Annotated in this window: 58 protein-coding genes and 2 tRNA genes (2 of these 60 only partly in view); 40 read left to right on the top strand and 20 right to left on the bottom strand. The window is 70.3% G+C overall.

Annotation, left to right across the window (positions count from 1 at the left end; all coding sequences use genetic code 11):
• The 4 genes from AB6V31_RS07630 to AB6V31_RS07615 form a co-directional block, all read left to right on the top strand.
• Window positions 1-74 carry the 3' portion of a 3-isopropylmalate dehydrogenase gene (locus AB6V31_RS07630; RefSeq protein WP_369364892.1) on the top strand. The gene continues 976 nt to the left of window position 1, outside the view, so only the last 74 of its 1,050 coding nucleotides appear in the window; the start codon falls outside the window, past its left edge; its stop codon occupies window positions 72-74.
• A gap of 54 nt (window positions 75-128) precedes the next feature.
• Window positions 129-1,235 carry a branched-chain amino acid aminotransferase gene (locus tag AB6V31_RS07625; RefSeq protein ID WP_074695141.1) on the top strand — a complete coding sequence of 369 codons (1,107 nt, stop codon included), beginning with the start codon at window positions 129-131 and terminating at the stop codon, window positions 1,233-1,235.
• Window positions 1,236-1,458: 223 nt separating this feature from the next.
• Window positions 1,459-2,226, top strand: a complete 768-nt coding sequence (locus tag AB6V31_RS07620; RefSeq protein WP_369364890.1) for a fumarylacetoacetate hydrolase family protein — start codon at window positions 1,459-1,461, stop codon at window positions 2,224-2,226.
• Window positions 2,219-3,475, top strand: a complete 1,257-nt coding sequence (locus tag AB6V31_RS07615) for an MFS transporter (RefSeq protein WP_369364889.1) — start codon at window positions 2,219-2,221, stop codon at window positions 3,473-3,475. Before AB6V31_RS07620 ends, AB6V31_RS07615 begins: the two co-directional genes overlap by 8 nt.
• Window positions 3,476-3,572: 97 nt before the next feature.
• On the opposite strand, the gene AB6V31_RS07610 is transcribed toward AB6V31_RS07615, so the two are convergent.
• Window positions 3,573-4,661: an aminotransferase class V-fold PLP-dependent enzyme gene (locus AB6V31_RS07610; protein ID WP_369364887.1), complete on the bottom strand. Its 1,089-nt coding sequence runs from the start codon at window positions 4,659-4,661 to the stop codon at window positions 3,573-3,575.
• Between the two features lie 80 nt (window positions 4,662-4,741).
• Here AB6V31_RS07610 and AB6V31_RS07605 point away from each other — a divergent pair, with 80 nt between their 5' ends.
• The 6 genes from AB6V31_RS07605 to AB6V31_RS07580 all read left to right on the top strand — a co-directional run bounded on the left by AB6V31_RS07605 (window position 4,742) and on the right by AB6V31_RS07580 (window position 9,284).
• On the top strand, window positions 4,742-5,704 hold the full coding sequence (locus AB6V31_RS07605) for a LysR family transcriptional regulator (RefSeq protein ID WP_369364885.1): 963 nt from the start codon (window positions 4,742-4,744) through the stop codon (window positions 5,702-5,704).
• Window positions 5,705-5,714: 10 nt separating this feature from the next.
• Window positions 5,715-7,223, top strand: coding sequence for a glutamate--tRNA ligase (gene gltX, locus AB6V31_RS07600; protein ID WP_369364883.1), 1,509 nt, complete (start codon window positions 5,715-5,717; stop codon window positions 7,221-7,223).
• Window positions 7,224-7,458: 235 nt separating this feature from the next.
• Window positions 7,459-7,530, top strand: a tRNA-Gln gene (locus tag AB6V31_RS07595).
• A gap of 107 nt (window positions 7,531-7,637) precedes the next feature.
• Window positions 7,638-8,561, top strand: a complete 924-nt coding sequence (locus AB6V31_RS07590) for a PHB depolymerase family esterase (RefSeq protein WP_369364881.1) — start codon at window positions 7,638-7,640, stop codon at window positions 8,559-8,561.
• 27 nt (window positions 8,562-8,588) lie between these two features.
• Window positions 8,589-8,771 (top strand): hypothetical protein, encoded by a 183-nt coding sequence (locus AB6V31_RS07585; RefSeq protein WP_056230670.1) that lies wholly within the window; start codon window positions 8,589-8,591, stop codon window positions 8,769-8,771.
• Window positions 8,772-8,861: 90 nt separating this feature from the next.
• Entirely contained in the window at window positions 8,862-9,284 is a 423-nt protein-coding gene (locus AB6V31_RS07580; protein WP_156371727.1) for a hypothetical protein, read from the top strand.
• An 18-nt stretch (window positions 9,285-9,302) separates the two neighbouring features.
• Here the strand turns inward: AB6V31_RS07580 and AB6V31_RS07575 are convergent, their stop codons facing one another.
• From AB6V31_RS07575 to AB6V31_RS07565, 3 genes are read right to left on the bottom strand one after another with little or no spacing between them, the layout of a single operon-like run.
• On the bottom strand, window positions 9,303-10,076 hold the full coding sequence (locus AB6V31_RS07575; RefSeq protein ID WP_074695133.1) for an ABC transporter ATP-binding protein: 774 nt from the start codon (window positions 10,074-10,076) through the stop codon (window positions 9,303-9,305).
• Window positions 10,073-11,071, bottom strand: a complete 999-nt coding sequence (locus AB6V31_RS07570; protein WP_369365081.1) for a FecCD family ABC transporter permease — start codon at window positions 11,069-11,071, stop codon at window positions 10,073-10,075. The genes AB6V31_RS07575 and AB6V31_RS07570 overlap by 4 nt, the downstream gene beginning before the upstream one ends.
• A 53-nt stretch (window positions 11,072-11,124) precedes the next feature.
• A complete protein-coding gene (locus AB6V31_RS07565; RefSeq protein ID WP_369364878.1) occupies window positions 11,125-12,171 on the bottom strand; it encodes an ABC transporter substrate-binding protein in 1,047 nt (348 codons plus the stop codon).
• A 203-nt stretch (window positions 12,172-12,374) separates the two neighbouring features.
• On the opposite strand from AB6V31_RS07565, the gene AB6V31_RS07560 reads away from it, so the two are divergent.
• From AB6V31_RS07560 to AB6V31_RS07545, 4 genes are read left to right on the top strand one after another with little or no spacing between them, the layout of a single operon-like run.
• Entirely contained in the window at window positions 12,375-13,160 is a 786-nt protein-coding gene (locus AB6V31_RS07560; protein WP_369364877.1) for a DeoR/GlpR family DNA-binding transcription regulator, read from the top strand.
• Entirely contained in the window at window positions 13,157-14,122 is a 966-nt protein-coding gene (locus AB6V31_RS07555; RefSeq protein WP_074695129.1) for a 1-phosphofructokinase family hexose kinase, read from the top strand. Before AB6V31_RS07560 ends, AB6V31_RS07555 begins: the two co-directional genes overlap by 4 nt.
• 18 nt (window positions 14,123-14,140) lie before the next feature.
• On the top strand, window positions 14,141-16,201 hold the full coding sequence (locus AB6V31_RS07550; RefSeq protein WP_369364875.1) for a fructose-specific PTS transporter subunit EIIC: 2,061 nt from the start codon (window positions 14,141-14,143) through the stop codon (window positions 16,199-16,201).
• 27 nt (window positions 16,202-16,228) lie between these two features.
• Window positions 16,229-16,498, top strand: coding sequence for an HPr family phosphocarrier protein (locus AB6V31_RS07545; protein WP_056230686.1), 270 nt, complete (start codon window positions 16,229-16,231; stop codon window positions 16,496-16,498).
• 86 nt (window positions 16,499-16,584) lie between these two features.
• On the opposite strand, the gene AB6V31_RS07540 is transcribed toward AB6V31_RS07545, so the two are convergent.
• Window positions 16,585-17,466 (bottom strand): hypothetical protein, encoded by an 882-nt coding sequence (locus AB6V31_RS07540; RefSeq protein WP_369364873.1) that lies wholly within the window; start codon window positions 17,464-17,466, stop codon window positions 16,585-16,587.
• Window positions 17,467-17,470: 4 nt separating this feature from the next.
• Window positions 17,471-18,109, bottom strand: coding sequence for an MBL fold metallo-hydrolase (locus tag AB6V31_RS07535; protein ID WP_369364872.1), 639 nt, complete (start codon window positions 18,107-18,109; stop codon window positions 17,471-17,473).
• Window positions 18,110-18,295: 186 nt separating this feature from the next.
• Here AB6V31_RS07535 and AB6V31_RS07530 point away from each other — a divergent pair.
• Window positions 18,296-18,371, top strand: a tRNA-Glu gene (locus AB6V31_RS07530).
• Window positions 18,372-18,536: 165 nt separating this feature from the next.
• On the opposite strand, the gene AB6V31_RS07525 is transcribed toward AB6V31_RS07530, so the two are convergent.
• A complete protein-coding gene (locus AB6V31_RS07525; protein ID WP_369364870.1) occupies window positions 18,537-19,613 on the bottom strand; it encodes a DUF4349 domain-containing protein in 1,077 nt (358 codons plus the stop codon).
• Entirely contained in the window at window positions 19,610-20,164 is a 555-nt protein-coding gene (locus tag AB6V31_RS07520) for an RNA polymerase sigma factor (RefSeq protein WP_369364869.1), read from the bottom strand. The genes AB6V31_RS07525 and AB6V31_RS07520 overlap by 4 nt, the downstream gene beginning before the upstream one ends.
• A 175-nt stretch (window positions 20,165-20,339) precedes the next feature.
• On the opposite strand from AB6V31_RS07520, the gene AB6V31_RS07515 reads away from it, so the two are divergent.
• Window positions 20,340-21,407, top strand: a complete 1,068-nt coding sequence (locus AB6V31_RS07515) for a TerC family protein (protein WP_268104918.1) — start codon at window positions 20,340-20,342, stop codon at window positions 21,405-21,407.
• A 102-nt stretch (window positions 21,408-21,509) separates the two neighbouring features.
• Here AB6V31_RS07515 and AB6V31_RS07510 read toward each other — a convergent pair whose 3' ends face one another.
• Both AB6V31_RS07510 and AB6V31_RS07505 read right to left on the bottom strand, forming a co-directional pair.
• Window positions 21,510-22,823 (bottom strand): LLM class flavin-dependent oxidoreductase, encoded by a 1,314-nt coding sequence (locus AB6V31_RS07510; protein WP_369364868.1) that lies wholly within the window; start codon window positions 22,821-22,823, stop codon window positions 21,510-21,512.
• Window positions 22,820-24,130 carry an O-acetylhomoserine aminocarboxypropyltransferase/cysteine synthase family protein gene (locus AB6V31_RS07505; protein ID WP_369364866.1) on the bottom strand — a complete coding sequence of 437 codons (1,311 nt, stop codon included), beginning with the start codon at window positions 24,128-24,130 and terminating at the stop codon, window positions 22,820-22,822. Before AB6V31_RS07505 ends, AB6V31_RS07510 begins: the two co-directional genes overlap by 4 nt.
• A gap of 259 nt (window positions 24,131-24,389) precedes the next feature.
• Between AB6V31_RS07505 and leuC the strand changes: the two genes are divergently transcribed.
• The 6 genes from leuC (at window position 24,390) to AB6V31_RS07475 (ending at window position 30,744) form a co-directional block, all read left to right on the top strand.
• Window positions 24,390-25,850 carry a 3-isopropylmalate dehydratase large subunit gene (leuC, locus tag AB6V31_RS07500; RefSeq protein WP_056230831.1) on the top strand — a complete coding sequence of 487 codons (1,461 nt, stop codon included), beginning with the start codon at window positions 24,390-24,392 and terminating at the stop codon, window positions 25,848-25,850.
• A gap of 1 nt (window position 25,851) precedes the next feature.
• Window positions 25,852-26,448, top strand: coding sequence for a 3-isopropylmalate dehydratase small subunit (gene leuD, locus AB6V31_RS07495; RefSeq protein WP_074695124.1), 597 nt, complete (start codon window positions 25,852-25,854; stop codon window positions 26,446-26,448).
• Window positions 26,449-26,509: 61 nt separating this feature from the next.
• Window positions 26,510-27,883 (top strand): UDP-N-acetylglucosamine 1-carboxyvinyltransferase, encoded by a 1,374-nt coding sequence (gene murA / locus AB6V31_RS07490; RefSeq protein WP_074695123.1) that lies wholly within the window; start codon window positions 26,510-26,512, stop codon window positions 27,881-27,883.
• Between the two features lie 3 nt (window positions 27,884-27,886).
• Window positions 27,887-28,627, top strand: a complete 741-nt coding sequence (locus AB6V31_RS07485; protein ID WP_074695122.1) for a 1-acyl-sn-glycerol-3-phosphate acyltransferase — start codon at window positions 27,887-27,889, stop codon at window positions 28,625-28,627.
• Window positions 28,617-29,759 (top strand): NAD(P)H-dependent glycerol-3-phosphate dehydrogenase, encoded by a 1,143-nt coding sequence (locus AB6V31_RS07480; RefSeq protein ID WP_074695121.1) that lies wholly within the window; start codon window positions 28,617-28,619, stop codon window positions 29,757-29,759. Before AB6V31_RS07485 ends, AB6V31_RS07480 begins: the two co-directional genes overlap by 11 nt.
• The gene (locus tag AB6V31_RS07475) at window positions 29,659-30,744 is read left to right on the top strand and encodes a D-alanine--D-alanine ligase (protein WP_279366793.1); all 1,086 of its coding nucleotides are present in this window, start codon (window positions 29,659-29,661) and stop codon (window positions 30,742-30,744) included. Before AB6V31_RS07480 ends, AB6V31_RS07475 begins: the two co-directional genes overlap by 101 nt.
• A gap of 126 nt (window positions 30,745-30,870) precedes the next feature.
• Here AB6V31_RS07475 and AB6V31_RS07470 read toward each other — a convergent pair whose 3' ends face one another.
• Window positions 30,871-31,374 carry a DUF3515 family protein gene (locus tag AB6V31_RS07470; RefSeq protein WP_369364862.1) on the bottom strand — a complete coding sequence of 168 codons (504 nt, stop codon included), beginning with the start codon at window positions 31,372-31,374 and terminating at the stop codon, window positions 30,871-30,873.
• Window positions 31,375-31,399: 25 nt separating this feature from the next.
• On the opposite strand from AB6V31_RS07470, the gene thiL reads away from it, so the two are divergent.
• Window positions 31,400-32,404, top strand: a complete 1,005-nt coding sequence (gene thiL, locus AB6V31_RS07465) for a thiamine-phosphate kinase (protein ID WP_369364860.1) — start codon at window positions 31,400-31,402, stop codon at window positions 32,402-32,404.
• Between the two features lie 4 nt (window positions 32,405-32,408).
• On the opposite strand, the gene rsmD is transcribed toward thiL, so the two are convergent.
• The gene (gene rsmD / locus AB6V31_RS07460) at window positions 32,409-32,975 is read right to left on the bottom strand and encodes a 16S rRNA (guanine(966)-N(2))-methyltransferase RsmD (protein WP_369364858.1); all 567 of its coding nucleotides are present in this window, start codon (window positions 32,973-32,975) and stop codon (window positions 32,409-32,411) included.
• Between the two features lie 83 nt (window positions 32,976-33,058).
• Between rsmD and AB6V31_RS07455 the strand changes: the two genes are divergently transcribed.
• The 7 genes from AB6V31_RS07455 (at window position 33,059) to AB6V31_RS07425 (ending at window position 38,962) form a co-directional block, all read left to right on the top strand.
• Entirely contained in the window at window positions 33,059-35,233 is a 2,175-nt protein-coding gene (locus AB6V31_RS07455; protein WP_369364857.1) for an ATP-dependent DNA helicase RecG, read from the top strand.
• A gap of 41 nt (window positions 35,234-35,274) precedes the next feature.
• The gene (coaD, locus tag AB6V31_RS07450) at window positions 35,275-35,772 is read left to right on the top strand and encodes a pantetheine-phosphate adenylyltransferase (RefSeq protein ID WP_074695116.1); all 498 of its coding nucleotides are present in this window, start codon (window positions 35,275-35,277) and stop codon (window positions 35,770-35,772) included.
• Window positions 35,773-35,930: 158 nt separating this feature from the next.
• Entirely contained in the window at window positions 35,931-36,425 is a 495-nt protein-coding gene (locus AB6V31_RS07445; RefSeq protein WP_369365080.1) for a DUF177 domain-containing protein, read from the top strand.
• A 2-nt stretch (window positions 36,426-36,427) separates the two neighbouring features.
• A complete protein-coding gene (rpmF, locus tag AB6V31_RS07440) occupies window positions 36,428-36,637 on the top strand; it encodes a 50S ribosomal protein L32 (protein WP_013586329.1) in 210 nt (69 codons plus the stop codon).
• A 10-nt stretch (window positions 36,638-36,647) separates the two neighbouring features.
• Window positions 36,648-37,340, top strand: coding sequence for a ribonuclease III (gene rnc, locus AB6V31_RS07435; protein ID WP_056230854.1), 693 nt, complete (start codon window positions 36,648-36,650; stop codon window positions 37,338-37,340).
• Complete coding sequence (mutM, locus tag AB6V31_RS07430; protein ID WP_369364854.1) at window positions 37,333-38,223, top strand: bifunctional DNA-formamidopyrimidine glycosylase/DNA-(apurinic or apyrimidinic site) lyase; 891 nt, start codon at window positions 37,333-37,335, stop codon at window positions 38,221-38,223. Before rnc ends, mutM begins: the two co-directional genes overlap by 8 nt.
• A 187-nt stretch (window positions 38,224-38,410) precedes the next feature.
• Window positions 38,411-38,962, top strand: a complete 552-nt coding sequence (locus AB6V31_RS07425; protein WP_369364852.1) for a hypothetical protein — start codon at window positions 38,411-38,413, stop codon at window positions 38,960-38,962.
• Between the two features lie 18 nt (window positions 38,963-38,980).
• Here the strand turns inward: AB6V31_RS07425 and AB6V31_RS07420 are convergent, their stop codons facing one another.
• Window positions 38,981-40,060 (bottom strand): N-acetyltransferase family protein, encoded by a 1,080-nt coding sequence (locus AB6V31_RS07420; RefSeq protein ID WP_369364851.1) that lies wholly within the window; start codon window positions 40,058-40,060, stop codon window positions 38,981-38,983.
• Window positions 40,061-40,128: 68 nt separating this feature from the next.
• Window positions 40,129-40,416 (bottom strand): hypothetical protein, encoded by a 288-nt coding sequence (locus AB6V31_RS07415; RefSeq protein WP_369364849.1) that lies wholly within the window; start codon window positions 40,414-40,416, stop codon window positions 40,129-40,131.
• A gap of 454 nt (window positions 40,417-40,870) precedes the next feature.
• On the opposite strand from AB6V31_RS07415, the gene smc reads away from it, so the two are divergent.
• The 4 genes from smc to AB6V31_RS07395 all read left to right on the top strand — a co-directional run bounded on the left by smc (window position 40,871) and on the right by AB6V31_RS07395 (window position 46,321).
• Window positions 40,871-44,431 (top strand): chromosome segregation protein SMC, encoded by a 3,561-nt coding sequence (gene smc, locus AB6V31_RS07410; RefSeq protein ID WP_369364847.1) that lies wholly within the window; start codon window positions 40,871-40,873, stop codon window positions 44,429-44,431.
• A gap of 4 nt (window positions 44,432-44,435) precedes the next feature.
• Entirely contained in the window at window positions 44,436-45,308 is an 873-nt protein-coding gene (gene ftsY / locus AB6V31_RS07405) for a signal recognition particle-docking protein FtsY (protein ID WP_056230868.1), read from the top strand.
• A gap of 79 nt (window positions 45,309-45,387) precedes the next feature.
• Window positions 45,388-45,888, top strand: coding sequence for a DUF2004 domain-containing protein (locus tag AB6V31_RS07400; RefSeq protein WP_056230870.1), 501 nt, complete (start codon window positions 45,388-45,390; stop codon window positions 45,886-45,888).
• Between the two features lie 4 nt (window positions 45,889-45,892).
• Window positions 45,893-46,321, top strand: a complete 429-nt coding sequence (locus tag AB6V31_RS07395; RefSeq protein ID WP_056230872.1) for an MSMEG_6728 family protein — start codon at window positions 45,893-45,895, stop codon at window positions 46,319-46,321.
• A gap of 1 nt (window position 46,322) precedes the next feature.
• Here the strand turns inward: AB6V31_RS07395 and AB6V31_RS07390 are convergent, their stop codons facing one another.
• The 4 genes from AB6V31_RS07390 to lipB form a co-directional block, all read right to left on the bottom strand.
• A complete protein-coding gene (locus AB6V31_RS07390; protein ID WP_369364845.1) occupies window positions 46,323-46,649 on the bottom strand; it encodes a hypothetical protein in 327 nt (108 codons plus the stop codon).
• The gene (locus AB6V31_RS07385) at window positions 46,646-47,815 is read right to left on the bottom strand and encodes an anion permease (RefSeq protein WP_369364843.1); all 1,170 of its coding nucleotides are present in this window, start codon (window positions 47,813-47,815) and stop codon (window positions 46,646-46,648) included. Before AB6V31_RS07385 ends, AB6V31_RS07390 begins: the two co-directional genes overlap by 4 nt.
• Before the next feature lie 127 nt (window positions 47,816-47,942).
• A complete protein-coding gene (gene lipA, locus AB6V31_RS07380; RefSeq protein WP_056232290.1) occupies window positions 47,943-48,947 on the bottom strand; it encodes a lipoyl synthase in 1,005 nt (334 codons plus the stop codon).
• Between the two features lie 26 nt (window positions 48,948-48,973).
• Window positions 48,974-49,612 (bottom strand): lipoyl(octanoyl) transferase LipB, encoded by a 639-nt coding sequence (gene lipB / locus AB6V31_RS07375; RefSeq protein ID WP_268104121.1) that lies wholly within the window; start codon window positions 49,610-49,612, stop codon window positions 48,974-48,976.
• Window positions 49,613-49,676: 64 nt separating this feature from the next.
• On the opposite strand from lipB, the gene AB6V31_RS07370 reads away from it, so the two are divergent.
• Window positions 49,677-50,225, top strand: coding sequence for a TetR/AcrR family transcriptional regulator (locus AB6V31_RS07370; protein WP_268104120.1), 549 nt, complete (start codon window positions 49,677-49,679; stop codon window positions 50,223-50,225).
• 155 nt (window positions 50,226-50,380) lie between these two features.
• Window positions 50,381-51,925 (top strand): signal recognition particle protein, encoded by a 1,545-nt coding sequence (gene ffh, locus AB6V31_RS07365; RefSeq protein ID WP_268104119.1) that lies wholly within the window; start codon window positions 50,381-50,383, stop codon window positions 51,923-51,925.
• A 33-nt stretch (window positions 51,926-51,958) separates the two neighbouring features.
• Here ffh and AB6V31_RS07360 read toward each other — a convergent pair whose 3' ends face one another.
• Window positions 51,959-52,684, bottom strand: coding sequence for an SGNH/GDSL hydrolase family protein (locus AB6V31_RS07360; RefSeq protein WP_056230884.1), 726 nt, complete (start codon window positions 52,682-52,684; stop codon window positions 51,959-51,961).
• A gap of 49 nt (window positions 52,685-52,733) precedes the next feature.
• On the bottom strand, window positions 52,734-53,897 hold the full coding sequence (locus AB6V31_RS07355; protein ID WP_056230887.1) for a glutamate--cysteine ligase: 1,164 nt from the start codon (window positions 53,895-53,897) through the stop codon (window positions 52,734-52,736).
• 233 nt (window positions 53,898-54,130) lie between these two features.
• Here AB6V31_RS07355 and rpsP point away from each other — a divergent pair, with 233 nt between their 5' ends.
• The 4 genes in view from rpsP to trmD are tightly spaced (at most 5 nt apart) and all read left to right on the top strand, a layout consistent with a single transcriptional unit that may run on beyond the window.
• Window positions 54,131-54,544: a 30S ribosomal protein S16 gene (gene rpsP / locus AB6V31_RS07350; RefSeq protein WP_056230889.1), complete on the top strand. Its 414-nt coding sequence runs from the start codon at window positions 54,131-54,133 to the stop codon at window positions 54,542-54,544.
• Window positions 54,545-54,549: 5 nt separating this feature from the next.
• Window positions 54,550-54,780 (top strand): RNA-binding protein, encoded by a 231-nt coding sequence (locus AB6V31_RS07345; protein WP_056230892.1) that lies wholly within the window; start codon window positions 54,550-54,552, stop codon window positions 54,778-54,780.
• A complete protein-coding gene (gene rimM, locus AB6V31_RS07340; RefSeq protein ID WP_369364840.1) occupies window positions 54,780-55,427 on the top strand; it encodes a ribosome maturation factor RimM in 648 nt (215 codons plus the stop codon). The genes AB6V31_RS07345 and rimM overlap by 1 nt, the downstream gene beginning before the upstream one ends.
• Before the next feature lies 1 nt (window position 55,428).
• Window positions 55,429-55,653, top strand: partial view of a tRNA (guanosine(37)-N1)-methyltransferase TrmD gene (trmD, locus tag AB6V31_RS07335; RefSeq protein WP_056230897.1) — the 5' portion only. It continues 465 nt past the right edge of the window; the window shows 225 of its 690 coding nt (coding positions 1-225); it begins with the start codon at window positions 55,429-55,431; its stop codon lies beyond the right edge, outside the window.

Here is a 55,653-nt window from a genome sequence, read left to right as displayed (position 1 = left end):
ACATCGCGAACCGCGACGGGGTCCGCACCACCGCCCAGATCGGCGACGCCATCGCCGAGCGCGTCCGGGCGTAACCTGGACCGATCGGCGAGCATCGCCCCCGGCACTCGACAAGCTTTGGACAACGAATGACCACCATCGACACCGATCCCGACACCGGACTCGACCCGCTCGAGTTCGCCGTCACCCGCAACCTCGCGGCCAAGAGCGCCACCGACCGCGATGCGATCCTCGCCAACCCCGGCTTCGGGCAGAGCTTCACCGACCACATGGTCGACATCTGCTGGTCTGTCCGCGGCGGCTGGCACCGCCCGCGCGTCTCGCCCTACGGACCCATCTCGCTCGACCCGGCGGCCGCGGTGCTGCACTACGGCCAGGAGATCTTCGAGGGCATCAAGGCCTACCGTCACGCCGACGGCTCGGTCCACACCTTCCGCCCCGACCAGAACGGCCGCCGCCTGCAGCGCTCGGCCCGTCGCCTGGCCCTTCCCGAGCTGCCCGTGCCGTACTTCCTGCAGTCGCTGCGCGAGCTCATCGCCGTCGATGGCGCATGGGTGCCCTCCGGCGACGATCAGAGCCTGTACCTGCGTCCGTTCATGTTCGCGAAAGAGGCGTTCCTCGGCGTCCGCCCCGCGCACAAGGTCGCGTACTACCTGATCGCCAGCCCCGCCGGCGCCTACTTCAAGGGCGGCGTGCAGCCGGTGTCGATCTGGCTCAGCGAGGACTACTCCCGAGCCGGCAAGGGCGGCACCGGAGCAGCCAAGACCGGTGGCAACTACGCCGCGAGCCTGCTGCCGCAGTCCGAGGCGTACGAGAACGAGTGCGACCAGGTCGTCTTCCTCGACCAGGACCGCAACGTCGAAGAGCTCGGCGGCATGAACGTCGTGTTCGTCTACAAGGACGGCTCGATCGTCACCCCGCAGTCCGACTCGATCCTCGAGGGCATCACGCGCGACTCGATCCTGCAGCTCGCTCGTGACCGCGGCCACCACGTCGAGGGACGCAACGTCTCGCTCGACGAGTGGCGCCAGGGCGTGGCATCCGGAGACATCGTCGAGGTGTTCGCGTGCGGCACCGCCGCGGTGGTCACCCCGATCGGCATCCTGAAGGGCCGCGACTTCATCGACGAGCAGCCGACCGGCACCCTCGCGCTCGAGCTGCGCGAAGAGCTCACGAACATCCAGTACGGCCGCGCCGAAGACAAGCACGGCTGGCTGTACCGCCTCGACGCCTGACCCGCGTCGTCTCACGGAGGGGTTCCCGGATGCCGGGGGCCCCTCCGTCGCTTGTGCGGGGTCGCGGCCCATCCGCGGCCCGAGCGCCCGGTGATCCACGCATGAACGCGACGCGCGCGCTGAAACGCGTGCCGCCCGTGTTTCTCGGCGAGGGGCGTCTTCACCCGGGGAGAGGGACGGGGGTGGCCCCGCGCGTGTCGGAGGCCGCGGATAGGCTGGCACGGTGAAGATCGCTCGTTTCAGCCACCAGGATGCCCTTCGCTACGGGATCGTCGACGACGGCGAGCTCGTGGTGCTCGCCGGAGACCCGATGTTCGCCGGATTCGACACGACGGGGGAGCGCATCCCCCTGTCCGAGGTCGCGCTGCTCGCCCCGGTGATCCCGCGCTCGAAGGTCGTCTGCATCGGCAAGAACTACCACGACCACGCCGCCGAGATGGGCGGGGAGGCACCCGCCGAGCCGCTGATGTTCCTCAAGCCCAACACCTCGGTCATCGGCCCGAACGATCAGATCGTGCGCCCGACGAAGCTCAGCTCGCGCACCGACTACGAGGGCGAGCTGGCCGTCGTCATCGGTCGCATCGCCAAGAACGTCCCCGCCGAGCGCGCGGGCGAGTACATCTTCGGCTACACCGTCGCCAACGACGTCACTGCTCGTGACCTGCAGGCCACCGACGGCCAGTGGTCCCGCGCCAAAGGCTTCGACACGTTCTGCCCCGTCGGCCCCGTCATCGAGACCGACCTCGACCTGAAGGCCGCGTCCATCACGACGCGCGTGAACGGCGAGGTGCGTCAGCAGGGCCCCGTGTCCGACATGATCCACGACATCCCCGCCCTTATCGCCTACGCCAGCGCCGTGTTCACCCTGCTCCCGGGCGACCTGATCCTCACCGGCACGCCGGCGGGCATCGGCTCGTTCGACGCCGGCGACGTCGTCGAGGTCGAGGTCGACGGCATCGGGGTGCTGCGCAACACCGCGCGAGATGCCTGAGATCCCGACGCCCGCGGGCGTCGATCTCGCCGCCACTCAGCGCCGGACGGTGCGGGTGCTCGCGGCGGGGCAGGTGCTCACGGGTGTCGCGTTCGGGGCGACGCTGTCGCTCGGGGCGTTGCTGGCCGCCGATCTGTCGGGTCAGGAGGCGTTGTCGGGCTTCGCGACGGCATCGGTCACCCTGGGCGCGGCGCTCACCGCGATCCCGCTCGCTCGACTGGCCGGCCGCCGAGGTCGGCGTGTCGCCCTGACGACGGGCAACATCGCCGCGCTCCTCGGCATCGCGGTCGTGATCACCGCGGCGGCGCTGCGCGCGTTCCCCCTGCTGTTGGTCGGCATCGCCCTGATCGGCGCCGGCAACGCGGCGACCCTGCAGTCGCGGTTCGCCGCCACTGACCTCTCCACGACCTCGCGCCGCGGGCGCGACCTGGCGACCGTGGTGTGGGCGACGACGGTGGGCGGTGTGGTCGGGCCCCTGCTCCTGGCACCGGGTGAGCTCATCGGCGCGAGCGTGGGCATGCCTCCGCTCACGGGGGCGTACCTGTTCTCGTTCGCCGCGCAGGTCTGCGCCTTCGGGCTGTACGTGCTCGTGTTGCGCCCGGATCCGCTGCTGCTCGCCCAGCGCCTCGACCGCGAGCGCACGGCATCCGCCACCGCTCCCGCCCCCGAGGCCGATCGTCCGTTGACCGCCCGCTTCGCGATGCTCGCGGTCGCGGCCTCGCACGTCACGATGGCGTCGGTCATGGCGATGACTCCGGTGCACCTCTCGCACATCGTCGCTTCGGATGCCGTGACCCTGGCCGTCGGCGTCACGATCGCCCTGCACGTGTTCGGTATGTACGGGCTGTCGCCGCTGTTCGGCGGGCTGGCGGACCGGTGGGGGAGGATCCCCGTGATCCTGCTGGGGCAGGTGCTGCTGGCCGCATCGCTCGCTGTGGCCGCCGCCTTCTCGGACACGCAGGGCGGAGTCCTCGTCGCCCTCGTTCTGCTCGGGCTGGGGTGGAGCGCGGCGACCGTGGCGGGCTCCGCGCTGTTGACCGAAGCCACACCCCTCGCCCTGCGTCCTCGACGTCAGGGCCGCAGCGACACCCTCATGACCGCGTGCGCGGCGGTGGGTTCCGTGCTCGCCGGAGTCATCCTCGGCCTCGTCGGCTACGGCGGACTCGCGCTGTGGGCGTTCGTGCCGGTCGCGCTGGTGTGCGCGGGGGCGGTCGTCGTCGGGTCCCGCCGGCCGATACCCGCCGCGTGAGGTACGGGGCGTGTCGCTTCGAGCCCCGTCCTCGTGACGGTCCTCGGTGGCTCACGCGTCAACGCGCCGCCGGGTGAGCCGACGGGCGTGGGGCGCCTCAGATCGCGTAGACCAAGCCGTCGAAGGCCGAGAGGTCCTCGCCGCCGCGGACGCCGAGCGCGTGCAGAGCCCGGTCGACGTCGAGTTCGTCGTTGAACACGTGGAATGCCACGCGGGCTCGACCCGCGCGCCCCGACGCCGTGATCCCGTGGGCGGTCAGTTGGGCGAGGGCTTCACCCGTGGCATCCGGCCAGGTGACGATCGCCGAGGGGCGCTCGGGGTGCTCCAGGCCGAGGCCCTCGCGGAAGCGTGCCGCCAGGCCCGTCACGTGCGCGTAGGTCGCCGTGATGTCGGTGTCGGCGAACAGGGCGAGCGCGGGGGCGGCCCCCACGAACGCCTGCCACGCGGGCGAGACGTCGAAGCGGCGGGCATCGGCGGCGAGGGTGCCGCCCGTGCCGTAGCAGGACGACCACGGGTCGTCGCCCGCGTACCACCCGGCCTGCACGGGCCGGATCTCGCTCGCGAACGCGGGCGTGATCGTGAGGAAGGACACGCCGCGGGGGCAGCAGAGCCACTTGTAGGCGTGACAGACCGTCGCGTCGAACATGGTCGCGTCGACGGGGAGCCACCCCGCGGCCTGGGTGAGGTCGCACAGGGTGCGCGCTCCGGCGCGGGCGGCCGCGGCGGCGATGCCCGCGGCATCCGCGACCTCTCCGGTGGCCGACTGCACGAGCGAGAAGGCGACGAGCCAGGTGTCGGGGGAGACGGCGGCGGCGAGTTCCCGAAGGGGAGCCGTGCGCAGTCGCACGCCCCGGCCCGCGTGGGCGAACGGGGCGACGAGCGACGAGAAGTCGCCCTCGGCGCACAGCACTTCGGCGCCGTCGGGCACCGAGGAGGCCAGCAGCGCCACCTGGACCGACGTCTGCGAGCCGATCGCGACGTCGCTCACCGGGGAGCTCACGAGACGCGCGTACGAGGCTCGAGCCTCTTCGACGGCCAGGGACGCAGCGACGACGTCGGGTCGACCGGATGCCGCCGACTCGAGGTCGGCGCGGACCGCGGCCACCGTGGCGCGCGAGGGCAGGCCGAGGGTGCAGGCTGCGAGGTAGTCGCGGCCGCCGGCGAAGTGCGATGCGAGGCTGCTCATGAACCCAGGATCTCGCCGCGCGTGTCATTGCACCAGAACAGGTGTTGCATGAAAACCATCACGTCTGCTTATGTATGCCCATGGTCGACATCGACGACTCCCTCGACGCGAACGCCCTGCGGGTGGTCAAAGCCATCGCCGACACCGGGTCGATCACGGCCGCCGCCCGAGCCCTCGGCTACAGCCAGCCCGCGGTGAGCCAGCAACTGCGGCGGCTCGAACGACGGGCCGGGATGCCGATCGTCGAACGCGTCGGCCGAGGCGTGCGTCTCACCGAGGCCGGGTCGATCCTCGCCCGTCACGCCGCCGCCGTGACCACGGCCCTCGACGCCGCAGCCGGGGATCTCGCCGAGCTCCGGGGACTTCGCGCCGGCCGGGTTCGCATCGCCGCCTTCCCCTCCGCATCGTCGACCGTGGTGCCGCGCGTGATCGCCGCCGTCACCGCGCGCCGCCCGGGCGTCTCGATCAGCTTCGTCGAGGCCGAGCCGCCCGAGGCCATCGCCGCCGTGCGCGAGAACCGTGCCGACATCGCCCTCACCTACAGCTACCCCGGTGATCGGCGCGAACATCTCGAGTCCGCGGCATCCGGTCTCTCGTCCCGCCCCATCGGCGACGACGACACCGTCGTGGTCGTGCCCACCGGTCACCCGGCCGCCGCGCACGACCCCATCGACCTGTCGCAGCTCGCGGGGGAGCGATGGATCGCGGGCTGCCCGCAGTGCCGCGGGCACCTTCTCGAAGCGTGCGGCCGGGCCGGGTTCACGCCCGACATCGCGTTCGAGACCGACAACTTCATCGCCGTCGAGAATCTGGTCGCCCAGGGGGTCGGCATGGCGATCCTGCCGCGGATGGCGGTGGCGTCGCTCCCGATGCTCGCGGGCATCGCGGCTCCTCGACTGCCCGCGGCCGAGGCGCGCACCCTGCACGTCGTGACCGCGCGGGGGGCCGAGCACGTGCCCGCGGTCGGAGCGGCGTTGGAGGTCATGGGCGAGGTGCTGGCCGATCACCTCCGGCACTCGGGAAGCGACACCGCCCGCCGGTAGGATCGAGGGGATGTCTGCCACGCCCGATCCCCGCACCACGACCGCCACCGGCGCCGATGTTCGCGTCCGCTTCTGCCCCTCACCCACGGGGCTGCCGCACGTCGGTCTCATCCGCACCGTCCTGTTCAACTGGGCCTACGCCCGGCACAACGGCGGCAAGCTCGTCTTCCGCATCGAAGACACCGATGCCGCGCGCGACAGCGAGGAGAGCTACCGGCAGCTCCTCGAGGCGCTGCGGTGGATGAACATCGACTGGGACGAGGGTGTCGAGGTCGGCGGACCCCACGCTCCGTACCGTCAGTCGCAGCGCCACGAGATCTACCGCGAGGTGCTCGACAAGCTCATCGCCGCGGGTGCGGTGTACGAGAGCTACTCGACCGCCGAAGAGATCGACGCGCGCAACGAGGCCAACGGCCGCGCGAAACAGCTCGGCTACGACAACTTCGACCGCGACCTCACGGACGAGCAGAAGGCCGCCTTCCGCGCCGAGGGTCGCGAGCCCGCGTGGCGCGTGCGCGTGCCCGACGAGGACCTCACCTTCGTCGACCTCATCCGCGGCGAGGTCACCTTCCCGGCCGGGTCGTTCCCCGACTTCGTGATCGTGCGCGCCGGCGGCATCCCGCTCTACACGTTCGTGAACCCCGTCGACGATGCGCTCATGGGAATCACCCACGTCATCCGCGGCGAAGACCTCATGCCCTCGACCGCTCGTCAGCTCGCGCTGTACCGCGCGCTGCTCGACGCCGGCGTCACCGACTTCCTGCCGCGCTTCGGCCACATGCCGCTCGTGCTGGGCGAGACCGGCAACAAGAAGCTCTCCAAGCGCGACCCGCAGGCCGACCTGTTCCTGCAGCGCGAGAAGGGCTTCATCCACGAGGGCCTGCTCAACTACCTCTCGCTGCTCGGCTGGTCGCTCGCGAGCGACCGCGACGTGTTCTCGCTCGACGAGATGATCGCCGCCTTCGACATCGCCGACGTGAACCCGAACCCGGCGCGCTTCGACCAGAAGAAGGCCGAGGCCATCAACGGCGATCACATCCGCATGCTGGATGCCGATGACTTCGCGACCCGGATCGTCCCCTACCTCGCGGGGGCGGGCTTCATCGCGGAGCAGCCCAGCGAGGAGCACCGCGCGATCATCGCCCAGGCGGCTCCGCTCGTGCAGGAGCGCGTGCAGCTGCTGGGCGAGGTCCCCGGCATGCTCGGCTTCCTCTTCGTGTCCGAGGTCGACTACGCCGAGGATGCGCTCAAGGGTCTGCCCGCGAATGCGGCGGAGGTGCTCGCGGCATCCGTTCGTGCCCTCGAGGGTGTCGACGACTTCACTGCCGCCGCCGTGCAGGAGGCCCTGTCGACGGCCCTCGTCGAAGAGCTCGGGCTTAAGCCCCGCGTCGCCTACGGCCCGCCGCGCGTCGCGCTGACCGGCCGCCGCATCTCGCCGCCGCTGTTCGAATCGATGGAGCTGCTCGGCAAGGCCGAGTCGATCCGCCGCCTCGAGGCGCTGGTCTCGCACCTGGGCTGAGACGCCCCCCGATCCCCGTGGCCTTCCGGTCGCGGGGATCGCGCGTTCTCGAGCGCGCGGTGGCGCCCGACGCAGAGGATGCGACGCGGATCGGTGAGCGAACCTCCGTCGTCGGCGCGGCTGGCGACGAGTCACCCGGGACGCGCCCGGGACGCGCCGAGCGGGGCGCCGGTTTGGCGCAGGGCTCCGCGTCACGTAAGATTGATCCTCGGCACGAGTTACGGCTCGAAGCCATTGGGGTATGGTGTAATTGGCAACACGGCGGTTTCTGGTTCCGTTGTTCTTGGTTCGAGTCCAGGTACCCCAGCTCTGTGAAAAGGCCCGGTGATCGGAAGATCCCGGGCCTTTCGCGTACCTCGCGCCGCGGCGGTGAGCGGCTCCGGGCCATCGAGGTGCGAACCGTAGGATGACCGGATGCGCCCCCGCGTCCCTTTTCTCGTGGTCGTCTCGCTCGTGACCGTGCTGATGGCGGGCTGCAGCGCCTCGCCCGCGGCTCCGCGAGAGGCCAGCCCCACATCGACGTCGGCGTGCGCCGCGGCTTCGAGTCTCCCCTCGGGCGAGACGACACGGCTGTCGTTGACCGTCGCGGGCGAGGACCGCCTCTTCGACGTCCACGTGCCCGCCGGCCACGACGGCACCACACCGTCGCCGCTCATCCTGGGGTTCGCCGGGTATCGCGCGCCGGTCGGCGAACTCGAGCGCGAGGTCGGATTGAACGACAGCGGTGCGGTGGTCGTCTACCCTCAGCCCGCCAGTTCCGCCGTCGGCACAGGCTGGCAAGGAGCGCCGTACTCGTCCGGCGCCGATGACGTGGCCTTCACCACGGCGGTGCTCGACGACGTGGAGTCGCGTCTGTGCATCGACACCGCGCGCGTGTTCGCGGCGGGAATGTCCAATGGCGGAGGGTTCGTCTCGCTGCTCTCGTGCGCTCTGCCCGAGCGCATCGCCGCGTTCGCGGTGGTCTCGGGAGCCGTGTACCCCGCGACCAACCCACCGTGCCCGGATGCCCGGCCGGTCCCCGTCATCGAGTTCCACGGCACCGCCGACGACGTCATCCCCTACGACGGCGGCACCCGCCACGACGCCGGGGTCGTTCCGGTGACGCTGTGGCTGTCGCAACTCGTGGCCCGCAACGGGTGCACCCCCGAGCCACGGTCGGAGACGGTCTCCACGGGGGTCGAGAAGCAGAGCTGGACGGGATGCCGGGACCATGGCGCCCTCGTGCACTACCGGATCGACGGGGGAGGGCACGTGTGGCCCGGCGCCCCGGGGTCGGGCGAACACGTTGACGCGACGACCCTGATCGAAACCTTCTTCACCGCTCACCCTCTGCCGTGAACGGCGGATCGGCGAGAGGATGGCTCCATGGGACTCTTCGTACAGCGACCCGAGGAACCGAGCGAGTGGGCCGGGCTCCCCGGCGAACCGGCGCGGCCGAAGACCCGGGCCGAACTCCTGCCCGACGATGAGCACCCCGCGGCCGTTCCCGGGCTGCTCGACCTCGGCGGTTCTTCGGTGACCTCGGTCGAGATCCCTCTCGGCGACTAAATCCGGCGCGCTCGGCGCGATCAAAGACTTCGCGGGTTAGCATCCGAGCGGGGACGCACGATGTCTCCCTCCTCGCGGAAGAAGGTCCTCGTGAAGCGCTCCCTCGCTCTTCGGCTCGCCCTGGTCGTCACGGCCGGCGTCCTGCTCGCGGGCTGCGCGCCCGCGGCATCCGACACTCCCGTCGCGCCCGCGGCGGACGCTCCGAGTCCCGCCGCGTCGGTGGACGACCAGGCCTTCGCCCCCACGGTCGTCTCTCCCGAGGACCTCGACGGCAAGGACGCGACCGTGAAGATCGGCACCTCGCTCGTGCTCGCGGTCCCCGACGGCACCGAGGCCGAATGGACCGGGTCGACGGCCGACGTGGCGATCGCCGACTTCTCCCCGGGAGGGCCTTCCGAGGGTTCGGTGTTCCGCCCCGGCTTCCTGCCGCACGAGATCGGTCAGACGGCGGCCACCCTCACGGGCCCGGACGGCAAGACCCTCCGCTTCACCCTCTCCGTCATCGCCCCCTGAGAGGGTGGACGGAAGGGATCAGGATGCCAGCGGCCCGTCGAACAGGATCGTGGAGCGCCCGGTCTCGGCATCCGGGATCACTCTCGCCCTCACCTCGTACACCTCGGCGATGAGCGCCGGCGTGAGCACTTCGGCGGGGGCTCCCGCGGCGACGACGGCGCCCTCGCGCAAGACGAGCACGCTGTCGCAATAGGTCGCCGCGAGGTTGAGGTCGTGCAGGGCGATGATGCTCGTCACCGGCAGAGCAGCGACCAATGCCAGCACGTCGAGCTGGTGACGGATGTCGAGGTGGTTCGTCGGCTCGTCGAGCAGCAGCTCGCGGGGCTCCTGCGCCAGGGCGCGGGCGATCTGCGCACGCTGACGCTCTCCACCGGACAGGGTGTGCCAGAGGCGGTCGGCCTTGTCCGTCAGGGCGACCCGCTCGAGCGCCGCGGCGATCGCCTCCTCGTCGCCGCTGGTCGACCCGCCCCAGATCGGGCGGTGCGGAGTGCGACCGAGGCGCACGACATCGCGGACCATGATGTCGGCGTCGGTCTCGGCGTGCTGCGTGACCACCGCGACCGTGCGGGCGAGATCGCGGCGGCGCCACTGCGTCAGCGGCCGCTCGTCGAGCAGGACCTCGCCGGAGTCCGGCCGCGCCGCGCCCTGCAGCAGGCGCAGCAGCGAAGACTTGCCCGAGCCGTTGGGCCCGAGCAGACCCACGGTGGTCCCGGGGTCGGGATGCAGCGAGACGCCGTCGACGACGAGGGTTCCCCCGCGCGTCCAGCGCACCTCGCGGGTTTCGAGCGTCATGCGCGTCCCCTCCGTCGAACGAGCAGAGCGACGAAGACGGGGACGCCGACGATCGCCGTCCCGACCCCGACCGGCAGGGGCGTCGGAGCGAAGAGCGTGCGCGTCGCGGCATCCACCCACACCATGAACACGGCGCCGACGACCGCCGCGAGCGGGACCACGCGCATGTGACGCTGGCCGACCAGCAGGCGGACGGCGTGCGGCACGACGAGGCCGACGAAGCCGACCGCGCCGACGACGCTGACCAGGGCTGCGGTCATGAGGGCCGTCACGATGAGCAGCCCGATGCGGGTGCGGGCGACGGGAATGCCGAGCGAGGCGGCCACGTCGTCGCCGAACGTGAAGGCATCGAGGGCGCGTGCCGCGAACAGGCACACCGCACCCCCGACGACGACCACGACGGCGCACAGGACGACCTTGTCCCAGCGCATGCCCTCGAGCGAGCCGAGGAGCCAGAACATCACGCCCCGCGTCTCGTCGCTGTCGGCGACCGCGAACACGACGAGAGAGGTCAGCGCCGAGAAGAACTGCGTGCTGGCGACACCGGCCAGGATGACGCCCGAGGTACCGCCCGAGGTGAAGCGCGACAGCAGCAGCACGAGACCGAACGCGACCAGTGCGCCGACGAAGGCTCCGCCCGACAGGCCGAGGACCCCGCCGCCGATCCCGAGCACGCCGATCACGACCGCGCCGGTCGACGCCCCCGACGACACGCCCAGCACGAACGGCTCGGCGAGCGGGTTGCGCAGCAGCGACTGCATGACGACCCCGCAGAGCGCGAGACCTGCCCCGGCGCAGGCGGCGACCAGGGCGCGGGGGAGACGCTCCTCCCACACGATGGCGTTCTTCGCGGCCTTGACCGGGATGTCGGCGAGACCGAGGTGGTTCAGCAGCACGTCGCGCACGTTCACCAGCGACACGTCGGCGGGGCCGAGCGTGACCGCGACACCCACCGAGATCACCAGGACGACGAGGCCGGCGAGAGCGAGCAGGATGCCGAGTCCCGCGGAACCCCGACCGAGTCGGGCCCGCGAGACGACGGGCGCGCTCAGAGCGTGCTCCCGTTCTCGTCCCACCAGGCGCGGATCTTGTCGAGCGCGTCGACGAAGCGGATCGAGGGGTTCAGTTCCGCGCCGTGCAGCGCGATGTACCGCTTCTCCTTCACGGCGGTCATGGTGCTGGTGAGCGGGTCGCTCTCGAGGAACGCGATCTTGTCGGCGAGCCGGTCGCCCGGGAAGCGGTCCCGCTGCAGGTCGCCCAGCACCAGCACGTCAGGGTCGGCCGAGACCATGCTCTCCCACCCGACCGCGGGCCAGTCGTCGGTCTGCCCGGCGAACACGTTGGTCATCTTGGTGGTGGATGCCAGGAGTGCGGCGTTCGAGAATCCCCCCGCGACGTAGGGGGTCTTGGTGTCGGCGAACCAGAAGGCGACGCTGTGGCCCTCGAAGTCGATGCCCTCGGTCGCGGCGGCGGCCCGCTGCTGCAGCGAGGAGATCAGCGCCTCGCCGCGATCCGAGACGTCGAAGACGCGGGCGAGGTCGCGGATCTCGCCGTACAGCGCGTCGATCGTCAGCGGGGTGGTCCGCTTTCCGCCCGCGTTGAAGCTCACGTCTCCGTCACAGTCGGTGGGGGAGAGGTAGGAGGCGATACCGGTCTCGGCGAAGCGATCCCGCGTGGCGACGCCACCCTGGGCGAAGTGGCGGCCGAACGAGGCGGTGACGAAATCGGGATCGGTTCCGAGCACGACCTCGTACGAGGGGGCGTTGTCGGACAGACGGGGAACGGCGGCGTTCGCCTCGGCGAGCGAGTCCAGAACAGGATCGGTCCAGGATGCCGTGCCGACCATGCGGTCCTGGAGCCCCAGCGACAGCAGGATCTCGGTGGAGTCCTGGTCGAGCGAGACCACGCGGCTGGGGGCCTGATCGACCGTGATCTCGCGCCCGCAGTTCTCCAGCGTCAGGGGGTAGACCGTGGCGCCCTCTCCGGCCGAGGTGGCGGAGGCTTCGGGAACGACCTCCGACGCTCCGCAGCCGGTCAGAGCGGCTGCGGCGGTCAGCAGGACGAGGGGGAAGGCGAGGGCGCGGGCGCGTGGCATCCGGGAACTCCGTAGGGATCGTGGAACGAGCGGCCCGACGGCGGACCAAAGGTAAGGATAGCCTCACTTTCTGCGCGGCCGAGTCGCGGTTCTTCGTTCGTGTGGCAAATCGCGCTGTCGCTGGATTGCTTTCCCCGTTCGCATTTCTGTTGCCGTGTGTGGTTTCGTGTTGTATCATGTGGGAATCTTCGAAGGGGATTCCCGTGTACGCAATGGAGCGCCAGCAGCTCATCGAGCGCGAACTGCGCGACGTCGGACGCGTCAGCGTCGTCGACCTCGCCCGCCGCTTCGACGTCACGACCGAGACCGTCCGCCGCGACCTGGACCGCCTCGAGTCGCTCGGATCCCTGCGCCGCGTCCACGGCGGGGCGGTCGACATCGGTCGCGCCAGCACTGCTGAGTCCCCCCTCACCGAGCGCCGCGAGCGCCACCGCGATGCCAAGCGCGCGATCGCCTCCGAAGCCGTGTCTCTGCTCGGACCGGACTTCCGCGGCTCGATCTTCGTCGACGCCGGCACGACCCCCGCCGAGGTCGCCTCGCTCCTTCCCGCCGCTCTCGGAGCGGGCATCGGCGGTGTCGAGGTGGTCACGCACTCCCTCGAAGCCGCACACCTGCTCGCCGGAGAGGAGCGTCTCTCGCTCACCACCATCGGCGGGCGCGTGCGCGGCGTCACCGCGGCCGCGGTCGGAGCGCACACCGTCCGCGCGATCGGACAACTGCGTCCGGATATCGCGTTCGTCGGAACGAACGGTCTCAGCGCCGGTTTCGGACTCAGCACCCCCGACCCCGAAGAGGCCGCGGTCAAGGCGGCCATCATCCAGTCCGCCCGTCGCGTGGTCCTCCTCGCAGACGCGGCGAAGTTCGGCGAAGAGCTGCTCGTCCGCTTCGCCCGACTCGACGAGCTCGACGTGCTCGTGACCGACGCCGCCCCTCCGGCGGCCCTTTCCGAGGCCCTCGCGGCCGCCGACATCGAGGTGCGCGTCGCATGATCGTCACTCTGACCGCCAACCCGTCCGCCGACCGCGCCGTCGTCCTGTCCGAGGCCCTGCAGCCCGGCGAGGTGCAGCGCGCCCTGTCGTCGCGCGAAGACGCCGGAGGCAAGGGCGTGAACGTCGCCCGCGTCGTCTCGGCCGCGGGAGCCCCCGCGCGCGCCGTGGTGCCGGTCAACGCCCACGACCCCTACCGGATGCTCCTCGAAGACACCGGCATCGCCCTCGACGCGATCGAGGTGGCCGGTCGGGCCCGGGCGAACCTCACGATCACCGACCCGGCGGGCGAGACGACCAAGCTCAACCTGCCGGGTGCCGAACTCTCGGCGGCCGAAGCCGACGCCCTCGTCGCGGGCGTCGTCGCCGCGTCGCAGGGCGCGACCTGGCTCGTCCTCGCCGGCTCGCTTCCGCCCGGAGTGCCGGTGTCGTTCTACGCCGACCTCATCGCCGCGGTGCGCGAGCGCTGGGGCGCCGCCGCCCCGCTCATCGCTGTCGATGCCTCCGGGCCGGCGCTCAGCGCCGTCGTCGCCACCGCCCGCCCCGACCTCATCAAGCCCAACCACGAGGAGCTCGCCGAACTCGTCGGCGAAGACCCCGCAGCCGACGACGACGTGCACGACGCCGCCTCGCGCCGCGCACGCACGCTGGTTCCGGGCCGCGTGGCATCCGCCCTCGTGACCCTCGGCGCCGACGGCGCCCTGCTCTTCACGGCTGACGGAACCTGGCGCGGTCGCGCCCCCCGCATCCAGGTCGCCAGCACCGTCGGCGCGGGCGACAGCTCGCTCGCCGGCTACCTGCTCGCCGACCTCGAGGGCGCGACCGCGCCCGACCGTCTCGCGCGCAGCATCGCCTACGGAGCGGCCGCCGCCACTCTGCCCGGCACGCAGGCGCCGACCCCCGACGATCTGCCCGCGGGGCCGATCGCCGTCACCGAATTCCCCACCCCCATCGCAACATCCTGACCACGGAGGTCACTGACAATGTCCGACATCATCACTCCGGAGCTCGTCACTCTCGACGCGCCCCTGGGCACCGACAAGCAGTCGGTGATCCGTGCTCTCGCCGAGCGCGTCGTCGCGCAGGGCCGCGCGCGCAGTGCCCAAGAGCTGTTCGACGACGCGTGGGCGCGTGAGCAGAAGGACGAGACCGGCCTGCCCGGCGGCATCGGCATCCCGCACGCGCGCAGCGCCTCGGTCACCGAGCCCACCCTCGCCTTCGCGCGGCTCACGCCCGGCGTCGACTTCGGTGCCCCCGACGGACCCGCCGACATCGTGTTCCTCATCGCGGCGCCCGAGGGTGCCGACGAGGCTCACCTCTCGGTGCTGTCACAGCTGGCCCGCAGCCTCATGAACAACGACTTCATGTCGGGCCTGCGTTCCGCGCAGACGCCCGCCGAGGCCGTGACGCTCATCACGGCTGCCATCACCCCGGCCGCCGCACCCGCGGCAGCCCCGGCGGCGGCAGCGCCCGCGGCCACGCGCGCCGAGGCCCGCACCGCCACCAAGACCAAGAAGATCGTCGCCGTCACCGCGTGCGCCACGGGCATCGCCCACACCTTCATGGCCGCCGACGCGCTCACCGCCGCCGGCGCCGAGACCGAGGGCGTCGAGCTCATCGTCGAACCGCAGGGCTCGAGCGGCTACAAGGCCCTTCCGCAGAGCGTGATCGACGACGCCGACGCCGTGATCTTCGCGGTCGACGTCGACGTGCGCGAGCCGCAGCGCTTCGCGGGCAAGCCCGTCGTCCGCGCGGGCGTCAAGCGCGGCATCGAGCAGCCGAAGCAGCTCATCGCCGAGGCCCTCGCCGCCAGCGAGAACCCGAACGCCGCTCGCGTGCAGGGCGGTGGCGCCGCGGCATCCGCTTCGGACGCCCCCGTCGCGCAGCAGTCGGTGGGGCGCCGCATCCAGCGCTGGCTGCTGACGGGTGTCAGCTACATGATCCCGTTCGTCGCCGGTGGTGGTCTGCTCATCGCGCTCGGCTTCCTGCTCGGTGGCTATGAAGTCACCAAGAACGCCGCGAACGTCATCATCCAGAACTCGCTCTGGGACCTGCCGACCGAGAACATCACCTCGTCGTTCGGCCCGGTGGGTCAGTACCTCGGGTCGGTCGCCTTCATGATCGGCGCCACGTCGATGGGCTTCATCGTCGCCGTGCTCGCGGGCTTCATCGCCTACGCGATCGCCGACCGCCCCGGCATCGCGCCCGGCTTCGTCGCCGGTGCCGTCGCCGTGCTCATGAACGCCGGCTTCATCGGCGGCATCATCGGTGGTCTGCTCGCGGGCTTCATCGCCTGGTGGCTCGGTCGCTTCGACGCGCCCCGCTGGCTCCGCGGCCTCATGCCCGTGGTCATCGTGCCGTTCCTCGGTTCGATCTTCGCCTCGGGGCTCATGATCCTGTTCCTCGGTCGTCCGATCGCGGCCCTCATGGCGGCGCTCACCGACGGTCTGACCTCGCTCGCCGCCAGCGGTGCCGGAGCCATCGTGCTCGGCGTCATCCTCGGTCTGATGATGTGCTTCGACCTCGGTGGACCCGTCAACAAGGTGGCGTACGTCTTCGCCACCACGGGGCTCGCCGCCGCGACCCAGACGAACACCACCCCGTACCTGATCATGGCGGCCGTCATGGCCGCTGGCATGGTGCCCCCGCTCGCGATGGCCCTCGCCTCGACGCTGCTCGCCCGCAAGAAGTTCACCCCGGTCGAGCGCGAGAACGGCGCGGCCGCGTGGCTGCTCGGTGCTTCGTTCATCTCCGAGGGCGCGATCCCGTTCGCCGCGGCCGACCCGCTGCGCGTCATCCCCGCGTCGATGGTCGGTGGCGCCATCACGGGTGGTCTGAGCATGCTGCTCTCGGTGCAGTCGTTCGCACCTCACGGAGGCATCTTCGTCTTCTTCGCGATCAACCCCTTCTGGGGTTTCGCCCTCGCAATCGTGGCGGGTACCGTCGTGACTGCGCTGATCGTCGTCGCCCTCAAGGGCATCGGCCGCAGCACGCAGGACGCCGCCGTCACCGAGGCTGCTCCCGCAGCCACGGTCGCCGCGTAACACCCCGTCGAATCGGAAGGATTCACCATGGCAGAACGTCAGGCCACCATCGCGAGCGCCTCGGGCCTCCACGCCCGCCCCGCGAAGCTCTTCGTGCAGGCCGTGCAGGAGAAGAAGATTCCCGTCACGATCGCCGCCGAGGGCGGTGCCGACCTCAACGCCGGCAGCATCCTGTCGCTCATGGGCCTCGGCGCCGGTCACGGCACCGTCGTGACGCTGAAGGCCGAGGGTGAGGGTGCCGAGCAGGCGCTCGACGAGCTCGTCGCCCTTCTCGAGACCGATCTCGACGCGCAGTAAGCGCCTCTTCCCAGAACACCGGATGCCACGGCCCCAGGGCTCGTGGCATCCGGTGTTCTTTTGTCGAGTCGGGGGCTGCGGCGGTGTCAGCTCTCGTCGATCGCGACGGCGAGCATTCCCTGGCCGTCGCGCGACAGCGTGCCGCGGAATGAGGGGGCGAGGTCTTGCGGCGTCTCGAACCGCCAGCTGCGGCCATCGTCCGTCCACACGCGCTCGATCGTGAGCGACGCCGTGGAGGGAGGGGCGTCGGCCGAGGCCCCTCGGAGGCCCGCCGGGCAGGTCGCGGCGGCGAGGCAGCGCTCCCGTTCGGCGCTGAGCAGCGGTGCGGCTTGGGCTCGCAGCGCGTCGAGAGCATCGTCGGGCACGGCGGCCAGCGCAGAGGGGTCGCCGTCGTAGCCGGTCACCCCGCTGCCGGGGACCTCGATGAGGAAGCTCTCGGTGCGCTGCAGCACGCCGGTCGGATCCGTGACGGCGATCCGGTATCTGCCGGGCCACGCGACGCCCGTGGACGCATCGCCCGCGGGGAGGACGCACGTGTCGTCGACCGTCACGTCGGCGATGGTGGGGCCGTCGAAGGCGAGCTCGAGTCTCCAGTCGTCGGGAAGAACGACCGCCCAGTCTCCGTCGCGCTTCTCGAGGTTGAGGGTCGTCGAGACCGGTTCGGGGGCGCGGTACGACACGTCGGCGGTGGCCGTGTCGCCCTGGACGGCGACGGAGTCGACCGAGGGCGCGGCGATCGACCGAGCCCGATCGGAGTCCTGCGCCATCTCGGGGCACGCCAGGTCGTCCGAGGTCGCCGTGGACATGGCGAGGGCCTCGGCGGCGCGCCCGTCCGCCAGCGCGCGCAGGAATGCGTCGGTGGCTGAACGCGCCCCCTGCGTATCGTCGGGCGTCTGCGCGGAGCACGCGGAGGCGAGCAGCCCGACCGTGAGGAGCGCCGTCAAACCCGCCGCCCGCTTCGACACCATCCCCTCAGACCTCGACCGAGTCGCCCGGCTTGAGGTCGACGAACGAGCCGCCGTTCTGCTCGACGGCCCAGGTGAGGCGCGCGTCGCCCATCTGCTTGCCGGCGACCGACAGGGTCATGTCGTGCGTGGCGAAGACACGCTCGGGCTTGACGTCGAGGACGTAGTCGATGACCTCGCCGATCTTCAGCCAGGGGGCGCCGACCGGGGCCGCGAGCAGGGCGATCTTCTTGTGCTTGGGCACCGCGTAGGAGTCGCCCGGGTAGTACACCGCGTCGTTGACGAGGACGCCGACGTTGTCGACCACCGGAATGGAGGAGTGGATGACGGCGTGCTTGCCGCCGAAGAACTCGAGGTGGAAGGGGCCGAGGTCGAGGGTGTCGCCCGGGTGGACCACGGTGACCTCGAAGCCCGCGGCCGCCTCGCTCACGCCCTCGGGTCCGTAGATCGGCACGCCCGGGTGCGCCTTCTGCAGGCGTGTGAGGTGCTCGGGCGTCCAGTGATCCGCGTGCTCATGCGTGATCACGACCCCCGCGAGGTTCGTGAGGTTGTCCAGCGGCGAGGTGAAGCTGCCCGGATCGATCACGAGCGAGTGACCGGATTCGACGAGGATCAGGGCGGCGTGTTCGTGCTTCGTGAGGCGCATACTCCGAGTCAACTCCCGACGGCGGGAGAGAGGCAAGCGCTGGCGCGAAGGGTGAACAGCGTCTAACGGCTCTTCCCTGTGCGCCCAACTCGCGGTACCGTGGCCGGACACGCCCGGGATTTCGACGGTTCGGCCTCGATTTTGCGTGCGCGTCAATCGTGATGCATACTTGAACGGTTGCGACGCGGCCCCATCGTATAGCGGCCTAGTACGCCGCCCTCTCACGGCGGTAACGCGGGTTCGAATCCCGCTGGGGTCACCAACACGACGAAGAGCTTCGACCGAATGGTCGGAGCTCTTCGTCGTTGTGGTGGGTGCGGCCGGGGAGAAGGAGCTCGCGGACGCTCGAGCAGACTCGGATGCCGAGACGATCCGGCATCCGATCCCCGGCTCCTTCCGTCGGTCCGAGGCTGCTGAGCGTTGCAGCTCAGCCTTCGCGCGCCTCGCGACCGCGCCGCAGCGCCCGGCGCACGCCCCACGTCACCGCGAGGACCACTGCCGCGACCGCGATCCAGGGCAGCAAGAAGCCGAGGCCGATCACGATGCCGTTGAGCGTGGCCACCAGACCGTTCCAGCCGGCGCCGAGCCCGTCGCCGAAACCGGCGGGGTCGGCGGCGACGGCGGGGGAGCGTTCGACGAGCTGCACGCTGAGCGACGACATCGCGACCTGGGACTCGACCGACTGCAGCACCTGACGGTCGGAGTCGAGCTGCGCCTGTCGCTCGGCCAAGGCGGATTCCGCCGTGATCAGGTCGGACACCGAGCCCGCCTTCGCCATCAGCTCCGTGAGTCGCGCCACCGAAGCCTCGCCGGCCGCGACTCGCGCGCGCAGGTCGACCGTCTGCTCGGTGACGTCGGAGCGGTTGACGGTCGTGGCCGTGATCACTCCGACCTGGCGCAGTCCGTCCATCGTGCTCGTGAGGGCGGCGGCGGGGACGCGCACGGTGATCCAGCCCGAGGATGCCGCGGGCCCGGTCGCCGAGCCCTCGTACGGCACCGCGCCGATCGCACCGCCCAGCTGCGACGACTCGACGTATCCGCCCGCCCCGGTCGCGGCGGAGCCGATCGCGTCGATCGCCGCGGCGATGTCGTCCACTTCGACCGTGCTGGAGCCGGTGGCGACGATGTCGCGGGTCGCCGCGTCGCGCGCCGCAGCGTCTCCCGCGGCGGCCCCGGACGACGAGGACGACCCCGCGGCCTGCTCGCCCGGGGCGATCGGCGCGACGGGTGGGTTTAGGGCGGATCCGCTCGAGTACTGGTCCGTGAGCCCCTGGCTCTCGGCCCCGACGACGGTGCTCGATCCGCTGGACCCCGAGGTGGCGGTCAGCGACGGGCCGACGAACGCGGCGACCACGACCACGGCGGCCGCGGCTCCGGCGCCCGTCCAGATCCCGCGACGACGGCGGCGCGTGCGCTCGCGCTCGTCGGCGATCCGGCCGAAGACGGCGGCTTCGATGGCATCCATCCGGTCGGCGGGGAGAGGGGGAAGAGTGGGCGTGGTCAAGGGGTCTCCGTCTCCATCGCGGTGGCGCGCACCCGGGAGCGGATGCGGGAGAGGCGGTTGCGAACGGTCCCGTGCGACACGCCCAGCGAGGCGGCGGCGGCTTCGTACCCGTAGCCCTCGGCGGCGCACAGGCGGAAGATCTCGCGGTCGAGGTCGCTGAGCCGATCGACGGCGGCCAGGATCGCGGCCACGGTCTGCGCCTGCACGACCTGAGCCTCGACGTCGACGGACGAGGGGATCTCGTCGTCGAGCGCCGCGTGCGATCCATGGCGACGACGCGCCCTCAGTCGGTTCTGCGCCTGCAACCGGCAGACGGTCGCGAGCCAGGGCAACAGGGACTCGCCCTCCAGCCGCAGCGACGGAATCTTCCGCCAAGCGACCACGAACGTCTCCTGCACCACGTCCTCGGCGTCCGCGGGCTCGCCGACCAGACCGAAAGCGATCCAGTACACGGGTCGCGCGTACGCCCGATACAGCTCGCGATACGCGACCTCCGACCCGCCGGCGGCGCGCGCCACGAGGGCCCTGTCGTCGATGACTCCGTGGGTCATGGCATCCGTTCCGCTCTCCGGGTGAGCCCCGGGAAGCACTCTCTCACTCAGAGGTGTCCGGCTCGAGCGGATCGTCTCACGGATGTACGCACGTTATGAGCACTAGGTGCACAACCCCGTGCCCGGCGGGAGCGAGCGGATAAACTCGAGCGTTTCCCCGATGAAAGGCCCCGCGATGGAGCTGCAGCTCGACCCCCTCTTCCAGACGATCACGCTCGTCGTGCTCGTGCTGATCCTGGTCGCCGACCTGCTGATCATCCTCAAACGCCCGCACATCCCGGCGGCGAAAGAGTCGACGCTCTGGGTCGTGTTCTACGTGACCCTCGCGCTCATCTTCGCCGGCGTCCTCTGGATCGTCGCCGGGGGAGAAGTCGCGGGACAGTTCGTGGCGGGCTGGCTGACCGAGTACAGCCTCTCGATCGACAACCTCTTCGTGTTCGTGCTGATCATGGGGCAGTTCGCGGTGCCGCGTCGGTACCAGCAGGAGGTGCTGATGGTGGGAATCATCATCGCGCTCATCCTGCGCGGCGCCTTCATCCTGGTCGGCGCGACGATCATCGAGAACTTCAGCCCGATCTTCTACCTGTTCGGTGCGTTCCTGGTCTACACGGCGATCCGCCAGGCGTTCCCGGGCGACGACCACGACGACGACTCGCAGAAAGAGAACCTCATCGTGCGGACGCTGCGTCGCGTGCTGCCGATGAGCGACTCGTACGACGGCAAGAAGGTCATCACACGCGTCAAGGGCAAGAAGCTCTTCACCCCGATGATCATCGTGTTCGTCGCGATCGGCGTGACCGACCTGCTGTTCGCGATCGACTCGATCCCGGCGATCTTCGGCATCACGCAGAGCCCGTTCATCGTGTTCACGGCCAACCTCTTCGCGCTGATGGGTCTGCGCCAGCTGTACTTCCTGCTCGGCGACCTGCTCGACCGCCTGAAGTTCCTGCACTACGGCATCGCGTTCATCCTCGCGTTCATCGGTGTGAAGCTGATCCTGCACGCGATGCACGTCAACGAGCTCTCGTTCATCAACGACGGTGAGCCCATCGAGTGGGCGCCCGAGATCTCGACGTGGGTCTCTCTCGCGGTGATCGTGGTGTCGATGGCGGTCGCGACGATCGCCAGCCTCATCGCCGCCCGCCGCGAGCCCGCGTCCGTCGACGGGCCTCAGGATGCCGCGGCCGACGTCGCCGACGAGAAGGGGACGCCCCGCACGGTCGAGCAGCCGAAGGGCGACTGAGCCGACGAGGACCCTGCGGGTCGACGACCCGGAGCGTGTCGAAGGGTCCGGGCCCCGCGACCCCCGGCGGGCTCAGCCACCTGAGGCCACGGCATCCGGAATCTAGAACGCGCGCAGATTCGCCTGAAGTCCGCCGTCGACGTACTCCTCGCGGAGGATGCCGCGCCGACGCAGGATCGGCACGAGGTCATCGAGTACGCGATGCACGGTGACAGGGTGCAGGTCGCCCCACAGCAGCACGCCGTCATTGCCCCACGTGCCGAGTTCTTCGATGCGGTCGGCGAACTCGTCGGCCGTCCCCACGAAGCCGGAGCCGTCGTCCAGGCGGCCCACGCGTGCGTGCGCGGCGAGGATCGTGCGCAGGGGAGCGTCGTCGTCGTGCTTTCCGACGAGCCGCTTGATGCTGCCCTCCGACACGTGCTCGCCGAAGATCGACCGGTCGAGCGGCTTGTCGAGGTCGAGACCGGTCAGATCGGTCTCGAGATCGCTCGACTGCTTGCGGGCGATGGCGACGAGCGCCTCGTCATCGGGGTGAGCGGATGCCGCGACCAGGCGGTCGGCTTCCTCCGGCGACGAGACGAGCACGGGCTGGATCGCGAAGAGGATCTTGATGTCTGCCGATGTGCGCCCGGCGGCCTCGGCTGCCGCGTGGATGCGGCCGCGGTAGGCCCGGATGCTCTGTTCGTCGAGAGGTGCGAGCGCGAGCTGCACGTCGGAGTTGTGCCCGGCGAACGACAGGCCGCGGCCGGATCCGCCGGGGGACACGATCGCGGGCGCGCCGTCGGTGAAGGGCACCGCGTTCAGCGGTCCGTCGAAGCCGAAGTGCTCTCCCCGGTGCCGCACCGCCTCGAGCTTCGTGCCGTCGGCATAGACACCCGTCTCTTCGTCGGCGACGAGAGCGCCCTCGCCCCAGCTGTTCCAGAGCTTCCGGATGCCGTCGAGCCACTCCTCCGCCCGGTCGTAGGCCGCATCGTGCCCGAGCTGCGGCGCGGTCGAGAAGTGGCGCGCGCTGCCGGTGTCGGTGACGACGTTCAGGCCGAGACGGTGGCCGCTCAGGTGCTGGAGCGTCGCGAACTGCCGAGCGGCGGTGTACGGCAGGTACGCGGCCGGGTTGACCGTCGGCACCACGCCCAAATGCTGCGTCGCCGCGAACAGGTACGGTGCGAGCAGCAGCGGGTCGTGCTTGGGCCCGCCGAAGGCGTGACGCACGCGCAGGTCGATCGTGTCGGCGCTGCCCAGCGAGGGCGCGTCTTCGATGATCAGCAGGTCGAAGCCGGCCTGCTCGAGCGTGCGGGCGGAGTCCTGGTAGAGGCCGGGCTCGGTCCAGCGGTGGTTCCAGCGCAGGTAGGGGTGGCCCCACCCGTGGGGGCCGAAGCCGCGCGCGAGGAACCAGCCGAAGTGCTGCAGCCGGCTCACAGCACGACCGTCTCGCGCTCGAGCACGGGGACGCGCACGAGCGCCTGTTCGAGGTCGGCGAGCAGGTCGTCGATGTCTTCGATGCCGATCGACAGGCGGATCGTGCCGGGGAAGACGCCCGCCCGCTCGCGCTCGGCGACGGTGCGGGCGGCGTGCGAGGTGCTCTGCGGGTGCAGCACGAGCGAGCGCACGTCGCCGAGGTGGGTCATGTGCGTGATGACCTCGACCGACTGCACGACGTGGCGCGCCGCCTCGAGACCGCCGCGCAGGGTGACGGTGAAGACCGACCCGAAGCCGCGCGTCAGGTAGCGCTCACCGAGACCGTGGTGGGGGTGCGAGTCGAGACCGATGTAGTCGACGCGCTCGACCTCGGGGCGCTGTTCGAGCCAGCGGGCGACGGCGAGGGCGTTCTGCGACTGCCGCTCGACGCGCAGGCTCAGGGTCTCGATGCCCTGGCCGATCAGGAAGGCGTTCAGCGGCGAGGGCGAGGGGCCGAACCGCGGCGCCACGCTCTCGCGGATGTACTGCCCGCGCGCGCGGGCGCCGTACTTCTCGGCGTAGCTCGCCCCGCCCAGACGGTCGGTCTGCACGAGGTGGGCAAAGCGGTGACCGGATGCCGCGGCGTCGAAGCGACCGTCATCGACGATGACACCGCCGAGCACGGCACCCTGACCCGCCAGGAACTTGCTCGCCGAGTGCACGACGACTGCGGCCCCGTGCTCGATCGGGCGAAGCAGGTACGGAGTGGTGAACGTGCTGTCGACGACGAGCGGGATGCCCTGCGCGGCGCCGATGGCCGCCACCGCGGCCACGTCGAGCACGTCGTTGCGGGCGTTCGAGAGCGTCTCGGCGAAGAGGGCCCGGGTCCGGGGCGTGATCGCGGCGCGCCAGGCGTCGAGGTCGTCGGTGTCGACGAAGGTCGTTTCGACGCCGAGGCGCGCGAGGTTATCGAGCAGGAGGCCGCGCGTGCCCTCGTAGATGTGCTCCGACACGACGACGTGGTCGCCGGCTCCGGCGAGGGCGAGCAGCGCGACGGTGACCGCCGCCTGACCGCTCGAGACGAGCACGGCCTGGTCGCCGCCCTCGAGCGAGGCGAGACGCTCTTCGACCGCGTGCACGGTGGGGTTGCCGGTGCGGCTGTAGCCGAAGCCCGTGCCCTCGCCGAAGTGCGCGGCCGACTCGTCGAGGTCGCTGAACGTGAAGCCCGCCGTGAGGTAGATCGGGGTCGCGCGCGGGCTCGCCTGCGCGGTCGCCGCTCCTGCGTGGACCTGGCGAGTGGAGAAACCGGTGTCGGCGCCTGCGGCCATGGCGCACTCCTTCCTTCGGGTCGGCCCAGATTCGCACGCGCGGGCTCCGGGCGGCGAAACGTGCGTCGCTCTGTGACGCCGCCGACGCGGCATCCGCCACCCGTCCCCGGCGGCGGGGGTGTCGGACGCCGGTGGTATCGTGACGACGTGCGGATCGCTCGCCTCCTCCTTAGCGGCCGCGACGAGACCTTGTTCTAGGCCTCTCTCGTCGCGGAGTTCGTCGCGGGCCTCACACCCCCTTCCGAGGAGAAACGCAAACATGAGCACGATTCCCGAGAACCCTCGCACCCTGGCCGAGAAGGTCTGGGACGACCACCTCGTGGTCAAGGGCGAGAACGGTCAGCCCGACCTCATCTACATCGACCTCCACCTCGTGCACGAGGTGACGAGCCCTCAGGCCTTCGACGGCCTGCGCGCCGAGGGTCGCCCCGTGCGCCGGCTCGACCTGACGATCGCGACCGAAGACCACAACACCCCGACCCTCGACATCGACAAGCCGATCGCCGACCTCACCAGCCGCACGCAGATCGAGACGCTGCGCCGCAACGCCGACGAGTTCGGCGTGCGCATCCACTCGCTGGGCGACAAGGAGCAGGGCATCGTCCACGTGGTCGGCCCGCAGCTCGGCCTCACCATGCCGGGCATCACCGTCGTGTGCGGCGACTCGCACACCTCGACCCACGGCGCGTTCGGCGCGATGGCGTTCGGCATCGGCACCAGCGAGGTCGAGCACGTGCTCGCCACCCAGACCCTGCCGCTCAAGCCCTTCAAGACGATGGCGATCACCGTCGAAGGCGAGCTGAAGCCCGGCGTCACCGCGAAGGACATCATCCTCGCGATCATCGCCAAGATCGGTGCCAACGGCGGCCAGGGCTACGTGCTCGAGTTCCGCGGCAGCGCGATCCGCTCCCTCTCGATGGAGGGGCGCATGACGATGTGCAACATGTCGATCGAGGCCGGCGCCCGCGCGGGCATGATCGCCCCCGACGAGACGACCTTCGCCTACGTCAAGGACAAGCCCCACGCGCCGCGGGGCCAGGACTGGGACGACGCGGTCGCCTACTGGCGCACGCTGCCGAGCGACGAGGGCGCAGTCTACGACGCCGAGGTCTTCCTCGATGCGAACGAGCTCGAACCCTTCGTCACCTGGGGCACGAACCCGGGCCAGGGCGTCTCGCTGAGCGACGTCGTTCCGACCCCGGCCGACATCACCGACCCCAACGAGCGCGCCGCCGCCGAGCGGGCGCTCGAGTACATGGACCTGCAGGCCGGCACCCCGATGAAGGACATCCCAGTGGATGCCGTGTTCATGGGTTCCTGCACCAACAGCCGCATCGAAGACCTCCGCGCCTTCGCCTCGGTCATCGAGGGACGCACCAAGGCCGAGAACGTCCGCGTCATGGTCGTGCCGGGATCGGCGCGTGTGCGCCTCGAAGCCGAGGCCGAGGGCCTCGACAAGGTCTTCACCGACTTCGGCGCCGAATGGCGCTTCGCGGGGTGCTCGATGTGCCTGGGCATGAACCCCGACCAGCTGGCCCCGGGGGAGCGCTGCGCGTCGACCTCGAACCGTAACTTCGAAGGACGCCAGGGCAAGGGCGGGCGCACGCACCTCGTCTCGCCGCTGGTCGCCGCGGCCACGGCCGTGCGCGGAACGCTGTCGAGCCCGGCCGATCTGGACCCCGTTCCCACCGAGACCGTTTCGACCGGGGCGGAGGCCTGACATGGAGAAGTTCACCACGCACACCGGTGTCGCCGCGCCTCTGAAGCGCTCCGCCGTCGACACCGACCAGATCATCCCCGCGGTGTTCCTCAAGCGCGTCACCAAGACCGGCTTCGAAGACGCCCTGTTCTCGAACTGGCGCCAGGACCCCGGGTTCGTGCTCAACCAGGACGCCTACCGCTCGGCATCCGTCCTCGTCGCCGGCCCCGACTTCGGCACCGGATCCAGCCGCGAGCACGCCGTGTGGGCGCTGCGCGACTACGGGTTCCGTGTCGTGCTGAGCCCCAAGTTTGCCGACATCTTCCGCGGCAACTCGGGCAAGCAAGGCCTGGTCACGGGCGTGATCACCGAGGACGAGGTCGAGCAGATCTGGGCCGTCCTCGAGGCGAACCCGGGCATCGAGATGACCGTGGACCTTACCGCGAAGACCGCCACGGTCGGCGACCTCCAGGTCTCGTTCGAGATCGACGATTACACTAGGTGGCGGCTTCTCGAAGGGCTCGATGACATCGGGCTCACTCTGCGTGACGAAGACAAGATCACGCAGTTCGAGGCGCGCCGCGAGGCATGGCGGCCGCAGACCCTTCCGGTCCGCTGAGCCCGATCGACCCGATCGGGTCGATCTGCCGCCCCTCGTCCACGAAGTGAGGTCCACCCCCATGAGCACACTCGTCACCGACTCCGGAGACCAGAACCCCGGACAGCCCGACTGGGAGGCGGCCGAAACTCTTTCGATCCGCGGCGGTCGGCCCCTGCGCGGGACCGTCGAGGTCAAGGGCGCGAAGAACCTGGTGACGAAGGCCATGGTGGCCGCGCTCCTGGGCGAGACCACGAGCACGCTCCGCGACGTGCCGATGATCAGCGACGTCAAGGTCGTCCGGTCGCTCCTCGAGGTGCACGGCGTCACCGTGACCGAGGGTGACGAGGAGGGCACGCTTCACCTCGACCCCTCGGGCGCGGTCGCCGCGCACTTCGAAGAGATCGACGCGCACGCGGGGGCCTCGCGCATCCCGATCCTGTTCTGCGGGCCGCTGCTGCACCTGCTCGGCGAGGCGCTCATCCCCGACCTCGGCGGATGCCGCATCGGCGATCGCCCGATCAACTTCCACATGGACGCCCTGCGCGCCTTCGGCGCCGTCGTCGACAAGAGCTACGAGGGCATCCGCATCACGGCCCCGAACGGCCTCCACGGCGCCAATATCACCCTGCCCTACCCGAGCGTCGGCGCGACCGAGCAGGTCCTGCTCACCGCCGTCCGCGCGAAGGGCGTCACGGAGCTGCGCAACGCCGCGATCGAGCCCGAGATCATGGATCTCATCGCCGTCCTGCAGAAGATGGGCGCGATCATCTCGTACGAGCCCAACCGCGTCATCTTCATCGAGGGCGTCGACAAGCTCGTCGGCTACGACCACCGCGCGATCTTCGACCGCAACGAAGCCGCCTCGTGGGCCTGTGCCGCGCTGGCGACCGACGGCGAGATCTTCGCCAAGGGCGCCCGCCAGCAGGACATGCTGACCTTCCTCAACGTCTTCCGCAAGGCCGGCGGCTGGTTCGACGTCCGCGAGGACGGCATCCTGTTCCGCCGCGGCGACGCCCTCAAGCCCGTCATGGTCGAGACCGACGTGCACCCCGGCTTCATGACCGACTGGCAGCAGCCGCTCATCGTCGCCCTGACGCAGGCCCCCGGCACCTCCACCGTCCACGAGACCGTGTACGAGAACCGCCTGGGCTTCACCGAGGCGCTCAACAAGATGGGCGCCGACATCGTCGTGCACCCCAAGGGCATCTCGAGCCCCGATCGTCGGGTGCCGCGTCGCGACCTCGAGCAGGCGGCCGTCATCAACGGCCCGACGCCGTTGCACGGCGCCGACGTCGAGGTCCCCGACCTGCGCGGCGGCTACAGCTACGTGATTGCGGCCCTGGCCGCCGAGGGCGAGTCGACCGTGCGCAACATCGGCATCATCCGCCGGGGCTACGAGAAGTTCCTCGAGAAGCTGACCGCTCTCGACGCCGACTTCGACGTCGTGGGCTGATCCGTGGCCGCCTCGCCCGAGAAGACGAAGCCGAGCGCCTTCTGGCCGCTCGCGGCGATCATCGTGCCGATCACGGGCCTGTTCGCCCGGATCGAGATCCGCGGGGGCGAGAACCTCCCGAGCGAGGGCGCCTACGTCATCGCTCCGAACCACAACTCGGAGTTCGACCCGGTGATCGTGGCCGTCGCCGTCTGGCGGCTCGGTCGCGCCCCGCGGTTCATGGCCAAAGAGAGTCTGTTCAAGGTGCCCGTCCTCGGTGCGGCGCTCCGTGCCACCGGCATGGTGCCGGTGCCGCGGGCCTCGACCAGCGCGAACCAGTCGATGAAAGCTGCCGAGCAGATCGCCCGCGACGGCCGCGGTGTGATCGTGTACGCCGAGGGAACCCTCACGCGCGACCCCGACCTGTGGCCGATGCGCGGCAAGACCGGGGCGGTTCGCCTGGCCCTCGCCGCCGATCTGCCGCTCATCCCCATGGCGCAGTGGGGCGTGCAGCAGATCCTCCCGCGGTACGGGAAGCTGAAGTTTCCCCGCCGCTCGCACGTCATCGTCGAGTTCGGCCCCGCCATGGACATGAGCGCCTACGCCGCCACGCGCACCCAGCCGGCCACCCTGACGAAGGCCACTGACGCGATGATGAACGAGATCACCGCGATGCTCTCCGGCATCCGGGGTCTTCCCGCTCCCGCGGAGCGCTGGAACCCGTCGCAGCACGGGCAGAACGAGACGGGTCGCCTTGAGTCGTAAGAGCCCCGCGCCGGTCGCCGGACCGAAGGTCGCCGTCGTCGGCGCGGGCAGCTGGGGCACGACATTCGGCAAGATCCTCGCCGACGGCGGAGCCTCGGTGGTCATGTGGGCGCGCCGCCCCGAGCTGGCCGCAGAGATCACCGAGTCGAAGCGCAACAGCCGCTACCTCTCGGGCATCAACCTGCCGCGGACCATGACGGCCACCACCGACCTCGCCGAGGCGCTGAACGGCGCGGAGCAGATCTTCCTGTCGGTGCCGAGCCAGTCGCTGCGCGAGAACCTCGCCGCCATCCGACCCCTTGTCGAGCGCACCGACGTGCCGCTCGTCTCGCTCATGAAAGGCGTCGAGAAGTCGACCGGGCTGCGCATGAGCCAGGTCATCGAACAGGTGCTCCAGTGCGACCCGGCCCGCATCGCCGTGGCATCCGGTCCCAACCTCGCCCTCGAGATCGCCCGCGAGCAGCCCACCGCGGCCGTCATCAGCTCGCTGAGCCCCGAAACCGCCGAGGCCGTGGCCCGCCGCGCGCGCAACAGGTACTTCCGCTCGTTCGTGAACACCGACGTGATCGGCACCGAGTTCGGCGGCGTGCTGAAGAACCTGATCGCCGTCGCGATCGGCATCGTCGACGGCGTGGGCTACGGCGAGAACACGAAAGCCTCGATCATCACGCGCGGCCTCGTCGAGATGACCGACTTCGCCGTGGCGCAGGGCGCCCAGCCCGAGACCCTGCAGGGCCTCGCCGGCCTCGGCGACCTCATCGCGACGTGCCAGTCGCCGCTCAGCCGCAACAACACCGCCGGGCGCCTGCTCGGCCAGGGCTACGGCTACAAAGAGGTCGTGACCCAGATGCAGCAGACCGCGGAGGGCTTGGCATCCGTCGCCCCCGTCCTGCAACTCGCGAAGCAGGTCGGCGTCGACATGCCCATCGTGCAGCAGGTCAAGATGGTGCTCGACGGGACCATGGACCCGCGCGACATCGCACCGCACCTGACGACAGACGACGACCAGCCGCAGGGCGAGAGGACGCAGAATGACCAAACCGGTGGTGGTGGTGCTCTTCGGCGGGCGCTCCAGCGAGCATTCGATCAGTTCCGCCACGGCGGGCGGGGTGCTGCGGGCGATCGACCGTGACCGCTTCCGGGTCATCCCGGTCGGCATCACCCGCGACGGCGCCTTCGTTCTCGAAGACGACGATCCCGACAAGTTCGCGCTGATCCCCGACGCACTGCCCGAGGTGCGCGACAACGGCACGCGCGTTCGTCTGCCCGACTCGACGCTCTCGCGCGAGTGGACGGTGACGGATGCCGAGGGCACCCGCTCCCTCGGAGACGTCGACGTCGTCCTGCCGATCCTGCACGGCCGCTTCGGTGAGGACGGCACGGTGCAGGGGCTGCTCGAGCTGCTCGGCATCCCGTACGCCGGCGGCGGAGTGCTGATGTCGGCGATCGGCATGAACAAGCACGTGACCAAGCAGGTGCTGCGCGCGGCGAACGTGCCCGTGGTGCCGTGGGTCGCGGTGACCCGCGCCGACCTCGCGCGCGATCGCTCGCTGTGGGAGCGCCGCATCCGCGCGCTCGACCTGCCCGTGTTCGTCAAGCCGAACGAGGCCGGTTCCAGCGTCGGCGTCACGAAGGTGTCGCAGTGGGACGACCTCGACGCCGCTCTCGACACCGCGTTCGCCGAGGACGGCCTGGTGCTGGTCGAGAAGGCGATCGTCGGCCGCGAGGTGGAGTGCGGCGTGCTCCCCGGGCGCGATGGCGGACCGGTGCGTGTCAGCGTCGCCGGCGAGATCGTCGTGACGGGACGCGAGTTCTACGACTTCGAGGCGAAGTACCTCGGGGCTGCCGGCGTCGAGCTCGTGTGCCCCGCCGACCTGCGCGACGGCGAGCTCGCCGAGATGCAGCGGATCGCCGCCCAGGCGTTCGAGGCGATCGGCGGCCAGGGCCTCGCGCGCGTCGACTTCTTCTACACCGGCACCGAGTTCTACGTGAACGAGGTCAACACCATGCCCGGGTTCACGCCGATCTCGATGTTCCCGACCTGCTGGATCGCCTCGGGCCTGTCCTACCCCGACCTCATCAGCGACCTGCTCGACGCGGCCCTCGCGAAGGCCTGAGTCGCGGCCCGGCTCGCCGTGCGCAACGGCGGGCCGGGCCGGCGGCGCGCCGTCGCCGGGGTCGGTGACGCCGGTGTGTCGGGAAGAGTCCCGCGGTTGTGCACGCGGGGTCGGACGCGGCGCGCGCTACGGCGTCGGGCTCGGCGAGGGCGGGGCATCGGAGGCCGAGGTGCACACGGCGCCCGTCGACGGCAGGTACTGGCTGATCAGCGGTCCGAGGGCCTGGGCCACATCGGCGCTGCTGGCCTCTTTGTAGTCCAGGTAGACCTGGACCGCGGGGCTGCGCCCGAACGTTGTCAGGGTGTACCGGTTGTCGGCCGCCTGCGACTCGTCGACCAGCCAGTCCACGCCGTTGAACGGGCGACACGGCAGGGTGGACGGGCCGGGGGTCTCGAGCCCGCACGTCATGAGGATCGCGGTGGGATCTCCCCACGCACCGGTCGACTGCGCGTCGGTCCAGCGGCGGTTCTGCCCCGAGATCGTCTGGGGCAGTCGCGAGGTGATCTCGGCGCACGCCGGGTCGTTCGCATTCTTGGCCGGCTGCATCGCGACCGTGGTGCTGCACGCCGCGAGCCCGGGGAGGAGGGCGGCGGCGGCGAGGAGCGCGAGGAGGCGGGAGGAGCGGGGCACCCCTCCAGGCTAATAGCGTGGGGGAGTGACCGACGCCGAGACCACCCGTGCAACCACTGTGGGCGAGCTGTCCGAGGGGCAGATCCTGCGCGGCATCCTGGACCGTCTTCCGCCGTCGACCGCCCCGGTCGGGCCCGGTGACGATGCCGCTGTGCTGTCGGTTCCCGACCGGCGGGTCGTCGCGACGACCGACACGCTCGTGCACGGGCCCGACTTCCGGCTGGCGTGGTCGTCGCCGTTCGATCTCGGTTTCAAGTCCGCGGCGGTGAACCTCGCCGATGTCGCCGCGATGGGTGCGCGACCGATCGCTCTGCTCGTCGCGCTCGCGATGCCCGACGACACTCCTGTCACGTTCGTCCGCGGGTTCGCCGACGGCCTCGCGGCGGCCTGCGCCGAGCTGGCACCGGACTGCGCGGTCGAGGGGGGCGACCTCACGGTCTCGGACACCCTGACCATCGCCGTGACGGCCCTGGGGAGCCTCGACGGCCGCGATCCCGTGCGTCGCTCCGGTGCCCGCGTCGGAGACGGCGTCTACGTGATCGGCGAGCTCGGCGAGGCCGCGCGGGGACTCGAGGTGCTCTTCGGGCGGTTCCGGGATGCCGACGGCACTCCCGTTGTGATCACGACCGAGGCCCGGGCGGCGCTCGGTGCCGACGACGCACGCGGACTGGCTCGCCAGCTCACGCCGCGACCGCCGATCGCGGAGGCCTTGCGCGCCGCAGATGCGGGGGCCACCGCGATGATGGACATCTCCGACGGTCTCGTCCTCGACGCCACGCGTATGGCCGATGCCTCCGGGGTCACGATCGCCCTCGACTCCGCGACCCTCGGTGACGACCCCGACCGCGCGCTCGGCGGGGGAGAGGACCATGGGTTCCTCGTGACGTTCGCCGCCGAAGCGGACCCGCTGGGCCGTCGTGTGGGAACGGTCGTGGCGCGCGGGAGCGAAGCCGTCACCGTCGACGATCATCCCTGGTCGGGCCGGGGCGGCTGGGATCCCTACCGCGACTGGGATGCCGGTCGGGGCTGAGGGATCAGACGCCCCGCGGTCGTCCCCACCACATCGTGGTGTCGCCGTAGGCGCGGTCGCGCTCGGCCTCGAGTCCGGCGGCGGCCCACTCGGGGGCGGCGGATCGCTTCGCCCGCTCGACGATCACCGTGGCGTCGGGGTGCAGGCGCGGCGCGAGCGCGACGAGCGCTTTCGTGAGCTCGTCGTCGGCGAGGTCGTAGGGCGGATCGAGGAAGACGAGGTCCCACTCGAGGGTGGATGCCGAGAGGAACGTCGTGACGTGCGCCTTGTGCACGCGCGCGGGGGCGGTGACGCCGGCCCCCTTCACCCGTTCTGCGTTCTTGCGGATGAGGGCCGCGGCGGGTGCCGACAGCTCGACGAGGTCCGCGGAGGAGGCACCGCGGCTGAGGCTCTCGAGCCCCAGGGCGCCGGAGCCCGCGAACAGATCCGCCACGCGTGCGTCGTCGAGCAGGCCCGCGGACTCGAGCGCTCCGAAGAGCGACTCGCGGACGCGGTCGCTCGTGGGGCGTGTGCCCTTGGGGGGCACGTCGAGGACCGTGCCTCCGGCCAGGCCCGAGATGATGCGCGTCACCTCTCCAGCCTAGGGTCCTCGGTGCGGCGGTCCCGTGCGCGCGAGCGAACGGCGATGTCCGGGGGCCTGCCTAGACTCGGAGCATGCCCGGATTCTCGCTCGCGTCGCGCCTGGACGGCGCCATCGGCGGCAAGACCGCGACGGCATTCGAGAAGGCGTTCGGCGTGAAGACGGTGGGCGAGCTGCTCGAGCACTACCCCCGCCGCTACGCCCGTCGGGGTGAGCTCACGCCCATCGATTCCCTCCCGCTCGGCGAGCCGGTCACGATCGTGGCCGAGGTGGTCAGCGCGAACGAGCGTCGCATGCAGAACCGCCGCGGCTCGCTGCTCGAAGTCGTCATCAGCGACGGCGACGGGCGCATGTCGCTCACCTTCTTCAATCAGCCCTGGCGCCTGAAAGACCTCACTCCGGGGCGCCGCGGCATCTTCTCGGGCAAGGTCGGCGAGTATCGTCGCCAGACGCAGCTGACGAACCCCGACTACGAGCTGTTCGACGACATCGCCGAGGCTCGCGCCGAGGCCGAGGTGACGGCGAAGCGGCCCATCCCGATCTATCCCGCGACGAGCTCGATCCCGAGCACGCTCGTGCAGAAGACGATCTCGCTCGTGCTCGACGGACTCGGAGAGGTCGAGGACCCCCTGCCCGACGACCTGCGAACCCGCCGCGGTCTCCTCCCGGCGCGCGCGGCGTTCGAGCAGATCCATCGCCCCGAGACCGATGACGACATCCCGTCCGCGATCGCGACCCTGCGCATGCACGAGGCCTTCGTGCTGCAGACCGCCCTGCTCCAGCAGCGGCAGTTCGTGCGGGCGCTGTCGGCGACCAGGCGGCCGGCGGCGCCCGGTGGTCTGCTCGAGCGCTTCGACGCGATCCTCCCTTTCGAACTGACCGCCGACCAGCAGAGCGTCGGCGCGCAGCTCGAGGCCGACCTCGTCGCCGACTGGCCCATGAACCGTCTGGTGCAGGGCGAGGTGGGCTCGGGCAAGACGCTGGTGGCGTTGCGCGCGATGCTGCAGGTCGCCGAATCCGGCGGGCAGTCCGCCCTCATCGCCCCCACCGAGGTGCTGGCCGGTCAGCACCTGCGCTCGATCGCCCGCATGCTCGGCCCCGAGCTCGCCCCCGAGGTCATGCCGACCCTGCTCACCGGGCAGATGCCGGCGGCGGAGCGTCGCCGTGCGGCCCTGCGGGTCGCCTCGGGCCAGGCGCGCATCGTCGTGGGCACTCACGCGCTCCTGAGCGCGACCACCACCTTCGCCGACCTCGGCTTCGTCGTCGTCGACGAGCAGCACCGTTTCGGCGTCGACCAGCGCGAGGCGCTGCGCGCCAAAGGCAGTTCTCCGCACACGCTCGTGCTGACGGCGACCCCCATCCCGCGCACCGTCGCCATGACGGTGTTCGGCGACCTCGACGTCTCGACCATCCGCACCATGCCGGCCGGGCGAGCCGGCATCCAGTCGTTCGTCGCCCCGCTCGCCGAGAAGCCCGCCTGGTTCGCCCGCGTGTGGGATCGCGTGGCCGAAGAGGTCGCCCTCGGGCGCCAGGCGTTCGTGGTGTGCGCCGCGATCGACTCCGACCAGCTCACCGCCGACGAGAAGACCGACGAACCGGCGGACGCACCGGCCGCCGCCGCCGAGGGCGCCCGCACGCGGTGGGGTGTCGTGCAGGTCGAGGCGTTGCTGTCGCGATTGCCGACGTTCAGCGGCATCCGCGTGCAGATCCTCCACGGCAAGATGCCCTCCGACGAGAAAGACGCCGTGATGCAGGCCTTCGCGCGCGGAGACATCGACGTTCTCGTCGCCACCACCGTGATCGAGGTCGGCGTCGACGTGCCCAACGCCTCCACGATGGTCATCCTCGAAGCTGATCGCTTCGGCGTCTCGCAGCTGCATCAGCTGCGCGGACGCGTCGGGCGAGGGGGGCTCCCGGGCCTTTGCCTGCTGGTGACCGAAGCCTCGCCCGGAACCTCGGCGCGCTCACGCGTCGAGGCGGTGGCAGCGACCCTCGACGGCTTCGCCCTGGCCGAGGTCGACCTCGACCTGCGCGGCGAAGGTGACGTGCTCGGCGGCGCGCAGTCGGGAGCGCGTTCGTCGCTACGTCTGCTGCGAGTGGTCACCGACGCCGACCTCATCACCGAGGCCCGCGCCGAGGGCGAGAGACTTCTCGCCGACGATCCGGCTCTGCGCCGGCATCCCGGGCTCGCCGCCGCCCTCGAGCGCCGTGTCGGAGTCGAGGAGCGCGCTGCCCTGGCGAAGTCCTGACCGTCGGGTCGCTGCCCCGGTCGCATCGGTAGGCTGGCGGCATGAACCCCCGGATCGCCGTCGTTCCCGGCTCGTTCGACCCTCCCACGCTCGGTCACCTCGATGTGATCCGGCGCGCGGCGGGTCTCTTCGACCAGCTGCACGTGCTCGTGGTCCACAACCCGGGCAAAGAGGCGATGCTCCCCATCGCTCAGCGGCAGAGTCTGCTCGAGCAGTCGATCGCCGAGGCGGGCGTCGAGGGCGACGTGATCGTCGCCGCGTGGAGCATGGGCCTGCTCGTGGACTACTGCACCGAGGTGGGAGCGAAGGTGCTCGTGAAGGGCATCCGTTCGCAGGTCGACGTGGCGTACGAGACGCCCATGGCGATCGTGAACCGCGACCTCGCCCACGTCGAGACGGTCTTCCTGCTCCCCGACCCCTCTCATGCGCTGGTCTCGAGCTCGCTCGTGCGTCAGGTGGCGGGTCTCGGCGGCGATGTCTCGCCTTACGTCCCGCCCGCGGTGGCGCGGTTCCTCGACACCGGCGCCCGCGGCATCTGACACGCTCGGACCGTCGGGCAGGCGACCGTACCGCCGCGCCGACGGGCGACGCCCGGCCCCCGCCCAGGAGCGCACGGGTAGCATTGACGACCGTGAGAACTCGCCGACCCGGACCTTTCCAGCTCCCCGTACGCGACATCGAGCGCCACCCGGGCGAGATGCGCGAACACACGCTCGACCTGCCCACCCCCGAGAAGTGGGGCGAGGGACTGCTCGCGGTCCCCGAGGGCGAGATCCTCGAGCTCGACGTGCGTCTCGAGTCCGTGCACGAGGGCATTCTCGTCTCGGGCACCGTCGACACCACTGCCGTCGGAGTGTGCGGACGCTGCTTGATCGACATCGCCGAGCCTGTCGAAGTCGAGTTCCAGGAACTTTTCGCGTATCCTGGGGACGAAGCGAACGACTTCGACGTTCAAGACGACCACGTGGATCTTGAAAATCTGGTCCGGGATGCTATTGTCCTTTCGCTTCCGTTCCAGCCGGTGTGTCAGCCGGACTGCCCCGGGCTCGACCCGAACACGGGCGAGAGGCTGACGGAAGGCCCCGGCACCACGGAGCAGACGCCTGTCGATCCTCGATGGGCTGCGCTCCAGCAGTACACCCCAGACGACGGCGATGCGCCCCGCGCCGCCCCCAAGACAGAGAAGAGCTAGTCATGGCAGGTAACCCCCCGAAGCGGAAGGTCTCCCGCTCCAACACCCGCTCGCGTCGTGCGCAGTGGAAGGCTGAAGCCCCCGCGCTGGTCAAGACCATCGAGAACGGCAAGGTCGTCTACAGCCGCCCCCACCAGGCGAAGGTCGTCACCGACTCGCAGGGCACCGAGCTCTTCCTCGAGTACAAGGGCCGCAAGGTCGCCGACGTCTGATCGGCGATTCGTGACGCGTAACAACGTCGAGCGCGCAGCGCTCACCGAGAAGCTCGGGGTCGAGATCGACCCCGAGCTTCTTTCTCTTGCTCTGACCCACCGTTCGTTCGCGTACGAGAACGGCGGCATTCCGCACAACGAGCGCCTCGAGTTCCTCGGCGACTCCGTGCTCGGCCAGGCCGTCACGGTCCGGCTGTTCACGCGGCATCCCGATCTCGACGAGGGAAGCCTCGCCAAGCGGCGCGCGAGCGTCGTGTCGACGGTCGCGTTGGCCGAGGTCGCCCGCACGATCGGACTCGGCGACCACGTGCGGCTGGGCCGCGGCGAGATCCTCACCGGTGGGCGCGACAAGGACTCGATCCTCGCCGACACCATGGAGGCGCTGATCGGCGCGACCTTCCTGTCGGCCGGCCCCGACGCGGCGACCGGCATGGTGCTGCGCCTGGTCGAACCGCTTCTCGCGGACCCCGAGCGGTACGGCGCGGCGATGGACCCGAAGACGAGCCTGCAAGAGATCGCGGCCCGACTCGGTCTCGCGGCTCCTGTCTACACGGTCGAGGCGACCGGGCCCGATCACGACCGCCGGTTCACCGCCACCGTCACCACGGGCGACGTCGTGACCACGGGCGTCGGCTCCAGCAAGAAGCACGCCGAGATGGCTGCGGCTCTCACCGCGTGGCGCGAGCTCGACGCGCGTGCCTGAGCTTCCCGAGGTCGAGGTCGTCCGCGCCGGTCTCGAGCCCGCCGTCACGGGCGCCCTCATCTCGTCTGTCGATGTGCGCGACGACCGCGCGCTGACCCGTCACACCGGGGGAGCCGCGCACTTCGAGGCGGAGCTGACCGGCCGACGCATCGCGTCCGCCGTGCGCAGAGGCAAATTCCTGTGGATGCCGGTGGCCGGCGACGAGGCCATCGTCACCCATCTGGGAATGAGCGGCCAGATGCTCCTTCGTGCCCCCGGAGCGCCGGAGGAGCGACACGAGCGCATCCGCATCGAGCTGGCGCACCCGGTGCACGGGCCGCTGTCGGTCGTGTTCGTCGATCAACGCACGTTCGGTTCGCTCGCGATCGACAGCCTGGTCGACACGCCCGACGGCGCTCCCGGCGGTCGCGGCTCGGACCTCCCACGCGTACCGACGCAGGTCGCGCATATCGGCCGCGATCCCCTCGACCCCGCGTTCGACGCCGCACGATTCCGCGCGCGATTGGCCCGTACCTCCTCGGGGATCAAACGTGTGCTTCTGGATCAGACGGCGGCGAGCGGTATCGGCAACATCTACGCCGACGAATCATTGTGGGCTGCGCGCATCCACCCCGAGACCGCGGCATCCGATCTTCCGACGCGCGCGGTGAACCGCCTGCTCGCCGAAGTGCAGGCGGTGCTCGAGAAGGCCCTCGCCGAGGGCGGAACGAGCTTCGACGCCCAGTACGTCAACGTCAACGGGCAGGCCGGCTACTTTGCGCACTCGCTCAATGCGTACGGGCGCACCGGCCAGCCGTGTCCGCGGTGCGGGCGACCGATCGTGCGCGTGTCGTTCATGAACCGGTCGAGCCACTTCTGCCCGCACTGCCAGAAGCGGCGTTGAGAGAAGAGGCGTCATGTGGTTCTCGCGTGCACGTTCCGATACCTCACGGCTCGCAAGGGACATCCGCCCCGCGCAGCAGAACGCGTGACCTCCGGCACCCTACGATGAAGGGATCGCTGGGGGCGGCGAGACGGGAGACCTTTTCCGCGGCGTCCGGTACGGCAATGGTCGAGGGACGGGGCGCGAGTTGACGCGTTACCGAAGAGGGATCATCGCGGTCGTCGTCGCCGCAGGAATGGTCGGACTGACGAGCTGCGGCCCGTCTCGGGCTGACCTCATTCCGCACGACGCTCCCAGCGGTGGCCAGACGCTCAGCGAGGCGCGGTCCGCCATCGCACGGATCCCGGGTCTGACCGTCGACTTCCAGGGTGGGGAACGCGCGAACATCAAGGGGAACACCGGCTACGACATCGCGGTCACGGTCGATCCCGGTTATCGGATCGTCGATGGTCCCGCGCTGGTCACCTTCCTGACCGAATCGGCGTGGTCGGTGCGAAACGGATACCTGCCCAACGCCCAGATATCTCTGACGGTGACGGACGACCCCGCGAACGGTTTCGACGTCGCGAAGGCGGCCGCTGCGGCGGAGTGGATCGAACCGAGAGACCCTGTTCCGGAATCGGAGGGCCTCACCGTGGCCAACGTCGACACTGTCGAGGGATCGCCTGCCCGCGTACGGTTGGGCGATTGGCCGGGCGAGGTGCCGGACGTCCCGACCGGGGTCACCGCCGTGCGATGACAGCGCCCCTCCACTGCGTCACAGCACCTTCTTCCACACCCCTTCGTACGAGATCGGTGCGAAGCCGATGGCCTCGTTGATCGAGAGCATGGGGCGGTTCTCCTCGGCGTTGTAGGTCAGCACGCGGGGCGACCGGGGAGCGACGTCGTTCCAGGCCAGGAGCCCGGCGCACTTCACGAGCATTCCGAGCCGGTGGCCTCGGTGCGACGCGACGACGAGGGTGTCCTCCTGGCTGGTCGCCGCGGTGCGGTCCTTGCCGATGACCAACTCGTTGAAGGCCGCGAGCTCGCCGGTGTCGACGTGCTGGGCGGCGGTGACGAGCATGTGCCGCCCCGCGTCGGTGTAACCCGCTTCGTAGCGGCGGACGCGGGCGGCATCCCAGACCTCCTCGTCGAACTCGAGGTCCGCCGAGGGGGCGTCTGTCACCATGCGGGACTTCATCCACGCGAAGGAGTCGACGAACTCGTCGGGAGTGGGGAGCGCCCACTGAACGATCCGGTACCCGACGGCCGCCTGCTCCGCCTCGGTGAGGAGTTCCTCGAGACGCGGTCGAGCCCCGGCGAGATCAAGCGCGCTCACCCGCACGATCTGCTCGAGCGAGAATCCGGATGCCAGAAGGAACCGCGCCGCTCGATCCCGGGGAATCGAGCCGAACCCCGTCGGCGCCTCGAGGCGCGGTCCCTCGGCGGCGGGGTGCTCGGCCCACGACTGCAGGACGGTACGCCCGTGCTCGCGCGCGATGTTCTCGATGAGCGCGTAGGCGGCGCGCCCGATTCCGTGCCCCCACGCGGAGCGGCGCAATTCGATGAGCCAGAACCCGGTGCGGGCGCCCTCCTCCTGCGGGAAGTCGAGACCCACGCGCCCGACGACCTCGCCGTGGTGAACGGCGATCCACGCGAATCGCTTCATCTCGGGTCGGGGTTGGTAGAGCGGGAGGAGTTCGTCGGCGGGCATCGACGAGTCGTCGTGGCCCGAGATCTCGGAGGAGATCAGGTTGCGGAGGCGGACCATCTCGCGGAAGTCCGTGGCATCCGGAGCATCGATCCGGGAGGGGATGTGAAGAGGGCGCAGCTCGAGGCCGGCGGGGAGGGAAGTCACTGGAAGGTCTTTCGTCGGATGAGAAGAGGGTGGGGGTGGGGTCGACTCGAAGGCCGACCCCACCGGGATCAGAACGGCGGGCGGCTGAACGCCGCGGCGCTCTGCCAGGCCTGCTCGCGGCGGGCGCGCTCGGCGGCCGCGTCGCGGGCTCGAAGAGCCTCGACTGCTCGGGTGTCGAGGGCGCGGGCTCTGTTGGCATGCCGGTTCAGCAGCCAGAGACCCAGACGCAGCGACAGGCGGTCGAGCAGACCCAGCGGCCGGTACGCCGTCGTGTCGAACGTGATCGTCGAGGGGGTGGGCGGGGGGGAAGGCGCGGCCGAGGAGTGCTGCGGCGCGCGCGTGAACAGGGCATTCATGCGGAAGCTCCGTAAGAAGATCTAGCGAGGGAGAGACGCGTCGAGCAGACAGCTCACGCGGGGGCGGACGCAGAGGGTCCAGGTGGCCGACGTCGAGAAGACGGGGCTCACGAGAAGCGGAGACGACGAGGCGTCTCGACGCGACGAACTAGCCCTGACGAGGGGGCATGCCGACGGCGGTGGTCACTCCCGTGGCGTATGCGGAGAGCACGGGGACGGCGGTGAAGCCTGGGGCGGTGAAGCCGGTCGTGGTGCGAATCATGGAAGTAACCTCCTTTCGACGTCGGTTGCGACCTCAGACGCTAGCGAAGGCTGTCAGCGAATGTCAAGCTCTCGCTCAGATTCGGATGGACGCCGGGCGCGTCGAACTCCGCGCGCCGGCCCGCCGCCGCGGAATCCCGCGGTTTCTCGGCTACCGTGAACACGCGGGTCGATCGAGCGGAAGGCGGGTGACATGCACCTGAAGAGCGTGACGCTCAAGGGCTTCAAGTCCTTCGCCCAGTCGACCACCTTCGCGCTCGAGCCGGGGGTGACGTGCATCGTCGGCCCGAACGGCTCGGGCAAGTCCAACGTCGTCGATGCGCTCGCCTGGGTCATGGGGGAGCAGGGGGCGAAGACCCTCCGCGGCGGCAAGATGGAGGACGTCATCTTCGCCGGCACGTCGACGCGAGGCCCCCTGGGTCGCGCCGAGGTGCAGCTCACCATCGACAACGCCGACGGGGCCCTCCCGATCGACTACAGCGAGGTGACGATCAGCCGCACGCTGTTCCGCACCGGCGCGAGCGAGTACGCGATCAACGGGCAGACGTGTCGACTTCTCGACGTGCAGGAACTCCTCAGCGACTCCGGCCTCGGCCGCGAGATGCACGTCATCATCGGGCAGGGACGCCTCGACACCGTGCTCCAGGCGTCGGCGGAAGACCGGCGAGGCTTCATCGAAGAGGCCGCGGGCATCTTGAAGCACCGCCGCCGCAAAGAGAAGACCGTCCGCAAGCTCGAGGCGATGGAGACGAACCTCACGCGCTTGAGCGACCTGGCGGGCGAGCTGCGTCGGCAGCTGAAGCCACTGGGCAAGCAGGCCGAGATCGCTCGCGAAGCCGCCACGATCGCCGCCGTGGTCCGAGACGCGAAAGCGCGACTGTACGCCGACGAGCTCGTCCGTCTGCGCGCCGAACTGGCTGACGCCGCACGCGCCGAGAGCGAGCGCCACACCGAACGCCTGGGCCTGCAGGAGCAGTCCGAGGGAGTCCGCGGACGAGTGGAGCGCCTCGAACACGACCAGCGTTCGGAGGCCGTCGATCGTGCGCGCAGCGTTGCCTTCGCCCTCGAGCAGGTGCAGGAGCGACTCCGCGGGCTCTATACGCTCGCGGGCCAACGACTGACACTCCTCGGCGACGACGAGACCGACGGAGCCGGGTTCTCGCCCACCGTCACCCAGTCGATGATCGACGACGTCCGCGCCGAGATCGACGAGATCGCGGCGGGCCTCGGAGATGCGCAGGATGCCGCGGCTGAGGCGGCCCGCGCCGTGACGCGCGCCCGCAGCGACCTCGACGCGCTGGACGTCGACATCGCTGCGCAGAGCGCCCTCGTGTCGGAGCACGACATGAAGATCACGAGCCTACGGGGCGCGGCGGACGCCGCGAACTCCGCCCTCGCCGCCGTGCGCGCCGGGGTCGAACGCCAACAGCGGGCGCTCGACGCCGCTCTCGTTCGACGGGCCGAGGCCGAGCAGGCGCGAGCCGAGCTCGACCCCGACGTCGTTCCCGAAGCCTCCACCGCCGAGCACGCGGCCGCCTACGAGCGCGCGCAGCGCGACGCCAACGACGTCGAGGCGCGAGTCGCCGCACTCCGCGAACGGCTTCACGCGGCTGAGCGAGAGCGCGACGCGCTCACGGCCCAGACCACGGCGCTCGGCCGTGCTCTGGATGTCCGCAACGCGGCCGCCGAGCTGATCGCGGCGGGGGGTGCCGGCATCCGGGGTCTGGTCGGCGACGACGTAAAGGTCAGAGCGGGGTACGAGGCGGCGGTGGCCGCGGTGCTGGGCACCCTCGCCGAGGGACTGCTCGTCGACGACGCGGCGTCCGCCTTCACCGCCGCGCACACCGCGGCCGAGGCCGATCTCGGTCTGGTCGAGATCGTCTTGGCGCACGCTCCCGGGCCGGATTCGTCCGGGTCCGTGCTCGAGGGAGCGATCGCCGCGGCGGATGTCGTGACGGCGTCGGCCGGGGTGCTCGGCATCCTGTCTCGCGTTCTCATCGTCGACAATCTCGACGCCGCGCGCGCGGCGCAGTCGAACCTCGCGAACGACGTGACGGTGGTCACGCGCGCCGGCGAAGTCGTGACCGCGCGGACCGTCCGCGCCGGCTCGGGGTCGGGGCGCTCACGCCTCGAACTCGCCGCCGAGAGGGATGCCGCCGCCGAGCGACTCGACGAGATCGTCGTGATCGCCGACTCGCTCCGCGAGGCGCTGGCCGACGAGCAACGCGCCCAGGTCGATGCGCGTCAGCGCACGAAAGACGCACTCTCGACGCTGCGCGCCCACGACGCGGCCCTCGCGGCCCGCGCCGAGAAGGTCAATCGGGTGACCGTACGCCACGAGGCGGTGGTCGCCGAGTGCGATCGCCTGGCCGCGGGTCTCGCGCAGACCGAGACGGCTGTCGCCGAGGCCGAGGAGGCGGCGCGCCGCGCCGACGAGACCCTCACCCGCGCGCTCGAGGCGCCGCGTCCCCTGCTCGACGCGTCGGCCCGCGAAGGTCTCGCGGCCGAGGTCGACGCCGCGCGGGAGGGCGAGATGCGCGCACGGCTCGACATTGAGACGCTGAAGGAGCGTGTCCGCGCGGGGGAGGCCCGTATCGTCCAGCTCGAACAGCAGCGCGAGCGCGAGCGCTCCGCGGCCGCGGAAGCCGCCCGGCGTGCGGTGCTGCGTCGCGCGCAGCGAGAGATCGCCGCCGAGGTCGCAGGTCACCTCCCGGCCCTGCTCGACTCGGTGGACCGCTCGGTCAGCCAGGCGCGTGTCGAGCTCGCGGCCGCGGAATCCGCCCGCACGGCGATCACCGCAGAGCTCGCGCGGGCGCGCGCCGACGAAGCCCTCGTGCGCGAGCGTCTCGCGCGGTTGACCGAGAGCGTGCACGGGCTCGAACTCCAGATGCACGAGAAGAAGCTGCACGTGACGGGGCTGCTCGAACGCGTCCAATCCGAACTCGCCCTCGACGAGAACATTCTCGTTTCGGAATACGGTCCCGACCAGCCGATCCCCGCCGAAAACACCGAGGCGGGGGTCCCGTTCGAGCGGGCCGCGCAGAAGCGCAGACTGCAGGATGCCGAACGCAAGCTCTCACAACTCGGCCGGGTGAACCCGCTGGCGCTCGAGGAGTTCGCCGCTCTCGAACAGCGGCACGCCTTCCTCACCGAGCAACTGGCGGATCTGCAGCAGACCCGCGCGGATCTGCAGACGATCATCGCCGACCTCGACGAGCGCATGCAGACGATCTTCGTCGCGGCCTTCGAGGACACGCGGGCCGCCTTCACCGAGATCTTCCCGATCCTCTTCCCCGGAGGCGCGGGGAGCATCTCGCTCACCGACCCCGACCACCCGCTGACGACCGGCATCGAGGTGGCGGTGCGTCCGGTGGGCAAGAAGATCGAGCGGCTGTCACTGCTGTCGGGCGGGGAACGCTCGCTCGCGGCGGTGGCCTTCCTCACGTCGATCTTCACGGCGCGACCGAGCCCCTTCTACATCCTCGACGAAGTGGAGGCGGCACTCGACGACGCGAACCTCGGCCGCCTGCTCGGGGTGTTCGAGAAGCTCCGCGCGAGCAGCCAGCTCATCGTCATCACGCACCAGAAGCGCACGATGGAGATCGCCGACGCGCTGTACGGGGTGTCGATGCGTCAGGACGGGGTCTCAGCCGTCGTCGGTCAGCGGGTCGGCGATCGCGCCGCCGCCGGCGCCGAGGCGACTCCCGCGGCATCCGTCGACGCCGCCCGTGACGAAGCCACCCCCGTAAGCTGAAGCAATGGCTGAGAACTCCTGGTCGCTGGGCCGCGCGCTGCGCGGACTGTTCGTCAAACCCACGATCGACGAGACCACGTGGGACGACCTCGAGACCGCTCTGCTGACGGCCGACTTCGGCCCCGACGTGACCGAGCGCCTCGTCGACGAACTCCGCGAGAAGGTCGAGCGCTTCCGCACGACCGACCCGCGCGACCTGCAGCGCATGCTCCGCGAGACGCTCGAGGAGCATTTCGCGAAGTTCGACACGACGCTGCGACTGACCGAGCGCCCCGCGGTGGTCCTGGTCGTCGGCGTCAACGGCGTCGGCAAGACCACCACGATCGGCAAGTTCGCGAAGTTCCTGCAGCGCTACGGCCGGACCGTCACGGTCGGGGCCGCCGACACCTTCCGCGCCGCCGCCGTCGATCAGCTGGCGACCTGGGCCGAGCGCGGGGGAGCGACGATCGTTCGTCCCCAGCACGAGGGTCAGGACCCGGCATCCGTCGCCTTCCAGACCGTGGCGCACGCGAAAGAGACGGGCACCGAGATCGTCCTCGTCGACACCGCCGGTCGCCTGCACACCAAGGGCGGCCTCATGGACGAGCTCGGAAAGATCAAGCGCGTCATCGAGAAGCAGGCGCCCATCAGCGAGGTGCTGCTCGTGCTCGACGCGACGACCGGTCAGAACGGCCTGATGCAGGCCCAGGCCTTCCTCGACAGCGCCGGGGTCACGGGACTGGTGCTCACCAAGCTCGACGGTTCCGCGAAGGGCGGCTTCGTCCTCGCGGTGCAGGAGCGCACCGGCATCCCGGTGAAGCTCCTCGGCCAGGGCGAGGGCATCAACGACCTCACCGGTTTCACCCCGCACGTCTTCGCGGCCTCGCTCGTCGACTGAGCCCCGCGCGCCTTTACCGCACGCACCGACCGTGGCGGGTCGTCTTCCCGAACACCGGGCGGACTGCTTACATGGAGGCATGGCGATCGAGCACGACTTCTTCGGACTCCTCGAGTCGGGCCCCGACGGGTCGATCTTCTGGAGCGAGAACGTCGAGTTCGGCGACCAGAGCGTGACCGTCGATCTGACCGCACCCGACCAGGACGACGTGTCGGTCGAGGCGCTCGATGTCGCGGCATCCATGGTCTCCTCACTCGAGTCGATCGACCTCGCCGCGCGCAACGCCATGGTGAACGAACTCGATTCGCGCACCAGCGAGGTGACCGAGTACATCCTTCAGCAGCAGGCGACCCTCGGCGAGGAGCTCGAGGACCTTCTGACGGACGTCTCGGGCGACACGCACATCGACGTCATCAAGGCGCTGCAGTTGATGAGCATGACGATCCTCGCCGACGAGCACGGGGGTGCCGACCCCTTCGCCGTCCTCGAGTACGCGCTGGACCCCGACGCGACCGACGACGTGCTCCTGGTGAACCTCGCCTCCGACGGCAGCGTCCAGTCGGTCACCAGCGCCGACTGAGCGCGTGCAGACCTTCCTGCCGTACCCCTCGTTCACGGCATCCGCCGCCGCCCTCGACCTCAAGCGCCTGGGCAAGCAGCGTGTCGAGACGTTCCAGCTGTTGCGCGCGTTGACCGTACCCGACCATGGCTGGCGTCATCATCCGGCGGCGAAGATGTGGGACGGACACCTGCCGGCACTCGTGTCGTACGGCCTCGTCATGACGGACGAGTGGATCGCCCAGGGCCGAGCCGACACCGTCCGAGAGAAGATCCGCGTCTTCGCGCCCGAGGTCGACGGCCTCACGCAGAACGAGCTCGACCTCCCGCCCTGGATCGGAGACGAGGCGTTCCACCTCGCGCACCGCTCCAACCTCGTGCGCAAGGACCCCGAGTTCTACGTCCCCCGTTTCGGGGACGTCGCCGACGACCTGCCGTACGTCTGGCCGGTCTGATTCACTTCCCGTGGAAAAGCGGGATCACCAGGTAGATCCCGTAGACCACCGCGGCGGCGACGCCGGCGAAGCAGACGAGACCGGCCATGGTAGCGGGCAGCGGTCGCGGCGTCTCGCGCGGCGCGACCACCGCGGTCGGTCCTTCGGGGTCGTCTCCATCCGGCACTCGAACGTCGGGGGCGCCGACGGCGAAGAATCGGATGCCGAGGGCGTACAGCCCCACGATGATGAGGGTGGCGGCCAGCCCCACCACGAAGACGAGCAGCATCGACCCTGCTTCGCTGCCGAGCCAGCCCGAGGCGCCGGCGCGTTCAAGGGGAGTGATCACGCGCGTTCTCCTTCGGTCTGGCGCTGGCCGATGCGATCGGCATCCACCGCCTCATCGTTGACGTTCTCGGCCGACACCGGGCGTCGGCGAGCGAGCAGGAACAGGCCCACGCAGACGGCCAGGCCGCCCACCAGCACGACCATGAGGCCGGCGATGCCCGACGAGGCCGCCCATGCGGCGCCTCCGCCGACGACGGCGGCCGCGGGCAGCGTGACGACCCACGCGAAGGCGATCCGGGTGACGACGTTCCAGTGCACCGACGCGAGACGCTTGCCGAGACCCGAGCCGATCACGGCGCCGGAGGTGACCTGCGTGGTCGAGAGCGGGAAGCCGAGGGTCGACGAGATGAGGATGGTCGAGGCGGCGCTCGTCTCGGCTGCGAAGCCCTGCGGAGGTTTCACATCGGTGATGCGCTTGCCGACCGTGCGCATGATGCGCCAGCCGCCCAGGTAGGTACCGAGGGCGATCGCGAGGCCCGCCGACAGGATGACCCACAGCTGCGGACCGGTGCCCGCCTCTTGGAAGCCGGCGACGATGAGGGTCAGCGTGATGACACCCATCGTCTTCTGGGCGTCGTTGGTGCCGTGCGCCAGCGACACGAGCGAGGCCGAGACCGTCTGGCCGTGACGGAAGGCGGTGGACGATCCGGCGACGGTCGCCATCTTCGTCACGCGGTACACGAGATAGGTCGCGGCGAGGGCCACGATCCCCGCGATGAACGGCGACAGCAGCGCGGGCAGCACGATCTTCGACAGCACCCCTCCCCACTCGACGGCCTGGACGCCGACGCCGATCACCGCGGCGCCGATGAGGCCGCCGAAGAGGGCGTGGGTCGAGCTGGAGGGCAGCCCGAGCCACCAGGTCAGCAGGTTCCACACCACGGCGCCCATGAGCCCCGCGAAGATCATCGGCACGGTGATCTGCGGAAGCCCCTGGTCGTTCTGAGCGAGGATCCCCTCCGACACCGTCTTGGCCACCGCGGTCGACAGGAACGCGCCGACGAGGTTGAGGATCGCGGAGATGAGCACCGCGACTTTGGGTTTCAGCGCGCCCGTGGCCACTGACGTCGCCATGGCGTTGGCGGTGTCGTGAAAGCCGTTGGTGAAGTCGAAGAAGATCGAGAGGGCGACGACGAGAAGGACGGGGACGAGGACGGTGAGATCCACCGCGACTCCGATCGAGGGGTGATACCGGAAGCGGGTCGGTTGGCCCGGCGACACGGTAGACCTCGGCGGTGAACGAAGTGTTCCCTATCCCGTGGGAGCGGAGAGGTCTACTCTCCGGTCTGCGCGCTCACACCGCCTGCGCGAAGCCCGCGTCGACGGACGCGATGTCCTTGGCCAGGTGCGCGAGGTGCGGAGGGATCTCGCGGCCCTTGGACACCATCGACTGCGCCCACAGGCGTCCGGCGCGGTATGACGACCGCACCAGGGGCCCGGCGAGCACGCCGAGGAAGCCGATGCGCTCGGCCTCTTCCTTGAACTCCACGAACTCGGCCGGCTTCACCCAGCGCTGCACGGGGAGGTGGCGCGGGGTGGGGCGCAGGTACTGCGTGATCGTGATGATGTCGGTGCCCGCCGCGTGCAGGTCTTCGAGGGCCTGGACGACCTCTGCGGGCTCTTCGCCCATGCCGAGGATGAGGTTGGACTTGGTGATGAGTCCCGCCTCTCGCGCCGCGGTGAGCACGCCGAGGGAGCGTTCGTAGCGGAACGCCGGGCGAATGCGCTTGAAGATGCGGGGCACGGTCTCGACGTTGTGCGCGAAGACCTCGGGTCGCGACGAGAAGACCTCTTCGAGGTGCGCCGTGTTGCCCGAGAAGTCGGTCGCGAGGATCTCGACCCCGGTACCCGGGTTGTCGGCGTGGATGCGGCGCACGGTCTCGGCGTGCAGCCACGCGCCCTCGTCCGGCAGGTCGTCGCGGGCGACGCCGGTAACGGTGGCATAGCGCAGCTGCATCCGGGTGACGCTCTCGGCGACGCGGCGCGGTTCGTCGCGGTCGTAGTCGGCGGGTTTACCGGTGTCGATCTGGCAGAAGTCGCAGCGGCGCGTGCACTGCGAACCGCCGATGAGGAAGGTCGCCTCGCGGTCCTCCCAGCACTCGAAGATGTTGGGGCAGCCCGCCTCCTGGCAGACCGTGTGGAGTTCCTCGGTCTTCACGAGGTTCTGCAGGGCGGTGTACTCGGGGCCCATCTTGGCCTTGGTCTTGATCCACTCGGGCTTGCGCTCGATCGGCGTCTCGGCGTTGCGCACTTCGAGGCGCAGGAGCTTGCGGCCGTTCGGAGCGGTGGATGCCGGCACCCCGGCGTTCCCGGTTCCGCAGGCGCTCACGCGGCCACCACCGCGTCCTCGGCGCGGAAGACGCGCTCGATCGCGGGGACGAGGTCGGCGGGGGAGACGTCGGCGCCGAGCACCTCGCTGACGGTGGTCACTCCGGCATCCGTGATCCCGCAGGGGACGATGTGGCGGAAGCCCGCGAGGGTGTTGTCGCAGTTGACGGCGAAGCCGTGCATGGTCACTCCTTTTTCGACGCGGACTCCGATCGCCGCGACCTTGTCCACACCGAGGGGGCGCCGTACCCAGACGCCGCTTCGTCCCTCGACGCGGAAGCCGTCGACGCCGAGGGCGCCGAGAGCGTCGATGAGCAGGGCTTCGAGGCGTCGGACGTGCGCGACGACGTCGATGGGTTCGGGGAGCCGCACGATCGGATACCCGACGAGCTGGCCCGGGCCGTGCCACGTGATCTTCCCGCCGCGGTCGACGTCGATCACGGGGGTGCCGTCGTCGGGGCGTTCGTGCGCCTCCGTGCGCTTTCCCGCGGTGTACACCGCCTCGTGTTCGAGAAGGAGCAGGGTGTCGACGCGGGCTCCCGCGACGACGTCGGCGTGGATGCGACGCTGACGCGCCCAGCCGTCGAGGTAGGGAACGTAGTGCGGGGACAGGCCCACCTGCTGGATGTCGATCATCGACCGCCTCCGATGTTGGATCGCGTCCAACAATACACGCGAGGCGCGCCCGTAGGCTGGGGCCGTGACCCCTGAACCTCGAAGCGGACGACCGCGCGCCTCCTCGCGCGAAGTGCTCTCCGAGGCGGCCTGCGAACTGTTCCTGGAGCAGGGCTACGACGCGACCAGCGTGTCCGACATCACCCGCCGCGCGGGAGTGAGCCGGTCGAGCTTCTTCAACTACTTCTCCGCCAAGAGCGACGTGCTCTGGTCGGGATACGACGAGCAGGCGGATACCGCGATCGAGCGCCTCCGCGAAGGCCAGCCGGTCGCCGAGTGCCTGCTGGCGATCGGCGCGGGTCTCGCACCCGACGCGCTCGCCCTCGCGATCACCAACGCCGACGCCATGGGCATCTCCGTCGAGCTCGACCGCGACCGGGCCGTCCGTCAATTCCGGCTGCAGCGGGAGCTCGCGGCGCGGTTCGTGCGGGATGGCACGCCGGAGCTGGCCGCCCAGGTCCGCGCGGGCGCGCTCTCGGCCGCCGTCCTGGCCGCCGTGTGGGCGTGGGCGGACCGCACCGCCGCCGGGCGGCCCCTCGCCGAAATGCTGGACGCCGCGCTCGCTCTCGCGTGACGCGACAGGGCCGTCCGCCCCACCCCCGAGAGATGGCCGGGGTCAGCGGCATCCCTCCGAGGAGGGTTCGGGTTCGGCGGATTGCCCGCGTCGAGCCCCTGGCGGGTGAGTGTGCGGCGGCGAACGCGGCGCGCCCCGCGTAAACTCGTCACATCATGGCGACTTTCGGCACCCTCTCCGACCGGCTCACAGAGACCTTCCGCAATCTCCGGAAGAAGGGCCAGCTCACGCCCGCCGACGTCGACGGGACGGTGCGCGAGATCCGCCGGGCCCTCCTCGACGCGGACGTCGCGCTGCCCGTTGTCAAGGAGTTCACCGCCGCGGTGCGCGAGCGCGCCCTGGGCGACGAGGTCAACCGGGCGCTGAACCCCGCGCAGCAGGTCGTGCAGATCGTCAACGACGAGCTCATCGGCATCCTGGGCGGTCAGCAGCGTCGCCTGCAGTTCGCCAAGAACCCGCCGACGGTCATCATGCTCGCCGGCCTCCAGGGATCCGGTAAGACGACCTTCGCCGGCAAGCTCGCCAAGATGCTCGAGAAGGACGGCCACACCCCGCTCCTCGTCGCGTGCGACCTCCAGCGTCCGAACGCCGTCAACCAGCTGCAGGTCGTCGCCGAGCGCGCCGGAGCCGCGATCTACGCTCCCGAGCCCGGCAACGGCGTCGGCGACCCGGTCAAGGTCGCCCGCGACGGCGTCGCGTACGCCACGCGTCAGCAGCACGACATCGTCATCATCGACACCGCCGGTCGCCTGGGAGTCGACGCCGAGCTGATGAAGCAGGCGTCCGACATCCGAAAGGCCACCGAGCCCGACGAGGTGCTCTTCGTCATCGACGCGATGATCGGTCAGGACGCGGTGAACACCGCGAAGGCGTTCCAGGACGGCGTCGACTTCACCGGCGTCGTGCTGTCGAAGCTCGACGGCGACGCCCGCGGTGGCGCCGCGCTGTCGGTCGCCTCGGTCACGGGTCGCCCCATCATCTTCGCCTCGACCGGTGAGGGTCTCGACGACGTCGAGCCCTTCTACCCCGACCGCATGGCATCCCGCATCCTCGACCTCGGTGACATCCTCACCCTGATCGAGCAGGCGCAGTCGGCCTTCGACGAGGCCGAGGCGATGAAGGTCGCCGAGAAGCTCGCGACCGAGACCTTCACGCTCGAGGACTTCCTCGAGCAGATGCAGCAGATGAAGAAGATGGGCTCCATGAAGAAGATGCTCGGGATGCTCCCGGGCATGGGAAACATGAAGCAACAGCTCGAGAACTTCGACGAGCGCGAGATCGACCGCACCGAGGCGATCATCCGCTCGATGACTGTCGCCGAACGACGCAACCCCAAGATGCTCAACGGCTCGCGCCGCCTGCGCATCGCCCGCGGTTCGGGCATGACGGTCACCGACGTCAATCAGCTCGTCCAGCGATTCGACCAGGCCGCCAAGATGATGAAGACCGTCGCGCGCGGCGGGGTGCCCAACATCCCCGGCATGGGACCTGTCGGCGGCAAGCCCGGCGCGTCGTCCAAGCGCGGCAAGCAGCAGAAGGCGAAGGGTTCGCGTTCGGGCAACCCCGCCAAGCGCGCGGCCGAGAACGCCGGTATCACGGCATCCGCACCGGCTACCGGCTCGGGCTTCGGCCTGAGCGGGCAGGCGGCGCCGAGCGAGGCCGATCTCGCCGAGCTGCAGAAGATGCTCGGACGCGGCTGACGCCATCGCCCGGGGGAGACCCCGGCGTCCGCCTCAGGGCAGGACGTCGGCGTCCTGCAGGGCGGACATGACCGTTTGCTCGATCGCGCGCTGACCGCGCGGGGTGGGGTGGACGTCGTCCTCCTGCATCCACTCCGGGTGGCCCGCGAGGGGCTGCCCGACGTCGATGAAGGTTCCCCCGACCTTCTCGACGGCGTCCTTGAGCGCGTCGGAGGTCACCTTCGTGTCGGTGGGGACGTCGGCGTCGTCGTTCCAGATCGTGCTCAGGCCAATGATGCGGGCATCGGGAGCGGCCCCGTGCAGCTGGTCGACCGTGTCGGCGGTGTCGGTGCGGATCTCGTCCTCGTCCTCCCAGAAGTCGTTGCTGGAGGACTCGACGACGAGCAGCTGCGGCTGCAGAGCGGCGACAGCGGGAACCAGGCCGGCGTAGGCGGTTCCGCAGTCGCCCTGCGCCACGAAGCCCATGCCCGGGCAGGCGAGGTTCGTCAGCGACACGTGGGCGCGTGCGGAGAGGAGTGTCGGCCACGCCTGCTGCGGTTCCAGGCCGAAGCCCGACATGAGGGAGTCTCCCAGGGTGACCACCCGCAGGGGCCCCGTCGGCGTCGACGACGGCGACGGGCTCGCCTCGAGCGCGGGGGCGGCGAAGGTGGGCAGGGCAGCGGGGTCGGCGGGGTCGGCGGCGCAGCCGGCGAGCATCGCGACCACGCCTGCGGAGAGGGCGGTCAGCGAAGCCACGGTGGCGCGGCGTCCGAAGGTCATGACGCGATCCTAGGTTCGCGCACCTATGAACGAGCGCGGAGGTTCACCTCTAGACGCGCAGGGCCGCGAGGTGCTCGCGCAGGGTCGGGCCCCCGCGGAACTCGCGGATGAGGTGCTGCACCACCTCGCGCAGATCGCCGTCGGCCGCGTCGGCGACCGCGATCTGCCGCGCCGAGCTGCCGCCCGTGGCGAGGATCGTCTCGAGGCTCGCGAACTCCTTCGCGCACTTCAGCTCGAGGGCGATGTCGGCGAGCTCCTCCATCGTCTCGCGCAGGTGCTCGACCACGGGGCGCTGCGTCCCCTCGCGGTCGACGATCACGCGCGCGTCGAGACCGTAGCGGGCCGCGCGCCACTTGTTCTCGCGGGCGTACCAGGGCGGGATGCCGGGAAGTTCGCCCCCCTCGTCGAGCAGCCGCGAGAAGTGCTCGACGAGCGTCTGCGCGAGCGAGGCGACCGCGGCCAGCTCGGGCAGGGTCGACATGCCGTCGCAGGCGCGAATCTCGATCGTGCCCCACTTGGGCGCCGGACGGATGTCCCAGCGCACCTCGCTGGCATCCGCCATCACTCCGGTACGGACCATGTCGTCGAGGTAGCTCTCGAAATTGCCCCACGAGTCGAGCTGCCAGGGCAGGCCCGCCGTGGGGAGCTGCTGGAAGACGAGAGCGCGATTCGATGCGTATCCAGTGCGCTCGCCCGCCCAGAAGGGGCTGGATGCCGACAGCGCCTGCAGATGGGGGAGGTAGACGTTCAGTGCGTTGACGATCGGAATGACCTTCTCGACGTCGTCCACGCCGACGTGCACGTGGATGCCCCAGATCATCATGTTGCGCCCCCACCACTGGGTGCGCTCGATGAGCGAGTGGTAGCGCGTCTTGTCGGTGACCTCCTGGTCGAACCACTGCGCGAAGGGGTGACTGCCGGCGCACAGGATCTCGACCCCGCGCGGCTCGGTCTCGTCGCGCAGGGCGCAGATGGCGTCGGCGATGTCGTCCACGGCCTCGGCGACGGTGTGCCCGACGCCGCTGGTCACCTCGACGGTGTTCGTGAGCAGCTCACCGGTGACCGTGAACCGCTCGAGCGCGGTCTTGTCTTCGAGCTGGTCGAGGATCTCGGGCGCGCGGGGGACCAGATCGCCCGTCTCGCGGTCCGCGAGCATGAGCTCCCATTCCAGACCCACGGACGAACGCGTCGATGCAGCGAACGGCAGCCTCATGCGGCTCAGTCTGACACGGGGGTCGGATGCGGGGATCCTCCGCTACCCTTCGAGACGCCGCGTGTCGCGGCGCGTCGCGTGTCACCGCGAGGCCCGGGGATCTGGCAGAATAGAGGGCTGGACCCGCTACTCGACCCTCTATCCAGTATCGGTCCACCCTTTTGAGCTTCCGCCGGGTGTGCACCCCACTCTCCAGGCGTTCGGTTCGTTCGTTTTCATCATTTGGAGTCATCGTGGCTGTCAAGATCCGTCTCAAGCGCCTCGGAAAGATCCGCGCGCCCTACTACCGCATCGTCGTCGCCGACTCGCGCACCAAGCGCGATGGTCGTGTCATCGAGGAGATCGGCAAGTACCACCCGACCGAGGAGCCCTCGTTCATCGAGGTCGACTCCGAGCGCGCGCAGTACTGGCTCTCCGTGGGCGCGCAGCCCACCGAGCAGGTCGCCGCCATCCTCAAGCTCACGGGCGACTGGGGCAAGTTCAAGGGCGACAAGAACGCCGTCTCGACTGTCAAGGTCCGCGAGCCCAAGGCCGCGTTCGAGGCCGACGCCTCGAAGAAGTCGGTCGTCAAGCCCAAGGCCGAGAAGAAGGCCGAAGCTCCCGCCGAGGCGCCCGCTGAGGACGCCGCCGAGACCTCGGCCGAGTAATTCCCGTGCTGTCTGCCGCGCTCGAACACGTCGTCAAGGGGATCGTCGATCACCCCGATGCCGTGACCATCCGTTCCAGCTCTTCGCCTCGCGGCGACGTGCTGGAGGTTCGCGTGCACCCCGATGACCGGGGTCGCGTGATCGGGCGCGGCGGACGCACCGCCAAGGCACTGCGCACGGTCGTGTCGGCTCTCGCCGACGGACGTCGCGTGCGCGTCGACGTCGCCGACGACTGATGGCGAACGGCGACACCGCGGGCGCGCAGCCCGCCAAGACCCAGCTCCGCGTCGGACGACTCGTCAAGGCCCACGGCCTGAAGGGTGCGTTCAAGCTCGAGCTGTACACCGACGATCCCGACGGGCGCTTCACACCGGGGAGCACCTTCACCCTGCAGGTTCCGGAGTCCTCGCCGTGGCACGGACGCGAGCTGACGGTCCGTGAATTCCGGTGGATGAACTCGCACCCGGTCGCCTTCTTCGAGGGCGTCGACGACCGCAACGCGGCCGAAGAGCTCGTCAAGGCCATTCTGTGGATCGACCAGGATGCCGAAGCCGCTCCCGCCGAAGACGACGCCTGGTACGACCACCAGCTCGTCGGTCTCGACGTCGTGCGCGACGGCGCCGTCATCGGCCGCGTCGTCCGCGTCGACCACTTCCCGGCGCAGGACCTCTTGATCGTCCGCATGGCCGGCGAAGACCGCGAGGTCCTCGTTCCTTTCGTGGGCGCCATCGTCCCCGAGGTCGACATCGCGGGTGGCCGCGTCGTCGTCACTCCGCCCGCGGGGCTCTTCGAAGAGCTCCCGGCCGACGCCGACGACGAGCCCGAACCCGTCTCGGCGTCGGACAAATCCGACGGCGATACGCCCGACACCTCCGAGGACTGACGTGCGCATCGACATCGTCTCGATCTTCCCGACGATCTTCGATGCTCTCGAGGTGTCGCTGCTCGGCAAAGCCCGGCAGAGCGGTCTGCTCGACGTCCGCATCCGCGATCTGCGGGACTACACGCACGACCGTCACCGCACCGTCGACGACACCCCGTACGGCGGCGGCGCCGGCATGGTCATGAAGCCTGAGCCCTGGGGTGAAGCGCTCGACGACGTGACGAGC

The sequence above is a fragment of the Microbacterium sp. 16-032 genome (assembly GCF_041079455.1).
GTDB classification, from domain to species: Bacteria; Actinomycetota; Actinomycetes; order Actinomycetales; family Microbacteriaceae; genus Microbacterium; species Microbacterium testaceum_A.
This window is presented reverse-complemented; position numbering and strand designations above follow the sequence as displayed.

Excerpts from the sequence above, each read along its gene's own strand:
- AB6V31_RS07445 (WP_369365080.1), top strand. The coding sequence starts at position 35,931 with ATGCGCGAACACACGCTCGACCTGCCCACCCCCGAGAAGTGGGGCGAG.
- murA (WP_074695123.1), top strand. The coding sequence starts at position 26,510 with ATGAGCACACTCGTCACCGACTCCGGAGACCAGAACCCCGGACAGCCC.
- ffh (WP_268104119.1), top strand. The coding sequence starts at position 50,381 with ATGGCGACTTTCGGCACCCTCTCCGACCGGCTCACAGAGACCTTCCGC.
- AB6V31_RS07400 (WP_056230870.1), top strand. The coding sequence starts at position 45,388 with ATGGCGATCGAGCACGACTTCTTCGGACTCCTCGAGTCGGGCCCCGAC.
- AB6V31_RS07475 (WP_279366793.1), top strand. The coding sequence starts at position 29,659 with ATGACCAAACCGGTGGTGGTGGTGCTCTTCGGCGGGCGCTCCAGCGAG.
- lipB (WP_268104121.1), bottom strand. The coding sequence starts at position 49,612 with ATGATCGACATCCAGCAGGTGGGCCTGTCCCCGCACTACGTTCCCTAC.
- AB6V31_RS07455 (WP_369364857.1), top strand. The coding sequence starts at position 33,059 with ATGCCCGGATTCTCGCTCGCGTCGCGCCTGGACGGCGCCATCGGCGGC.
- leuD (WP_074695124.1), top strand. The coding sequence starts at position 25,852 with ATGGAGAAGTTCACCACGCACACCGGTGTCGCCGCGCCTCTGAAGCGC.
- AB6V31_RS07360 (WP_056230884.1), bottom strand. The coding sequence starts at position 52,684 with ATGACCTTCGGACGCCGCGCCACCGTGGCTTCGCTGACCGCCCTCTCC.
- AB6V31_RS07615 (WP_369364889.1), top strand. The coding sequence starts at position 2,219 with ATGCCTGAGATCCCGACGCCCGCGGGCGTCGATCTCGCCGCCACTCAG.
- AB6V31_RS07605 (WP_369364885.1), top strand. The coding sequence starts at position 4,742 with ATGGTCGACATCGACGACTCCCTCGACGCGAACGCCCTGCGGGTGGTC.
- AB6V31_RS07575 (WP_074695133.1), bottom strand. The coding sequence starts at position 10,076 with ATGACGCTCGAAACCCGCGAGGTGCGCTGGACGCGCGGGGGAACCCTC.
- rimM (WP_369364840.1), top strand. The coding sequence starts at position 54,780 with ATGGCGAACGGCGACACCGCGGGCGCGCAGCCCGCCAAGACCCAGCTC.
- AB6V31_RS07545 (WP_056230686.1), top strand. The coding sequence starts at position 16,229 with ATGGCAGAACGTCAGGCCACCATCGCGAGCGCCTCGGGCCTCCACGCC.
- AB6V31_RS07535 (WP_369364872.1), bottom strand. The coding sequence starts at position 18,109 with ATGCGCCTCACGAAGCACGAACACGCCGCCCTGATCCTCGTCGAATCC.
- ftsY (WP_056230868.1), top strand. The coding sequence starts at position 44,436 with ATGGCTGAGAACTCCTGGTCGCTGGGCCGCGCGCTGCGCGGACTGTTC.
- leuC (WP_056230831.1), top strand. The coding sequence starts at position 24,390 with ATGAGCACGATTCCCGAGAACCCTCGCACCCTGGCCGAGAAGGTCTGG.
- AB6V31_RS07590 (WP_369364881.1), top strand. The coding sequence starts at position 7,638 with ATGCGCCCCCGCGTCCCTTTTCTCGTGGTCGTCTCGCTCGTGACCGTG.
- smc (WP_369364847.1), top strand. The coding sequence starts at position 40,871 with ATGCACCTGAAGAGCGTGACGCTCAAGGGCTTCAAGTCCTTCGCCCAG.
- AB6V31_RS07565 (WP_369364878.1), bottom strand. The coding sequence starts at position 12,171 with ATGCCACGCGCCCGCGCCCTCGCCTTCCCCCTCGTCCTGCTGACCGCC.
- AB6V31_RS07585 (WP_056230670.1), top strand. The coding sequence starts at position 8,589 with ATGGGACTCTTCGTACAGCGACCCGAGGAACCGAGCGAGTGGGCCGGG.
- AB6V31_RS07415 (WP_369364849.1), bottom strand. The coding sequence starts at position 40,416 with ATGAATGCCCTGTTCACGCGCGCGCCGCAGCACTCCTCGGCCGCGCCT.
- AB6V31_RS07555 (WP_074695129.1), top strand. The coding sequence starts at position 13,157 with ATGATCGTCACTCTGACCGCCAACCCGTCCGCCGACCGCGCCGTCGTC.
- AB6V31_RS07355 (WP_056230887.1), bottom strand. The coding sequence starts at position 53,897 with ATGAGGCTGCCGTTCGCTGCATCGACGCGTTCGTCCGTGGGTCTGGAA.
- AB6V31_RS07610 (WP_369364887.1), bottom strand. The coding sequence starts at position 4,661 with ATGAGCAGCCTCGCATCGCACTTCGCCGGCGGCCGCGACTACCTCGCA.
- AB6V31_RS07625 (WP_074695141.1), top strand. The coding sequence starts at position 129 with ATGACCACCATCGACACCGATCCCGACACCGGACTCGACCCGCTCGAG.
- AB6V31_RS07515 (WP_268104918.1), top strand. The coding sequence starts at position 20,340 with ATGGAGCTGCAGCTCGACCCCCTCTTCCAGACGATCACGCTCGTCGTG.
- AB6V31_RS07520 (WP_369364869.1), bottom strand. The coding sequence starts at position 20,164 with ATGACCCACGGAGTCATCGACGACAGGGCCCTCGTGGCGCGCGCCGCC.
- coaD (WP_074695116.1), top strand. The coding sequence starts at position 35,275 with ATGAACCCCCGGATCGCCGTCGTTCCCGGCTCGTTCGACCCTCCCACG.
- AB6V31_RS07505 (WP_369364866.1), bottom strand. The coding sequence starts at position 24,130 with ATGGCCGCAGGCGCCGACACCGGTTTCTCCACTCGCCAGGTCCACGCA.
- rpmF (WP_013586329.1), top strand. The coding sequence starts at position 36,428 with ATGGCAGGTAACCCCCCGAAGCGGAAGGTCTCCCGCTCCAACACCCGC.
- AB6V31_RS07550 (WP_369364875.1), top strand. The coding sequence starts at position 14,141 with ATGTCCGACATCATCACTCCGGAGCTCGTCACTCTCGACGCGCCCCTG.
- AB6V31_RS07540 (WP_369364873.1), bottom strand. The coding sequence starts at position 17,466 with ATGGTGTCGAAGCGGGCGGCGGGTTTGACGGCGCTCCTCACGGTCGGG.
- gltX (WP_369364883.1), top strand. The coding sequence starts at position 5,715 with ATGTCTGCCACGCCCGATCCCCGCACCACGACCGCCACCGGCGCCGAT.